General features: G+C 71.5%; 47 protein-coding genes (1 of these 47 running past the window's edge). 19 read left to right on the top strand and 28 right to left on the bottom strand.

The window, feature by feature from the left end; translation table 11 throughout:
* The 4 genes from ABZX61_RS38970 to ABZX61_RS38955 all read left to right on the top strand — a co-directional run.
* On the top strand, nucleotides 1-724 hold the 3' portion of the coding sequence (locus ABZX61_RS38970) for an ROK family protein (RefSeq protein WP_350736691.1). Its footprint begins 404 nt before the window's first position; the window shows 724 of its 1,128 coding nt (coding positions 405-1,128); its start codon lies beyond the left edge, outside the window; its stop codon occupies nucleotides 722-724.
* A gap of 72 nt (nucleotides 725-796) precedes the next feature.
* A complete protein-coding gene (locus ABZX61_RS38965) occupies nucleotides 797-2,050 on the top strand; it encodes a sugar ABC transporter substrate-binding protein (protein ID WP_355201428.1) in 1,254 nt (417 codons plus the stop codon).
* A gap of 1 nt (nucleotide 2,051) precedes the next feature.
* Nucleotides 2,052-2,999 (top strand): sugar ABC transporter permease, encoded by a 948-nt coding sequence (locus ABZX61_RS38960; protein WP_355201426.1) that lies wholly within the window; start codon nucleotides 2,052-2,054, stop codon nucleotides 2,997-2,999.
* Complete coding sequence (locus tag ABZX61_RS38955) at nucleotides 2,992-3,810, top strand: carbohydrate ABC transporter permease (RefSeq protein WP_350736700.1); 819 nt, start codon at nucleotides 2,992-2,994, stop codon at nucleotides 3,808-3,810. The genes ABZX61_RS38960 and ABZX61_RS38955 overlap by 8 nt, the downstream gene beginning before the upstream one ends.
* A 57-nt stretch (nucleotides 3,811-3,867) precedes the next feature.
* Here the strand turns inward: ABZX61_RS38955 and ABZX61_RS38950 are convergent, their stop codons facing one another.
* The 4 genes from ABZX61_RS38950 to ABZX61_RS38935 all read right to left on the bottom strand — a co-directional run bounded on the left by ABZX61_RS38950 (nucleotide 3,868) and on the right by ABZX61_RS38935 (nucleotide 7,368).
* Nucleotides 3,868-5,190, bottom strand: coding sequence for a glycoside hydrolase (locus ABZX61_RS38950; RefSeq protein WP_355201424.1), 1,323 nt, complete (start codon nucleotides 5,188-5,190; stop codon nucleotides 3,868-3,870).
* A gap of 154 nt (nucleotides 5,191-5,344) precedes the next feature.
* A complete protein-coding gene (locus ABZX61_RS38945) occupies nucleotides 5,345-6,283 on the bottom strand; it encodes a hypothetical protein (protein ID WP_355201422.1) in 939 nt (312 codons plus the stop codon).
* 73 nt (nucleotides 6,284-6,356) lie between these two features.
* Entirely contained in the window at nucleotides 6,357-6,794 is a 438-nt protein-coding gene (locus ABZX61_RS38940) for a VOC family protein (RefSeq protein WP_355201420.1), read from the bottom strand.
* Between the two features lies 1 nt (nucleotide 6,795).
* Nucleotides 6,796-7,368 carry a DinB family protein gene (locus tag ABZX61_RS38935; protein ID WP_355201418.1) on the bottom strand — a complete coding sequence of 191 codons (573 nt, stop codon included), beginning with the start codon at nucleotides 7,366-7,368 and terminating at the stop codon, nucleotides 6,796-6,798.
* A gap of 61 nt (nucleotides 7,369-7,429) precedes the next feature.
* Here ABZX61_RS38935 and ABZX61_RS38930 point away from each other — a divergent pair, with 61 nt between their 5' ends.
* Nucleotides 7,430-8,401 carry a YafY family protein gene (locus ABZX61_RS38930; RefSeq protein WP_355201416.1) on the top strand — a complete coding sequence of 324 codons (972 nt, stop codon included), beginning with the start codon at nucleotides 7,430-7,432 and terminating at the stop codon, nucleotides 8,399-8,401.
* On the opposite strand, the gene ABZX61_RS38925 is transcribed toward ABZX61_RS38930, so the two are convergent.
* The 9 genes from ABZX61_RS38925 to ABZX61_RS38885 form a co-directional block, all read right to left on the bottom strand.
* Complete coding sequence (locus ABZX61_RS38925) at nucleotides 8,398-9,006, bottom strand: GPP34 family phosphoprotein (protein WP_355201414.1); 609 nt, start codon at nucleotides 9,004-9,006, stop codon at nucleotides 8,398-8,400. The genes ABZX61_RS38930 and ABZX61_RS38925 overlap by 4 nt on opposite strands.
* A 16-nt stretch (nucleotides 9,007-9,022) precedes the next feature.
* On the bottom strand, nucleotides 9,023-10,402 hold the full coding sequence (locus ABZX61_RS38920) for an APC family permease (RefSeq protein ID WP_355201412.1): 1,380 nt from the start codon (nucleotides 10,400-10,402) through the stop codon (nucleotides 9,023-9,025).
* Between the two features lie 124 nt (nucleotides 10,403-10,526).
* Entirely contained in the window at nucleotides 10,527-11,252 is a 726-nt protein-coding gene (locus ABZX61_RS38915) for a TetR/AcrR family transcriptional regulator (RefSeq protein WP_355201410.1), read from the bottom strand.
* 42 nt (nucleotides 11,253-11,294) lie between these two features.
* Entirely contained in the window at nucleotides 11,295-12,794 is a 1,500-nt protein-coding gene (locus tag ABZX61_RS38910) for a multicopper oxidase family protein (RefSeq protein ID WP_355201408.1), read from the bottom strand.
* Nucleotides 12,795-12,872: 78 nt separating this feature from the next.
* Nucleotides 12,873-14,243 (bottom strand): sulfatase-like hydrolase/transferase, encoded by a 1,371-nt coding sequence (locus tag ABZX61_RS38905; protein ID WP_355201406.1) that lies wholly within the window; start codon nucleotides 14,241-14,243, stop codon nucleotides 12,873-12,875.
* A gap of 10 nt (nucleotides 14,244-14,253) precedes the next feature.
* Nucleotides 14,254-15,060 (bottom strand): carbohydrate ABC transporter permease, encoded by an 807-nt coding sequence (locus ABZX61_RS38900; protein ID WP_355201404.1) that lies wholly within the window; start codon nucleotides 15,058-15,060, stop codon nucleotides 14,254-14,256.
* Nucleotides 15,060-15,932, bottom strand: coding sequence for a sugar ABC transporter permease (locus ABZX61_RS38895; protein WP_350736734.1), 873 nt, complete (start codon nucleotides 15,930-15,932; stop codon nucleotides 15,060-15,062). Before ABZX61_RS38895 ends, ABZX61_RS38900 begins: the two co-directional genes overlap by 1 nt.
* Nucleotides 15,929-17,206, bottom strand: coding sequence for a sugar ABC transporter substrate-binding protein (locus ABZX61_RS38890; protein WP_350736737.1), 1,278 nt, complete (start codon nucleotides 17,204-17,206; stop codon nucleotides 15,929-15,931). The genes ABZX61_RS38895 and ABZX61_RS38890 overlap by 4 nt, the downstream gene beginning before the upstream one ends.
* 15 nt (nucleotides 17,207-17,221) lie before the next feature.
* Entirely contained in the window at nucleotides 17,222-18,223 is a 1,002-nt protein-coding gene (locus ABZX61_RS38885) for a LacI family DNA-binding transcriptional regulator (RefSeq protein ID WP_350736740.1), read from the bottom strand.
* Between the two features lie 229 nt (nucleotides 18,224-18,452).
* On the opposite strand from ABZX61_RS38885, the gene ABZX61_RS38880 reads away from it, so the two are divergent.
* The 3 genes from ABZX61_RS38880 to ABZX61_RS38870 all read left to right on the top strand — a co-directional run bounded on the left by ABZX61_RS38880 (nucleotide 18,453) and on the right by ABZX61_RS38870 (nucleotide 23,806).
* Nucleotides 18,453-21,914, top strand: a complete 3,462-nt coding sequence (locus ABZX61_RS38880) for a serine/threonine-protein kinase (RefSeq protein ID WP_355201401.1) — start codon at nucleotides 18,453-18,455, stop codon at nucleotides 21,912-21,914.
* A gap of 11 nt (nucleotides 21,915-21,925) precedes the next feature.
* Nucleotides 21,926-22,870 carry a hypothetical protein gene (locus ABZX61_RS38875; RefSeq protein WP_355201399.1) on the top strand — a complete coding sequence of 315 codons (945 nt, stop codon included), beginning with the start codon at nucleotides 21,926-21,928 and terminating at the stop codon, nucleotides 22,868-22,870.
* Nucleotides 22,871-22,948: 78 nt separating this feature from the next.
* Nucleotides 22,949-23,806 carry an aldo/keto reductase gene (locus ABZX61_RS38870; RefSeq protein ID WP_355201397.1) on the top strand — a complete coding sequence of 286 codons (858 nt, stop codon included), beginning with the start codon at nucleotides 22,949-22,951 and terminating at the stop codon, nucleotides 23,804-23,806.
* 50 nt (nucleotides 23,807-23,856) lie between these two features.
* On the opposite strand, the gene ABZX61_RS38865 is transcribed toward ABZX61_RS38870, so the two are convergent.
* The 3 genes from ABZX61_RS38865 to ABZX61_RS38855 form a co-directional block, all read right to left on the bottom strand.
* The gene (locus ABZX61_RS38865) at nucleotides 23,857-25,800 is read right to left on the bottom strand and encodes a glycosyl hydrolase family 18 protein (protein ID WP_355201395.1); all 1,944 of its coding nucleotides are present in this window, start codon (nucleotides 25,798-25,800) and stop codon (nucleotides 23,857-23,859) included.
* Between the two features lie 108 nt (nucleotides 25,801-25,908).
* Nucleotides 25,909-26,640: an aspartate/glutamate racemase family protein gene (locus ABZX61_RS38860; protein ID WP_355201393.1), complete on the bottom strand. Its 732-nt coding sequence runs from the start codon at nucleotides 26,638-26,640 to the stop codon at nucleotides 25,909-25,911.
* The gene (locus tag ABZX61_RS38855; protein ID WP_350736757.1) at nucleotides 26,637-28,118 is read right to left on the bottom strand and encodes an NCS1 family nucleobase:cation symporter-1; all 1,482 of its coding nucleotides are present in this window, start codon (nucleotides 28,116-28,118) and stop codon (nucleotides 26,637-26,639) included. Before ABZX61_RS38855 ends, ABZX61_RS38860 begins: the two co-directional genes overlap by 4 nt.
* A 124-nt stretch (nucleotides 28,119-28,242) precedes the next feature.
* Here ABZX61_RS38855 and ABZX61_RS38850 point away from each other — a divergent pair, with 124 nt between their 5' ends.
* Complete coding sequence (locus tag ABZX61_RS38850; RefSeq protein ID WP_350736760.1) at nucleotides 28,243-28,842, top strand: helix-turn-helix domain-containing protein; 600 nt, start codon at nucleotides 28,243-28,245, stop codon at nucleotides 28,840-28,842.
* 3 nt (nucleotides 28,843-28,845) lie between these two features.
* Here ABZX61_RS38850 and ABZX61_RS38845 read toward each other — a convergent pair whose 3' ends face one another.
* The 5 genes from ABZX61_RS38845 to ABZX61_RS38825 form a co-directional block, all read right to left on the bottom strand.
* The gene (locus tag ABZX61_RS38845) at nucleotides 28,846-29,802 is read right to left on the bottom strand and encodes a VOC family protein (RefSeq protein ID WP_355201391.1); all 957 of its coding nucleotides are present in this window, start codon (nucleotides 29,800-29,802) and stop codon (nucleotides 28,846-28,848) included.
* A 36-nt stretch (nucleotides 29,803-29,838) separates the two neighbouring features.
* Entirely contained in the window at nucleotides 29,839-31,011 is a 1,173-nt protein-coding gene (locus tag ABZX61_RS38840; RefSeq protein ID WP_355201389.1) for a 4-oxalomesaconate tautomerase, read from the bottom strand.
* Nucleotides 31,012-31,016: 5 nt separating this feature from the next.
* Nucleotides 31,017-31,715 carry a 4-carboxy-4-hydroxy-2-oxoadipate aldolase/oxaloacetate decarboxylase gene (locus ABZX61_RS38835; RefSeq protein WP_355201387.1) on the bottom strand — a complete coding sequence of 233 codons (699 nt, stop codon included), beginning with the start codon at nucleotides 31,713-31,715 and terminating at the stop codon, nucleotides 31,017-31,019.
* Nucleotides 31,712-32,449 carry a PIG-L deacetylase family protein gene (locus ABZX61_RS38830; RefSeq protein ID WP_355201386.1) on the bottom strand — a complete coding sequence of 246 codons (738 nt, stop codon included), beginning with the start codon at nucleotides 32,447-32,449 and terminating at the stop codon, nucleotides 31,712-31,714. Before ABZX61_RS38830 ends, ABZX61_RS38835 begins: the two co-directional genes overlap by 4 nt.
* Nucleotides 32,450-32,660: 211 nt before the next feature.
* Entirely contained in the window at nucleotides 32,661-33,953 is a 1,293-nt protein-coding gene (locus ABZX61_RS38825) for a PQQ-binding-like beta-propeller repeat protein (protein WP_355201384.1), read from the bottom strand.
* Between the two features lie 495 nt (nucleotides 33,954-34,448).
* On the opposite strand from ABZX61_RS38825, the gene ABZX61_RS38820 reads away from it, so the two are divergent.
* Complete coding sequence (locus ABZX61_RS38820) at nucleotides 34,449-34,784, top strand: hypothetical protein (protein WP_355201383.1); 336 nt, start codon at nucleotides 34,449-34,451, stop codon at nucleotides 34,782-34,784.
* A gap of 1,739 nt (nucleotides 34,785-36,523) precedes the next feature.
* Here ABZX61_RS38820 and ABZX61_RS38815 read toward each other — a convergent pair.
* Nucleotides 36,524-36,793: a hypothetical protein gene (locus ABZX61_RS38815; RefSeq protein ID WP_355201381.1), complete on the bottom strand. Its 270-nt coding sequence runs from the start codon at nucleotides 36,791-36,793 to the stop codon at nucleotides 36,524-36,526.
* A 320-nt stretch (nucleotides 36,794-37,113) separates the two neighbouring features.
* On the opposite strand from ABZX61_RS38815, the gene ABZX61_RS38810 reads away from it, so the two are divergent.
* Nucleotides 37,114-37,482, top strand: coding sequence for a hypothetical protein (locus ABZX61_RS38810; RefSeq protein ID WP_355201379.1), 369 nt, complete (start codon nucleotides 37,114-37,116; stop codon nucleotides 37,480-37,482).
* Nucleotides 37,483-37,682: 200 nt separating this feature from the next.
* Here the strand turns inward: ABZX61_RS38810 and ABZX61_RS38805 are convergent, their stop codons facing one another.
* Both ABZX61_RS38805 and ABZX61_RS38800 read right to left on the bottom strand, forming a co-directional pair.
* Nucleotides 37,683-38,039, bottom strand: a complete 357-nt coding sequence (locus tag ABZX61_RS38805) for a metalloregulator ArsR/SmtB family transcription factor (RefSeq protein WP_355201377.1) — start codon at nucleotides 38,037-38,039, stop codon at nucleotides 37,683-37,685.
* Complete coding sequence (locus ABZX61_RS38800) at nucleotides 38,036-38,950, bottom strand: 2-dehydropantoate 2-reductase N-terminal domain-containing protein (protein WP_355201375.1); 915 nt, start codon at nucleotides 38,948-38,950, stop codon at nucleotides 38,036-38,038. Before ABZX61_RS38800 ends, ABZX61_RS38805 begins: the two co-directional genes overlap by 4 nt.
* A gap of 132 nt (nucleotides 38,951-39,082) precedes the next feature.
* Here ABZX61_RS38800 and ABZX61_RS38795 point away from each other — a divergent pair, with 132 nt between their 5' ends.
* On the top strand, nucleotides 39,083-39,400 hold the full coding sequence (locus tag ABZX61_RS38795; RefSeq protein WP_355201373.1) for a hypothetical protein: 318 nt from the start codon (nucleotides 39,083-39,085) through the stop codon (nucleotides 39,398-39,400).
* Between the two features lie 518 nt (nucleotides 39,401-39,918).
* Here the strand turns inward: ABZX61_RS38795 and ABZX61_RS38790 are convergent.
* Entirely contained in the window at nucleotides 39,919-40,557 is a 639-nt protein-coding gene (locus ABZX61_RS38790) for a GntR family transcriptional regulator (RefSeq protein WP_355201371.1), read from the bottom strand.
* Nucleotides 40,558-40,766: 209 nt separating this feature from the next.
* On the opposite strand from ABZX61_RS38790, the gene ABZX61_RS38785 reads away from it, so the two are divergent.
* The 6 genes from ABZX61_RS38785 (at nucleotide 40,767) to ABZX61_RS38760 (ending at nucleotide 49,953) form a co-directional block, all read left to right on the top strand.
* Nucleotides 40,767-41,258 carry a hypothetical protein gene (locus ABZX61_RS38785; protein ID WP_355201369.1) on the top strand — a complete coding sequence of 164 codons (492 nt, stop codon included), beginning with the start codon at nucleotides 40,767-40,769 and terminating at the stop codon, nucleotides 41,256-41,258.
* Nucleotides 41,258-42,640: a hypothetical protein gene (locus ABZX61_RS38780; protein WP_355201367.1), complete on the top strand. Its 1,383-nt coding sequence runs from the start codon at nucleotides 41,258-41,260 to the stop codon at nucleotides 42,638-42,640. Before ABZX61_RS38785 ends, ABZX61_RS38780 begins: the two co-directional genes overlap by 1 nt.
* Nucleotides 42,637-43,947 carry a VWA domain-containing protein gene (locus ABZX61_RS38775; protein ID WP_355201366.1) on the top strand — a complete coding sequence of 437 codons (1,311 nt, stop codon included), beginning with the start codon at nucleotides 42,637-42,639 and terminating at the stop codon, nucleotides 43,945-43,947. Before ABZX61_RS38780 ends, ABZX61_RS38775 begins: the two co-directional genes overlap by 4 nt.
* Nucleotides 43,948-43,959: 12 nt before the next feature.
* Nucleotides 43,960-45,075 (top strand): AAA family ATPase, encoded by a 1,116-nt coding sequence (locus ABZX61_RS38770; protein ID WP_350736798.1) that lies wholly within the window; start codon nucleotides 43,960-43,962, stop codon nucleotides 45,073-45,075.
* On the top strand, nucleotides 45,072-47,840 hold the full coding sequence (locus ABZX61_RS38765; RefSeq protein ID WP_355201363.1) for a DUF5682 family protein: 2,769 nt from the start codon (nucleotides 45,072-45,074) through the stop codon (nucleotides 47,838-47,840). The genes ABZX61_RS38770 and ABZX61_RS38765 overlap by 4 nt, the downstream gene beginning before the upstream one ends.
* 193 nt (nucleotides 47,841-48,033) lie before the next feature.
* Nucleotides 48,034-49,953 carry a serine/threonine-protein kinase gene (locus ABZX61_RS38760; RefSeq protein WP_355201361.1) on the top strand — a complete coding sequence of 640 codons (1,920 nt, stop codon included), beginning with the start codon at nucleotides 48,034-48,036 and terminating at the stop codon, nucleotides 49,951-49,953.
* 167 nt (nucleotides 49,954-50,120) lie between these two features.
* Here the strand turns inward: ABZX61_RS38760 and ABZX61_RS38755 are convergent, their stop codons facing one another.
* Nucleotides 50,121-51,038: a polysaccharide deacetylase family protein gene (locus tag ABZX61_RS38755; protein WP_355201359.1), complete on the bottom strand. Its 918-nt coding sequence runs from the start codon at nucleotides 51,036-51,038 to the stop codon at nucleotides 50,121-50,123.
* A gap of 221 nt (nucleotides 51,039-51,259) precedes the next feature.
* On the opposite strand from ABZX61_RS38755, the gene ABZX61_RS38750 reads away from it, so the two are divergent.
* Nucleotides 51,260-54,517 (top strand): glucodextranase DOMON-like domain-containing protein, encoded by a 3,258-nt coding sequence (locus ABZX61_RS38750; protein ID WP_355201357.1) that lies wholly within the window; start codon nucleotides 51,260-51,262, stop codon nucleotides 54,515-54,517.
* A gap of 66 nt (nucleotides 54,518-54,583) precedes the next feature.
* Here ABZX61_RS38750 and ABZX61_RS38745 read toward each other — a convergent pair whose 3' ends face one another.
* Nucleotides 54,584-56,098, bottom strand: a complete 1,515-nt coding sequence (locus ABZX61_RS38745; RefSeq protein WP_350736812.1) for a cytochrome b N-terminal domain-containing protein — start codon at nucleotides 56,096-56,098, stop codon at nucleotides 54,584-54,586.
* A 65-nt stretch (nucleotides 56,099-56,163) separates the two neighbouring features.
* Nucleotides 56,164-56,784, bottom strand: coding sequence for a hypothetical protein (locus tag ABZX61_RS38740; protein WP_355201355.1), 621 nt, complete (start codon nucleotides 56,782-56,784; stop codon nucleotides 56,164-56,166).
* Nucleotides 56,785-56,918 lie beyond the last annotated feature (134 nt).

The following is a 56,918-nucleotide window of genomic DNA, read 5'->3' as shown; positions in this document are numbered from 1 at the left end:
CCTGGAGGGCGCCGGCCTGGCCGCGGGCGACGTCTGGGCCGCCGGCGTCGGCACGACGGGCCTGGTGGACGGCGCGGGCCGGGTGATGCTGTCGGAGGCGCTGCCCGAGTGGACCGGCGTCGACCTGGCCGCCCACGTACGCCGGCTGGTCCCCGGCCCCGTCCTGGTCGAGAACGACAGCAAGCTCGCCGCCGGGGCCGAGTGCTGGCGCGGCGTGGCCCGCTACGCCAAGGACATGGTGTTCCTGCTGGCCGGGCTCCGCACCGGCGCCGGCCTGGTCATCGACGGCAAGGTGCACCGGGGCTTCGCCAACGCCTCGGGCGAGATCGGCGCGCTGCCCGCGCTCGGCTGGATCCGCGCCCAGGAGCACCTCAAGGCCGCCAGCGGCGAGGCGGGCGACGTGTTCGCGGCGGCCCGGGCGGGTGAGCGGGCGGCCGTCACGGCCGTGCGCCGCTACGTCAGGGACCTGGCGCTCGGCGTGTCCGCCCTGGTCCTGGCGCTCGACCCGCAGATGGTCGTGGTCGGCGGCGGCTACTCCCGCTCGGCCGACGTGCTCATCGAGCCGCTCAAGCGCGAGCTGGACCGCTGGTGCATCCGCACGCCCGAGGTCCTCATGTCCGCGCTGGGCGACGAGGCCGTGGTGCTCGGCGCCGTCCGGATCGCGCTCGACGACGTCGAGGACCGCCTGCTCGACGGCCGCACCCCGCTCGTGAGCCATCTGTAACAAAGGAGGCCCTTGAAGAAAATTTCACTGGACTCCATCATTACTCCCACGTTCTAGGAGAGGACACGGGAGATGTGGAAGTCGGCACGGAGCGGTGCGGCGCTCCTTTGCGCGGCGTTGCTGGCCTCCGCGTGCGCGGGCGGTGAGCAGGCTGGCACGGGTGCGCGGTCGCAGGAGAAGGTGACGCTGTCCTACGGCGTCTGGGACGCCACCCAGCAGGCGGTCATGCAGGAGCTGGCCGCCGAGTTCACCAAGACGCACCCCAACATCGCCGTCGACGTCCAGGTCACGCCATGGGCCGACTACTGGACCAAGCTCAAGGCGGCGGTGACCGGCGGCGCGGCCCCCGACGTCTTCTGGATGAACGGCCCCAACTTCCAGCTGTACGCCTCCAACGGCGTCATCAAGCCCATCGAGGAGCAGGTCGACAGCTCCGTCTACCCCAAGCCGCTGGTCGACCTCTACACCTACGACGGCAAGCTGTACGGCCTGCCGAAGGACATGGACACCATCGGCGTCTGGTACAACAAGACGCTCTTCGACGCCGCGAAGGTGAAATATCCGGCAGCCGACTGGACCTGGGCCGACTTCAAGGCCGCCGCCGCCAAGCTCACCGACGCCAAGAAGGGCGTCCACGCGATCGGCGCGGAGCTCACGAGCTTCCAGGAGTACCAGTACAACACCATCTACCAGGCCGGCGGCCACGTGATCTCGCCCGACGGCCGCAAGTCCGGCTACGACGACCCCAAGACCATCGAGGGCCTGCGGTTCTGGACCGACCTGATCGCCGGCGGGCAGTCGCCCGACCTCAAGACCATGACCGACACCGCCCCGATCCAGCTCTTCGAGGCCGGCAAGCTGGCGATGTACTGGGGCGGCTCCTGGGACGTGGCCGAGTTCACCAAGAACGACTACACCAAGGACAAGGTGGACGTGGCCCCGCTCCCCAAGGGCGAGAAGCAGGCCACGATCATCCACGGCGTCGCCAACGTCATGTCGGCCAAGACCGAGCACCCGGCCGAGGCGTGGGAGTTCGTCAAGTTCCTCGGCTCCAAGCCGGCCGCCGACCTGCTGGGCAAGAAGGGGCCGATCCCGGCGTACAACGGCACGCAGAGCGCGTGGGCGGCCGCCCATCCCGAGCTGAAGCTGCAGGTCTTCCTCGACGCCGTCGCGTACGCGGTGCCGTATCCCGTCTCCAAGAACACCGCCGCCTGGCAGGAGGCCGAGCTGACCCACCTCACCAAGGCGTGGACCGGCGAGGTGCCGATCGAGAAGGCGGCCGCGGACCTCGCGGCCGGGATGAACGAGCTGCTGGCCAAGGAGTGACGTGACCGCCACCGCCGAGAAGCGCCTCACCAGGGCGGCTCACGCGGCGAGGAGACGTCCGCCGCGCACCGAAGCCCTGTGGGGGTACGTGTTCATCGCCCCCACCGGGCTCGGGCTCGCGATCTTCTACCTCTGGCCGGTGCTCCAGACCGCGTACTTCTCCTTCACGGAGTGGGGCGCGTTCGGGGGGCACACCTGGACGGGTCTGGACAACTACCTCCGGCTCGTCGCCGACCCGGAAGTGGGCCGGGCCGTGCTCAACACGCTCGCCTACACCGGGCTGGGCCTGGTGGGGATCCCGCTGGCCATCGTGTTCGCCGCGCTGCTCAACCTGCCGGGGCTGCGGGGCGTGGCCGTGTACCGGACGGCCTTCTTCCTGCCCGTGGTCACCATGCCGGTCGCGGTCGCCATGCTCTGGCGGTGGCTCTACAACGGCGACTACGGCCTGGTCAACCAGGTGCTCGCGGTCGTCGGCGTGGACGGGCCCAACTGGATCGCCGATCCGGACACGGCCATGTACGCGCTGGTCGTGGTGGGGATCTGGAGCAGCATCGGCTACAACCTGATCATCTTCCTGGCCGGGATGCAGGCCATCCCGAAGGAGCTGTACGAAGCGGCGAGCCTGGACGGGGCCGGTCGCGTCCGGCAGTTCTTCTCGGTCACGCTGCCGATGTTGTCGCCGACCGCGTTCTTCATCTCGATCGTGTCCGTGATCGGCTCGCTGCAGCTCTTCGACCTGGTCTTCGTGATGACCGGGTCCGGGCAGGCGGCGCGGGCCAACCCGGCGTACTCGCGGCTCCAGACGGTGGTCCAGCTCTTCTACGAGCGCGCCTTCGTCACCGACGACCGCGGCTACGCCGCCGCCATCGTGATCGCGCTGCTCCTGCTCATCGCGGCGCTGACGGTCCTGCAGTTCCGGCTCCAGCGCAGGTGGGTGCACTATGTCTGAGCGTCGTCGGTCGTTCGGCGTGCACGCGGTGCTGGCCGCGGCGTCGCTGGCGATGGTGGCCCCGTTCGTGTGGCAGGCCGTCACCTCGCTCAAGACGCTCAGCGGCGCCACCCGGGTGCCGCCGAGCCTGCTGCCGGAGTGGCGGTGGGACAACTACGCGAAGGTCTTCGAGCTGCTGCCGTTCGGCGACCAGTTCCTCAACACCGTGGTGATGGCGGCGGGGCGGGTGGCGGGGCAGGTGCTGTTCTGCTCGATGGCCGCCTACGCCTTCGCCCGGCTGCGCTTTCCCGGCAGGAACCTGCTCTTCGGCGTCTTCCTGTCGGTGCTCATGGTGCCGCCGCAGCTCTTCGTGATCCCGCAGTACCAGATCATGTCGTCGCTCGGCTGGCTCAACAGCCTGCAGGCGATCATCGTGCCGGGGCTGTTCAGCGCCTTCGGGGTGTTCCTGCTGCGGCAGTTCTTCCTCGGGCTGCCGCGCGAGCTGGAGGAGGCCGCCCGGCTGGACGGCGCCGGGCCGGTGCGCATCTACTGGTCGATCATGCTGCCGCTGGCCCGGCCTGGCCTGGTGGCGCTGGCCATCCTGGTGCTGCTGTGGGCTTGGAACGACCTGTTCTGGCCGCTGGTGGTCAACACCGACCCGGACAAGATGACGCTGTCGGCGGGGCTGGCCGCGCTCCAGGGCCAGTACCAGACGGACTATCCCGTGCTGATGGCCGGCTCGCTCATCGCCTCGCTCCCGGTGATCGCCGTCTTCGTGTTCCTGCAGCGGCAGTTCATCCAGGGCATCGCCACCACCGGCTCGAAGGGCTGACCGCCCCGCTCGTGACGGGAGCCCGGGCCGGCACCTGCCCGGGCTCCCGCGGCCTCCTCAGCGGATGACGATCGTGGTGAGCGCCCGCGGCTGCAGCGTCACCGTGCGGCCCGTCACCGGGGACGGGGTGAGCGAGTTGGCGCCGTCCGTGAGGTACGCGGTCGCCCGGCCGCGCACGCCCTGCCACGTGACCGGCGCGGTGCCCGTGTTGAGCACCTCGACGACGCGCGAGCCGTCCGGGTTGCGGAACGCGGAGACCTTCAGCGCCGGATCCCCCGCCGCCGTGTCCAGCCTGACCGCGCCCGGCCGGATGAACCTGCTGTACGCCGCCAGTGCCCACAGCCGCTTCGACACGCGATACGTCTTCGCCGTGTCGTCGAGCTGCAGCAGCGCCCGGGTCGCGCCGCGCGAGCCGCCCAGCCAGTAGACGTAGCCGCTGACGTTCCCCAGCGTGAGCGCGTCGTGGACGGCCTGCGCGATCGCGAAGCCGTCGTAGCCGCTGCCGTCGTCCCAGCTCTCGTTCCAGGTGCTGCCGTTCGGGTTCCACTCCGACATCCAGGTCTTCCTGGTCGTCGGCAGCGGCGCGTCCACGGGGCTGGCGTAGGTGTGCCCCGTGTGGGTCTTCACCCAGCGGCGGGCCTCGGGGTCGGCCTCGATCGCGGCCGTGTACGCCTTCGCCTGGTTCCAGCCGAAGGAGTCGCAGCAGGTCACGTGCACGCCCTTGGCCACCGGGCCCAGCACCTTGGCGAACTGGGCGGCCTGCTCCGGGGTGAAGCGCATGGAGGCGTACGTGGCCGTCCAGTCGGGCTCGTTCGTGAACCCCAGGTCGGTGATCTTGATGCCTTCCTTGGCGTAGAACTTCGTGTACGCCACCAGGTAGTTCGCGTACGCCCGCTGCCACTCCGGCTTCAGCGTGCCGCCGCCCTTGTCGTCGCCGTTGTCCTTCATGTAGCCGGGCGCGCTCCAGGCGTCGGCGAAGAACCGCTTCACGCCGTACGCCTGGGCCGCCTTGGCCACCCACACCTGGCTGTTGTCGTCGCCGTCCCACACGTACTTGGGCGGGGCGTCCGGGCCACCGGGGTCCTCGGGCTGGATCGACACCATGTGGTCGTACGGGCTCCCGGCGGGGGAGGAGCCGATGCCGAGGCGCAGGATGCTGAGCCCGGCGCCCTTCTCGCGGTCGAACCACAGGTCCAGGACCTCGCGCTGCTGCGACTCCGGCAGCGCCTTGAGCAGCTCGTTGCGCCGGAACGCCTGGGAGATGCCGAAGCCGTCGATCTCCTGGTGCCTGACGTGCTCGTTCACGGTGATGGCGGGGGGCTGGGAGGGATTCACCGCAGGGAGGCCGAGCAAGGCGACCGCGACGACTCCACGAAACATGACGCCTCCGAAAGTTTCGGATCTATATCGATATATTTCACCGATATCGCCGGAACCGTAAGCGGTTCGGAGGCCTCCCGTCAACCGGTGTTCAGCGCGCGGACACGGCAGGGCCGGGGCGCTGTGCGCGCCCCGGCCCCCCCACTCCAGTGCGTCAACGGCTCGCGACCGGCGGCGGATTGACGACGGTGCCCGGCGGCGCCGGGTCCGGGGCGATGATGAACTCCTCCGGCCACACCGTGAGCTGGATCTGCTGCCCGGCCCCCTTGATCACGTCGTGCAGGTTGCCGCGTTCGAGGTTGGTGAGCAGGAACACCTCGTCGTCCCGGTTGACCGGGTCCGCGCGCAGCCAGGCGTCGAAGCCGTCGAAGTCGGTGAAACCGGCCGCGAGGTACGGCACGAGGCGGCGGAACAGCTTCGGCCACATCACCAGGCCCTCGGCGTCGGCCAGGCCGGTGACGGTGGCGGCGCCGTTGGGGTCGGCGGTCGAGCCGGGCCAGATGCCGGCGGCCTTCCCCCTGGCCGCCTGCGACACCTCCGCCAGGTGCGTACGCAGCTGCGCCGGCAGCGTCGCGTAGAACGCCGGATAGACCAGCCCGCCGGCCAGCAGCGTGCCGTTGGCGGACGCGTCCACGAGCGCCGGGTCCAGGAACACCGAGGCCCCGTCGGCCCCCGGATGCTCACCGGCGTAGGCGAACCCGATCAGCCGGCCGTTCGCGTCGACCCCGTTCGTGAGGACGTGCCCGCGGAGGGAGTCCTGGTCCGCCGACTGCACCTTGTTGGGCAGGTCCTCCCAGTAACGCACGTTCGTGAACCCGAGCAGGCGCAGCAGCTCGTCCCTGGCCGCGTTGGCCCCGGCGAGCTGCTGGTGCGTCTCCTCGAAGTGGGTCTCCAGCGCGTCGATGGCCTCCAGGCGCACGGACACGCCGCGGCGGTTGATCTTCGGCGGGTGGCCGGAGCGCCGCGGCAGCCCCTCCACCAGCGCGGGTGAGTCGGGCAGGAACTTCACGGTGTCGCCGTCGGGCTCGGGGCCCTGCCGCGGGAGATCCGCGTACCGGATCACGAAGTTCCCGCGTAAAAGCGTGTAAGTCATGGATTGCCCCCCATCTTGTGGCGAGCGGAGCGTAACCCGCGCACCTCACGCCGTCCATGGGGGGCGCGGCCGATCAGTCGAGGCAGAACTCGTTGCCCTCGGGGTCGGCCATCACGATGTGACCGGCGTCGAGCGGGGGAGCGGGCTCGTGGCGCTGGAGCCGGGTGGCGCCGTGGGAGACGAGCCGCTCGGCCTCCGCCTCCAGGGCCGCCATCCGCGCGTCGCCCTCGAACCCCGGGGCGGCCCGCACATCGAGGTGCACGCGGTTCTTGACCTGCTTGCCCTCCGGCACCCGCTGGAAGAACAGCCGCGGCCCGGCCCCGTCGGGGTCGATCACCGCCGAGGCGTCGTTGCGGCGCTCGGGCGGCACGCCCATCGCCTCCAGGGCCTGCTCCCACGACTCGAAGCCCTTGGGCGGGTCCTGCACCCGGTAGCCGAGGGCCTCGGCCCAGAACGCGGCCAGCCCGGCCGGATCGGCGCAGTCGAAAGTGATCTGAACGTCGCGGGCCATGTCAGCTCGCCTCCCGGTGAGTGTGCAGGTAGAGGTCGCGCAGCAGGCAGACCTCCGCCAGATGGTGGATCAGTTCGCGGTTGATGTGCAGCACCAAGGCCGCCAGCGGAAACTCGGCGTACGGCCCCTCCGCCTCCCCGCACGGGCGGGCGAGGCCGGCCTCGCCGAGGGACTCGACCCCGGCCAGCCACGTGGCGTATTCGGCGTCGAGCTGGGCCAGCGCCGCGTCCGCGGTCGGAGCGTACTCGAACGACCCGTAGTCGGTCGGCGTGGCGCCGAAGTGCGAGGCGTTGCGCATCGCCAGCACGCCGACGATCACGTGCCCGAGCCGCCAGGCGATCGTCGTCAACGGCGGCGGCTCGGGCATCGGGAACGCGAAGTCGATGGTCATCGCGCCGGCCCCGGCCTGCACCGGCGCGGCGCCGGTGCCGCGCGGCCGCACGCTCCAGCAGCCGGGCGCCGGCTCCCAGAAGTACTCGTCATCGGTGAGCCCGTCGAGGCGATCGCGCAGCTGATGGGTCCAGTGCCAGTCGGTCTGATCTCGGAGCAGGGTGTTCCAGGGCAGGTCGGTCATGGCTCAAGCCTCTCGCATATAGCGGACAGGATCGGTCCGTGATCTGTGGAACGATGAGCGCGTGTCTGTTGAGTCGACGACCGAGCGGGTGCTGCGGCTGCTGGCGCTGCTGCAGCGCCGGCCGTCCTGGACCGCTGTCGAGCTCGCCGCCGAGCTGGGGGTCACCGACCGCTCGGTGCGCCGCGACGTGGAGCGGTTACGCGCGCTCGGCTATCCCGTGCACGCGACGGCGGGCGTCGGCGGCGGCTACCAGCTCGGCGCGGGCACCCGGCTGCCGCCGCTGCTCCTCGACGACGAGGAGGCGATCGCGACGGCGGTGTCCCTGCGGCTGGCGGCGGGAGGCACGGTCGCCGGGGCGGGCGAGGCGGCGCTGCGGGCGCTCGCCAAGCTCGACCAGGTGATGCCGCCCCGGCTGCGCGCCGAGGTCCGGGCGGTGTACGGCGCCACCGAGACCCTCGTCGACCCCGGGGTCGAGATCGACGCGGAGCTGCTGATGATGCTCGCGCGGGCCTGCCGCGACGCCGTGCGGGTGCGGTTCCGGTACGCCGCGCACGACGGCGGGGAGCGCGAGCGCACGGTCGAGCCGGTGCGGATGGTCTCCACCGGCCGCCGCTGGTACCTGATGGCCTGGGACGTCGACCGCGACGGCTGGCGCACCTTCCGGCTGGACCGCATGCACGAGGCGGAGGCGACGACCTGGCGCTTCCGGGCGAGGGAGCATCCTGACCCGGCCGCCTACGTGCAGCGGTCCGTGGCCGAGGCGCCCTACCGCTATCTCGCCCGGGTGCGCCTGCACGCGCCGCCAGAGCGGGTGCGGGAGCTGGTGCCGCCCCAGGTGGGGCGCGTCGAGGACGATCGCGACGGGTGGTGCGTGCTCGTCGCCGGAGGGCAGGACCTCGACTGGCTCGCCGTGCACGTGGCCCGGCTGGGCTTCGAGGCGGAGGTGCTGGAGCCCGCCGAGCTGCGGGAGGCCGTCGCCCGGCTCGCCCGCCGCCTCGCGGCGATGGCCGGGCCAGGCTCAGGTCATGGCTAGCGGTACACCGCCACGGCGGCCTCCCCGACCAGGGTGTCCACGACCGCGACCAGCTCGCCCACCACGGGCGGGGCGGCCGAGGCGATCTCGCGCAGGCGGCCGACCAGCCGGTTCGCCGGCTGGTCGAGGTAGAGCTCCGACTCCAGCCGCAGCACCGCCACCAGCCCGCAGAGCGCGGCGCACCGCGCGTCCGGCGGCTTCCAGCCCTCGACCGCCGAGCGCACCCCCGAAGAGGCCCGGACGACCGAGGCGATGTCGGCGAGCTGGTGACGCGTGTACGGCAGCATGCCCAGGCGGCGCCTGCTCACCCTGACGAGCACGCCCGAGGCGACCAGGGCCTCGCGGGTGCGGTCGTAGAGGCCGTTCGCCGCCTTCTTGATCAGGAGTCTGACGTCGCCGTCCGCCAGGGAGACGGGGGTGTCGCCGGCCGGGGGGCGGGAGACGGTCGCCTGGCCGTCGGCGACGGTGACGCGACCGCTGACGGCCAGTTCGAGCACCACCGCGCCGGCCAGCCCGAGAGCCATCGACGACTGGTGGATCAGGGGCTTGCCGGACTGGTCGTGCGCGATGAGATACAGGTCCTCGTGGAGCGGCAGCCGGTTCATGGTGTCCCCTCGCCCGTCAGAGACGTCCGGTCAGGCCCTGGAGGGTGGGCCGGCGGCCGAGCGCGTACAGGCCGGCCAGCACCAGGCCGCCGACGCCGAGCCAGATCAGGCCCACCAGCTGCGCCATCACATGGGCGTTGATCACGACGAAGACGAGGATCCCCATCCCGATCAGCGGCGCGACGAGGTGCGTCCACATGGCGTCCGAGCCGAGGCGCAGCGAGTAGTGCACGATCACCGACGCGTGCAGGACGATGAACGCGACCATGGCGCCCATGCTGATCAGGCTGCTGAGGAGGTCGACGCCGTCGGAGCGGGTGGACATCCAGACCCCGAGGCCGACGGACAGCAGGGAGACGAGCGCGATGGCGTTGGCCGGAACCGACTGCCTGACCGACACCTTCGCCAGGAACGACGGGAGCTGCCGGTCGCGGGCCATCGCGTACAGCAGGCGGGAGGCCGCGACCTGGGCCACCATGGTGTTGGCCACGCCCCAGGAGAGCGCGGTGGCGGTCGAGGTGAGGTGCCTGAGCCACTGGCCGCCGGCCACCGCGGCCGCGTCGTAGAACGCGGTGTCGCCTCCATGACGCAGGAGGCCCGCCGGGTCGGGCACCAGCAGCGCGGCCACCCACACCTGCACGATGAACAGCACGCCCGCCAGCACCAGGGCCAGCCGCATGGCCCTGCCCACCTGCTCGGACCCGCCGGTGGACTCCTCGACCAGCATGCTGATCCCGTCGAAGCCGATGAACGACAGCACGGCCACCGACACCGCGGCGAACACCACCGGCCAGGAGAACGTCTCCAGGTTGAACAGCGGGGAGAGGCTGAACCCGCGGCCCTTGCCCTGGAGCAGGGCCCAGACGCCGACCACGAGGAACAGCGCCAGCACGACCAGCTCGAACACGATCATGATCCGGGTGAGCTTGACCGTCATGCGGATGCCCCGGAGGTTGATCGCGGTGTTGAGCGCCACGAAGGCGATCAGCCAGACCCACACGGGGATCTCCGGCACGATGGCGTGCATCGCGATGGAGGCGACGAGGTAGAGCAGGCACGGCACGAGGATGTAGTCGAGCAGCACCATCCACCCGGTCAGAAACCCGGCCGGCGGCGCGATGCCGCGGCCGGCGTAGTTGTAGACCGAGCCGGACAGCGGGAACGCCTTGACCATCTGCGCGTACGAGGCGGCCGTGAACAGCAGCGCGATCATCCCGACGAGGTACGCCAGGGCCGGCATGCCGCCCGAGCGGGCGTAGACGGAGCCGAAGATCGCGAATGGGGAGATCGGCACCATGAACACCAGGCCGTAGGACACGAGGTCGGTCATCCCGACCCCGCGACGTAACTCCTGCCGGTATCCGAACTGCTCGACGTTCGCGTGCTGTGTGGGCACGACGGCCACTCCAAGGTCATACGGGAACGGGGGGTTCGATTGGGCGATCCTTCCGTAGCCCGAGGCCGCGTCGCAAGACCGATGGCAGGCTTATGTCACACGTGAGCAGGGCTCGAAATGGGGTTCAGCCGAGGCGGGACTGGAGGCCGTCGAGGACCCGCTGGAGGCCGTACTCGAAGCCGTCCTGGTCGGCCTGGGAGGAGAGCTGGCCGCGCTGCGCGGCGTAACGGGCGCGCAGCCGCGGGTAGTCCTGCACGGCCCGCTCGGCCGCCGGCCACAGGTGCTCCACCCACTCCTGCTCGGTCTGACCGCTGCGGGCGATCATGGACAGGATCGCGGCCTCGCTGGTGGTGACGCCGAGCACGTACGCGACGAGCGTGCTCATCGCCTGGTCGGCCTCGTCGAGCGGGAACCCGGCGGACTCGAAGACGCCGAGCATGTGCTCCGTCTGGCGCAGCATGTTGGGCCCCAGGTAGGCCAGCCCCACCTCGCCGAGCTTGGCGGCCATCCAGGGGTGGCGCAGGATCGTGGCGCGCAGGCCGTGGGCGATGCGCGCGATGACCTCCCGCCACCGGGTGGCGTCGGTCTCCTCGGGCAGTGGCAGCTCGCCGTAGACCGCGTCCACGGCGAGCTCGATCAGCTCGTCCTTGTTGGCCACGTGGCGGTAGAGCGAGGTCGCCCCGGCGTTGAGCCGGCTGCCGAGGCGGCGCATGCTCAGGGCGTCGATGCCCTCCTCGTCGAGCAGCCGGACGGCCTCGGCCACGATCTGGTCGCGGCTCAGCGCCGGCTGCTCCCGCTCGCGGCGGGGCCGCGCCCACACCGAGGGGATGGACTGCTCGTCTTTCGCCATGCCCCTCACCATAGCGCACGTTGTACGCATGTGCGAACAGTGTTAGCGGCGATGCTTCCGCTTGCGGTCGTGCTGCTGGGGACGGTGGCCGGCGTGGGCCGGGGCCGGGGTCCGGGCGGGGCCGTAGCCGATGGCGCCCATCATGCCCTGCTCCTGGTGATACAGGTTGTGGCAGTGGAACATCCACTCGCCGGGGTTGTCGGCGAGCACGTCCAGGTGGAGCCGCTGGCGCGGCTTGATGTTCACGGTGTCCTTGCGCGGCCCGCGGCCGTCGGGCAGGCGGAGCTGGAACGTGTGGCCGTGCAGGTGCATCGGGTGCCACATGGGCGACTGGTTGTCCAGGATCAGCCGGACCGTCTCCCCCCGGTCCACGCGCAGCCGCAGGTGGTCGCCGGCGACCTTGTCGTTCATCGTCCACTCGTTGCCGGACGGGCGCATGCCGAGCGTCACCGTGATGGCCCTGGACGGGCGGGGGAGATCGAGGGACGACGGTGCCTCCAGGTCCCGGTACGCCAGCATGCGCTCGGTCAGCTCCGGCACCTGGACGGTGCTGGCCGGAGCCTCTGCCCGCCGATCCGTCCGCACCACCGCGAACGCCCGCCCCCGCTTGCCCTCCGCTATCGCGACCAGCGGGAACGCGCCCGAGTCGAGCCGGGTCAGGAAGTCGTAGCGCTCGCCCATGCCGATGAGGAACGTGTCCACGTCCACGGGCCGGCACGGGAACCCGTCGGTGTGGGTGACGGTCATGCGATGCCCGCCGAGCGCCACCCGGAAGGCGGTGTCGGAGGCCGCGTTGATCACCCGGAACCTGACCGTGCGGCCCGGCGCGGTGCGGAAGGTCATGGGGGAGTCCGGCGCCTGGCCGTTGACCAGGTAGAGCGGGTGCACCATCTCCGCCGCCACGCCGCCTAGCGCCTCGCTGCGCAGGGTGTCGTCGTGGTCGGTGGAGGCGTTCAGCCGGGCCAGGGCGTCGTCGGGAGTGCCGTCGATGCCGTCCAGCCAGTCGTCGAGCACGACGGTGAACTCCTCGTCGTAGTCGAGCGGCTCCCGCGGGTCGAGGACGACCAGGGTGCCGTACAGGCCGCGGTCGGGCTGGGTGCCGACGTGCGAGTGGTAGAAGTACGTGCCGGGATCGGGCACGGTGAAGTCGTAGTCGAACGTCTTGCCCGGCTGGGTCGCCTCCTGGCTGAACCCCGGCGCGCCGTCCATGGGGAAGTCGAGCCTGATGCCGTGCCAGTGCACGGTGGTCGCCGCGGGCAGGTCGTTGACCAGCTTCGCGCGGACCCGATCACCGGCCATGACCCTGATCTGCGGGCCGGGGACCTCGTCGTTGTACGTCCAGGTGCGCACCGTGCGCCGCCCCAAGGTGACCGTCGCGGGCCGGGCCCGCAGCACCATCGCCCGGGGCCGCGGCTCCGCCGCCGCGGGCGGGCCCCCCAGTAGGGGGACGGCGCCGGCCAGCGCACTGGCGAATGTGCCGGTGACGAACGCCCGGCGGGACACCCGCCCGCCCGTACCCCACGAACTCGACCAACCACCCACGACACCTCTCCCTCCGCTCACCAGGCGAGATTACGGAGGGTAACGGGCGAAATCCCCTCGCCACGCCGATGGAGATCCCTAGCGTGTGCCGGGCGGGCGCTGGTGGCCGAAGCGGACCGGCTTGGAGCCGCTCAGCCGCACCTCCGGGTCGGTCATCGCCTGCGGCGGCGCCGGTCGCTCGACGGCCGCTTCGATGACCGGCTCGGCCCCCTCGGCCTCTGCGATCCGGCGGACGAGCCGCTCCCGCAGCTCCGCCGCCACCCCGGCGTGCGACGGGAATCCCGCCAGGTTGACCAGCTCGTGCGGGTCGTTCTCCAGGTCGTAGAGCGCCTGCTCCCGGTAGCGGTCGGAGGCGGGGTCGTCCCACGGGTGGGCGTCCTCGGCGACGGCGTAGTACTTCCAGCGCGAGGTACGGATCCCGCGTCCCACCTCCGACTCGCTCACCTGGAAGAACACCTCCTCGGGCCACGCCGCCCCGGGGTCCCGGACCAGCGGGAGGAACGAGCGGCCCTGCATCCCGTCGGGGACGGGCAGCCCGGCCGCCTCCAGGAGCGTGGGAGGCAGGTCGATGGTGCTGACCGGCCGGGAGACGGCGCCGCCGCCGTCGAAGCCGGGGCCGCGCAGCGCCAGGGGCACGCGCAGCGAGGCGTCGTGGCACGAGCGCTTGTACTCGCCGTTGCGGGTCTTGAAGTGGTTGCCGTGGTCGGAGGTGTACGCCACGATCGTGTCGTCCAGCAGGTCCATGCTGCGCAGCGCGTCCAGCAGCCGCCCGAGCCCCTCGTCCAGCCGCTTGACCTGCCCCAGGTAGCCGCCCATGTGCTGGTGGGCGGTGCCGCCGAGGGCGGCCAGGTCCGGCGGCATCCAGCGGCCCTGGTAACGCTCCTCGTAGCCGTCGGGGGCCGGGTAGTTGTCCACCTCGTTCTGGTGGTGCGGCTCCAGGAACGACAGGAACAGGAAGAACGGCTCCTCGTGGTGGTCGGCGACGTACCTGATGGCCGCGTCCACGAGGGCGTCGGAGCGGTAGCCGGGCAGCAGCACGGGCTCGTTCGCCTCGTCGTACACGATCGTGCGGTAGGCGTCCGAGGTGTGCTCCAGCGCGTTCGCGGCCAGCCACGACCGGTAACCACCGCGCCGGTCGGCCGGGACGGGCTCGTCGCCGCCGAGATGCCACTTGCCGATGTAGCCGGTGGCGTAGCCGGCCGCGCCGAAGTGGTGGGCCAGCGTGCGCTCCTCGGGCGGCAGCACGCGGCCGTTGCGGTGGACGCCGGTCGTGGTCGGGTAGCGGCCCGTCTGCAGCGCGGCGCGGGCGGGCGCGCACACCGGCTGCGGCGTGAGCGCGACCGTGGCCTGCGTGCCGTGCCTGGCCATCCTGTCGAGGTTGGGGGTGAAGGGGCCGACGGTGTCCCACCGCTGCTGGTCGGTGAAGACGACGATCACGTTCGGACGCAAGAAATGACTCCTATTTGAGGCCGGTCAGCGCGATGCCGCGCACGAAGTATCGCTGGGTGAAGATGAAAAGGACGGCGGTGGGGACGAAGAGGATCACCGAGCCCGCGGCCGTGAGGTGCCACAACGTGAAGTACTCCTGGTTGAACAGGGTGAGCCCGACGGGAATGGTGCGCATCTCGGGCGTCGTGGTGGCGACCAGCGGCCAGAGGAACTCGTTCCACTGGAAGACGAACGTGAACAGCCCGAGCACGGCCAGCGCGGGCCGCGTCTGCGGCAGGATGATCCGCCGGTAGATGCCCAGCTCGGAGGCGCCGTCGATGCGGGCCGCGCTGATCAGGTCGTCGGGGATGGGCTGGATGAACTGCCGCATGAGGAAGATCCCGAACGCGTCCATGAGGAACGGCGTGATCAACCCCTGGTACGTGTTGAGCCACCCCAGGTTGGCCATGAGCACGTACAGCGGGATCATCCGCACGAAGAACGGCACCATGAGCGTGGCCAGCAGCGCCACGAACAGGGTGTTGCGCAGCGGGAAGCGGAACTTGGCGAACACGTACCCGACCAGCGGGTCGAAGATCAGGTGCGCCAGCGTGATGGCGCCGGCCACGATGAGGCTGTTGACGATGAAGTTCCCGAACGGCGCGCGGGCGAACAGCTCGGCGTAGTTGCCCCACTGCGGCGACTCGGGCCAGACCACGGCCTCGGCCGACAGCGTCTCGGCCTCGGTCTGGAGCGACAGCGACAGCATGTAGAGCAGCGGCACCACCATGACCAGCGAGGCCGTCCCGAGCAGGAGGTAGAGCAGCGTCCTGCGCATCAGTACACGACCTCCCCGCGCCGCCCCGCCCGGAGCTGGACCAGCGTGAACGCCACGATCACGATCAGCAGCAGCACCGACTGCGCCGAGGAGTAGCCGAAGTCCCTGGTGCGGAAGGCCACGTTGAAGATGTGGAAGACGGACAGGTCGGTGGCGTCGCCGGGTCCGCCGCCCGTGATGATGTACGCCTGCCCGAACGCCTGCAGCCCCGAGATCACCGCCATCACCGACACGAACAGCGTCGTGGGAGCCAGCAGCGGCAGCGTGATGCGCCAGAAGCGCCGCCACGAGTCGGCGCCGTCGATCTTGGCGGCCTCGTGGTACGTCTCGGGGATGCCCTGCAGCCCGGCCAGGAACAACACCATCGTGTAGCCCACGCTCTGCCACAGCGTCACCGCGGCGATCGTGAGCAGCGGCGCGGTGTTGAGCCACTGCTGCGCGGGCAGCCCGGCCGCGAGCAGCACCCGGTTCAGCACGCCCAGCTCGGGGTCGAGGATGTTGCGCCACAGCAGGCCGACGATCGCCACGGAGGTCAGGTACGGCACCAGCAGCAGCACCCGGAACGCCACCCGCCCCTTGAGCGGCTGGTCCAGCGCCATCGCCAGGGCCAGCCCGAGCACGATCGAGCCCACGACCACGGCCACCGCGAAGGCCACCGTGACCAGGAACGAGTGCCGCACCGCCGGGTCGGCCAGCGCCTGCGTGTAGTTGCCCAGCCCGGCCCACTGGTCGGCCTGCGGCCCGGAGCGCAGGCTGGTGGCCACGACGTTGCCGATCGGCAGGTAGAAGAAGGCCGCGAAGAACAGGATGGCGGGAAGGAGGAACAGGTAGGCCGTCCGCGCGTAACGACCGGCGAGCGTGCGTGACCTCACCGCAGGAAGCCCTCGGCCGACTTGGTGAACGCGGCGAGCGCCTCGGCGGCCGGCTGGTTCTGGATGAGCACCTGCTGGTACATGACCTTGAGCTGCTCCTCCCACTTGCCGAGCTGCCCGGTGAGGCGCACCTGCTGGGAGGAGTCCTTGGCGTACGGGAGAGCGTCGGCGAAGACCTTGGTGACCTCGTTCGACGCCACCTCGGGCAGCTTCGTCCAGGAGACGCGCGGCATGAGCATGCCGGTCTCCTTGGTGGCGGCCTGCTCGACCTCGATGGCGGTGATGCGCTTGATGAAGTCCCACGACAGGTCGGGCCTGGCGGCCTTGGCGGGCACGAACATGCTGACGCCCGCCGCCTGCGTGGCCTGCGTCTTGTGCTTGAGCGGCGGCGCGACACCCACCTCGATGTCGGGGCTGGTCTTCCTGATCGGCTCCAGGTCCCACGGCCCCGTGAAGATCATCGCGGCGCGCTTGGCCGAGAACAGCTTCTGCGGGCCCGAGTAGTCGGTGCCCGACACCGGCACCGGGGCCACCTTGTGCTTGTGGACGAGGTCGGCCTGGAACTGCAGGGCGGCGACCGCGTCCTCGACCGGCGTCATGACCTTGCCGGTCGACGGGTCGTAGGGGGTGACGCCGGCCTGGGTCAGCCAGGGCCACAGGTAGGTGTAGTCCTGGTTGAGCGCGACGCCGTACACGCCGTCCTTGGTGAGCTTCTTGGCGGCGGCCAGGAACTCCTCCCACGTGGCCGGCACCTCCACCCCGGCGTCCCTGAGCATGGCCTTGTTGTAGAAGAGCGTGTTGCAGGTCAGGTGGAGCTGCACGCCGTACACCTTGCCCTGGTACGAGTTGCGCTCCACGGTGACCGGCTGCCAGTCGGAGGGGAAGCCCATCGCCTGGCCGTCGCGGTCGACGTACTCCTGCAGCGAGCGGGCGTTGCCGGAGACGGCGAACTCCTGCACCCACCCGCCGGGCTCCTCGACCAGGTCGGGCACGGTCCCGGAGGCGAAGTCCGCCAGCAGCCGCGTGCGCAGGTCGGGCCACTGGTACTTCTGCAGGTTGACCTTGACCTTGTTGGCCTGCTCGAACTCGGCGATCACCTTCCGGTAGGCCTGGTAGTCGTGGCCCGCGTTCCAGTAGACGGTGAACGTCCCGGGCGCGGCGGCCTGGGTGGTCGGGGCGCCCGCACAGGAGGACAGGACGGGCCCGGCGACGGTGGCGGTGGCGGTGGCGGCGGCCAGGCGGAGCAGGTCACGGCGAGACAGAGGGGAGGACATCTCGGGTTTTCCCTTCTACGAAGAGCCCCGCCGCAGGAAGGTCCAGGAGCGGACGATCTCGCGGGCGGGTGGCTGCTCCTCGGCCTGGAGGCGGTCGAAGAGCAGGCGTGCGACGTCGGTGTAGTCGTGGCGGAGCGGGCCGACGGTGCTGAGCTGCGGATTGCTGATGAGACCCTCGTCGATGTTGCCGGCGCCGACGATCGCGACGTCGCCGGGCACGGTGAGCCCGGCGTCCCTGGCGGCCCAGATCGCGCTGATCGCGGCCCGGTCGGAGGCCGCGAAGATCGCGTCGGGGCGGTCGGGCGAGCGCAGCAGCTCGGCGGCGGTCTGGTAGGCCGCCACGCGGTCGTCCGCGCCCGTGGTGATGATCCGCTCGCTCACGCCGTGCCGGTCGAGGGCGGTCGTGTAGCCGAGCAGCCGGCCCGCGGGCTGCTCCCGGTGGAGCTCGTGGCGGTGCGCCAGGAATGCGATGCGCCGCCTGCCCTGGGCCAGCAGGTGCTCGACCGCCTCCGCGCACGCCTCCGTCTCCGGAGTGCGTACGACGTCGCAGCCCTCGAGCCCGTCCTCGTTGCTCAGGACCACCATCGGCAGCCCGGTGCCGGCGAGCCCGGTGACCAGGTCGCGGGTGAGGTGGTCGCCGGCGAGGTTGATCAGCGCGCCGTCGGCGACGCCGCCGCGCAGCACGTCGACGGCGGCCTTCGCGCGGGCCTCGGAGTAGACGGCGAGCGTCACCACGGAGTAGCCGCGGGCGTCGGCCATCTCGTGCAGGTCGGTGGCCAGGCGCTCGTCGCTCGGCACGCCGCCGAGCGAGCTGAGCACCAGGCAGATCCGCTGGGTGCGGCGCTTGCGCAGGCTCCTGGCGGCCTGGTTGGGGGTGTAGCCGAGCTGCCTGGCTGCCTCGAGCACCCGCTGCCTCGTCTCGGCAGCCACGGGGCGATCCCGGCCGCTGAGCACGTAGGAGACGGTCGCCACTGACACGTTCGCCAGCTCGGCCACTTGTCGCGCTGTAGGTCTCATGTTAGTCGTATAACCTAGCGTTCCCTATAGAGATAAAGGGAAATCTCTGGCCGCTGATGTGGATGAGGACGTCGGCAGGCCGATGGTTCTCACCGGCTGCGCCGACGGCATGTTAATCGTTTAGCACCGTATGCCTCCGACGTTCGCCGGATCAACCCCATCGGCTCGGGTTTTCCCTAGGGACTACCCGGTGGCGCGCGATCGTGGGCAATCGCTAGCTTGGGTTCCTGTGACGCCTCTTTTGCCGGGCGACCCGGCACAACTGGGCGAATACTGGCTGGCGGGCCGGCTGGGCGCGGGCGGGCAGGGGGTCGTGTACGACGCCTACGACGACGCCGGCCGGCGGGTGGCGATCAAGGTCATCCGCCCGGAGTTCCTGGAGCACGCCGGGGCCCGGGCCGACTTCGTCAAGGAGGTGACGGCCGCGCGGAAGGTGGCCTCGTTCTGCACGGCCCGCATCATCGACGCCGACCTCGACGGGCCCGCGCCGTACATCGTGAGCGAGCACATCGAGGGGCCCAGCCTGCGCACGGCCGTCGAGCGGCACGGGCCGTTCGACGCCGACCGGCTGCACCGGCTCGCCGTCGGGGTGGCCACGGCGCTGGCCGCCATCCACGACGCGGACGTGGTGCACCGGGACCTGAAGCCGGGCAACGTGCTGCTCGGGCCCGACGGGCCGCGCGTGATCGACTTCGGGCTCGCCAGGACGGGCGAGATGTCGCAGACGACCGAGAGCGAGTTCGCGGCGGGCACGCCGCCGTACATGGCGCCCGAGCGGCTGGCCGGTCAGCGCGGCGGATCCGCCGTGGACGTGTGGGCGTGGGGCGCGATGATGCTGTACGCGGCCACCGGGCGGCCGCCGTTCTCCGGCGACCTCGCTCTCCTGCGTTACCAGGTCACCGGCACGCGGCCCGACTTCACCGTGCTGGCGGAGCCGCTGCGGCGCCTGGTCACCGAGGCGATGTCGCTGGACGCTCAGGCCCGCCCGCCGGCGCGTTCCCTCCTGCTCGACCTCATCGCCATGAACAGCGCCGTCAACGGGCCGGGCCTCTCGCAGGGCGGGCTCTCCGGGCTGCTCAGCAGCGGGAGCCGGGCCGCCGCCGAGGTCAGGCCCGCCGCCGATCTGGCCGCCGATCCGGCCGAGCCGCCGCCGGCCGAGGTCGCCGAGACCGTCTACGGGCGGCTCAGCCCGGAGGACCAGGCGCTCGTCCCCTCGGCGCTGCTGCGCATGGTCCGCTCCGACGAGAGCGCCGAGACCGCGCTCAGGGACGCGGCCACCCGGGATCTCGTCGACGGCGCGCGGGATCCGGCCGGCGTGCAGCGGGTGCTCCGGGCGTACACGGACGCGGGCCTGCTCGTCCACAAGGGCGAGTCGATCACGCTGGCGGGGGCGGCGCTGCTGCGGGCGTGGCCGCGCCTGCGGGACTGGGTGGAGGCCGACCGCGCGGCGCTGAGCGTCCACGACGCGCTGAACAGGGCGGCCACCGTGTGGCACGCGAACGGCCGCCGCCCCGACGACCTCTACCGGGGCACGGTCCTGGACGAGACCGTCGAATGGGCCGCGAACGGGCGCGGGCCGCTCCGGCCGAACCAGCGCGAGCAGGCGTTCCTGGACGCCTCCCGCGAGCGCACCCGGGAGCTGGCCAGGCGGCGCCGGCGCGTCCGGGGCACGATCGCGGCGCTCGTCGCGGTGCTGCTGGCCGCGGTGGGGGTTGTGGTCGCGCAGGACGTGCTGGGCACGCGCCAGCGGGACACGTCGGCCGCCCGCCGGGTGGCCGCGCTCGCGAACCGGACCCGGGCCGGCGACCCGCTGACGGCGCTGCTGCTGAGCGTGGCCGCGTGGCGGATCGCGCCGGTGGCCGAGGCGCGCTCCGCCATGTACGCCTCGCTGGCCCGGCGCGAGCGCTCGGCCTTCCGCCCCGGCCCGGTCTCCGGCTCGGCCCGCTTCGACCTCAGCGACGACGGCACGCGGCTGGCCGTGCTGGACGACGGCAGGTTCACGCTGTGGGACGCGATCACCGGGCGGCCCGCTCGCGCCTTCGGCGGGGTGAGCGGGCCCGTGAGCGCGATCGCGCTGAGCGCCGACGGCCGCAGGCTGGCCGTGGCCGGCGAGCGGTCGATCTCCGTCTGGGACGCCGAGCGCGGAGTGCAGGTCGCCGAGTTCGGGGAGGGGGCGCAGCGGCTGGCGTTCAGCCCCAGGCGGCTGCTGCTGGCGGCCACCACGGCCGAGGGCCGCGTGCGGGTGTGGGACCTCACCAGCCAGCGCCCGCTGGCCGTCGGCGACGCCACCGAGGTCGCCTTCTCCGCCGACGACGCCCTGATGGCCACGACCCTGCCCGGCGGCCGGATCGAGCTGCGCGACTGGCAGGGCGTGCTGGCCCGGCTCTCCGGCGCGGCGCTCGCGTTCGACCCGGCGCGGCGCGAGCTGGCGGTACGGGCGGGCGGCGAGGTCCGCTTCTGGGACCTCGCCGCGCGGCGCTGGCGGGAGCCGGTGCTGAAGGGATTCGGGGCCCGCGCGCTGCGCTTCAGCCAGGATGGCCGCCACCTGGCCGCCTACGACGGCTCCGACCTGGCCCTCTGGTCGCGGGACGGCACCCGGCTGCTGTCCCATCCGGTCGGCGAGCTCGTGTCCGGGCTCCGGCTGGGCCCGGGCACGCTCGCCTTCGGCCTGCTCGACGGCACGGTCGTGACCCTGGACGTCTCCGACCTCACCCGCCCGCGCACGCTGGCCCCCGGGGTCGAGGCCGGGCTGATCGACCCCGCGCGGCGGACGGTGATCGTGCGGCGGCCCAGGGTGGAGGTCTGGCGCCTGGATGAGCCGGCGCGGCCGGCGGCCCTGCTGGTGTCCCCGACCGCGATGGCACTGAACCCCGGTGGCACGCTCCTGGCCGTCGGGACGGCCGATCCCGCGCGGGTGACGCTCTGGAACCTGACGACGGGCACGAAGGACCGGACGTTCCCCGTCAAAGGCGCGAGCGAGGTGGGCGGGCTCGCGTTCGCCCCGGACGGCACGACGCTGGCGGTGGCGCCCTTCCAGGAGACCGTCACCCCGCCCGCGAACAACTGGCGCGACGTCCAGCTCTGGGACGTCCGCCGCGGGGTCAGGACGCGGACGCTGAGCGTCCCCGGCGGCTCCGGGATGATCTTCCGCCCCGACGGGCGGGAGCTGGCGGTGAACGGCGCGGACGGCGCGCTCGCGTCGCTGGGCGGCGCCGAGGCCGTCACCAGGCCGTTCGGGGAGAGCGCGGACGGCGTGCGGGCCATCGCGTACAGCCCGGACAGCAAGGTCATCGCCACCGGCGCGCTGGCCGCCGGGGTGACGCTCTGGAACGCCGCCGACCGCCGGCAGCTGGCCCACCTGCCGCTCAAGGGGTTCGGGGCGGTGGACGTGCTGGCGTTCTCGCCCGACGGGCGGACGCTGGCCGTCGGCGGCTCGAACCGCGTCCAGCTCTGGGACGTCGCCGAACGCGCCCCGCTCGGCTCGCCCGCCGTGTACCCGGCGGGCGAGGTGGTGGCGCTGGCCTTCGACGCCGGGCAACTGCGCTGGCTGCGGACCGACGGCACGCTCGGCGACCAGCCCGCCACCGCCGCCGGCGTGGCCGCCGCCCTGTGCGCCAGGGCCGGGCGCTCGCTCTCCCGGAGCGAGTGGGACCGGTTCATCCCCGGCACGCCCTACCGCGAGATCTGCTGACAGGAGGAGACATGCAGGCTTCGCCCGACATCGTCGCCATCCAGGTGACGCCACAGCCGGTCGTCCTGGACACCGGCGAGGTCGCGCTCCGGATCGAGGTGTCCACCGCGAACGCCACCCGGTTACGCGGCCGGCTGCTGAGCCCGGACGGGACGCGCGTACCGCTCGACTTCGCCGCCCAGCCGCCGCCGTGCGACTGGCTGGCCACGCACACCCTCCGGCCCGCCGACCCGGAGGGAACGTGGCAGGTCGAGGTGCGGGCCGGCCGGGCGACGGCCGTGCACGAGTTCGACGTCGACCGGCGCGGGGCGAAGGCGGAGGCGCGGTTCGAGTCCTTCGACGCGCAGCCCCGGCAGGTCCCCAGGGGCGACCTGATCCGGCTCATCGGCCGGCTGGAGCTGGTCAAGAACGGCGCCTCCGGCCCGGCGGCCGGCCTGACCGTCGTGATCGCGTACCAGGAGCAGGAGACGTGCGGCCGGCGCGAGCTCGCCGACGCGGTCACCGACGACCTCGGCCGGTTCCTCGCCCAGGCGCCCGTCATGGAGAGCGGCGAGTGGCGGGCCGAGGTCCGCAGTGGCCCCGAGGTGATCGGGGCGGTGAGCGCGGCGGTGTTCGTGGAGGCGACGGCCGAGCAGCGGTACGCGACACAGCTCGACTACGCGGTACGGCGGGCGGGCGGCAGCACCGTGCACTCGGGACGGCTGCGCGGCAAGCCGGGCGCGTCCTGGGAAGGGCTGGGGAACCAGCGCATCTGGGTCTTCTACCGCAAGCCGGGCGCGCCGTCCGGGGCTTTCAACTCGGTCAACAAGAGCACCCTGACCCGGGACAGCCCGGTCCTCAGCCAGGGCCGCTTCGAGGTCCGCACCGGGTCGAAGAGCGGGGGAGCGTGGCGGGTGCAGTACTTCGGCACCAACCTGGCGGCAGGCGTCGTGAGCGACGCCAAGCCCGCGCCCTGATGGGGGAGACGTGTGGTGTCCACGGGAAGATGGGAGGTGCGTAGACGGCCCAGATGACAGCGAAACGGGGAACCCCGCATGTCCATAGAGCTTCAGTCCACCGGCACGTTCGCCATCGGTGACAAGACCGTCCACCGGCTCGGTTTCGGGGCCATGAGTCTCACCGGGCCCGGGGTCTGGGGGCCGCCGCGCGATCACGACGAGGCCGTGCGGGTGTTGCGGCGGGCCGTGGAGCTGGGCGTCGATCTCATCGACACCGCCGACTCCTACGGGCCCTACATCAGTGAGGAGATCATCCGGGAGGCGCTGCACCCGTACCCGGAGCGGCTGCTGATCGCGACCAAGGCCGGGTTCGTGCGGCCGGGGCCGGGACAGTGGGTGGTCGTGGGGCGGCCCGCGTACCTGCGGCAGGAGGTCGAGATGAGCCTGCGGCGGCTCGGGGTGGACCGGATCGACCTGCTCCAGCTGCACCGCATCGACCCGGAGGTGCCGCTGGAGGACCAGCTCGGCGAGCTGAAGGCGCTGCGGGACGAGGGCAAGATCGGCAGCATCGGCCTGTCCGAGGTGAGCGTCGAGGAGCTGGAGCGGGCGCGGCGCATCGTCGAGATCGTCACCGTGCAGAACCGCTACAGCCTCACCAACGCGTTCTCGGAGGACGTGCTGGAGCACTGTGCGGAGCAGGGGATCGGGTTCATCCCCTTCAGCCCCATCGCCAAGGGGGCGCTGGCGGTGGCCGGGAGTCCCGTGGACCACGTGGCCAAGGCCGTCGGGGCCACGCCCGCGCAGGTCAGCCTGGCCTGGTTGCTGGCGCGTTCACCGGTGATGATGCCGATTCCGGGCACGTCGTCGGTGGCCCATCTGGAGGAGAACCTCGCTGCGTCCACCGTGGAGCTGACGGGTGAGCAGGTGAGCGAGCTGACGGCGGCCGCCCGCTGACGGGCCCCACGGCGGGCCCCTGCTTCCAGGGGCCCGCCGTGGGACGGTGGTCAGTTCAGGCCGGACTTCATGGCCGTGAGGAGTTCGGCGTTCGTGGTGTCGCCGCTGAGCTCCCAGAAGAAGGCGCCGCCGAGGCCCTGGCTCTTCGAGTAGCTCATCTTGCCGCCGATCGTGCTCGGCGTGTCATAGCTCCACCACTGGCCGCCGCAGTACGCGTACGCCGTGCCCGCGACCGTGCCGGTGGACGGGCAGCGGGTCTTGAGCACCTTGTAGTCCTCGATGCCCTGCTCGTACGTGCCCGGCGCGGGTCCCGAGGCGGTGCCGCCGGGCGCGGACTGCGTGACGCCGGCCCAGCCGCGGCCGTAGAAGCCGATGCCGAGCAGCAGCTTGCTCGCCGGCACGCCCTTGCCCTTGAGCTTCTGGATCGCGGCGTCGGAGTAGAAGCCCGGGGTCGGGATCCCGGAGTAGGAGGTGAGCGGGGAGTGCGGGGCGGTCGGGCCCTGCGGCGCGAAGGCGCCGAAGTAGTCGTACGTCATGACGTTGTACCAGTCGACGTACTGCGCGGCGCCCGCGTAGTCGGCCGCGTCGATCTTGCCGCCGTTCGTGCCGTCGGCGGTGATGGCCGCGGTGACCAGGTTGCCGGAGCCGAAGCGGGAGCGCAGCGCCGACATGACGTTCCTGAACGCCGCCGAGCCGCTGGAGTCGCAGGTGAGGCCGCAGGCGTTCGGGTACTCCCAGTCGATGTCGATGCCGTCGAACACGTCCGCCCAGCGCGGGTCCTCGACCAGGTTGTAGCAGGAGTTGGCGAAGGCCGTGGGGTTCTGCGCGGCCTGGGTGAAGCCGCCGGACCAGGTCCAGCCGCCGAAGGAGAACAGCACCTTCAGGTTCGGGTACTTCTTCTTGAGCTTGCGCAGCTGGTTGAAGCTGCCGCGCAGCGCGCCCGCGTCCCAGGTGTCGGCCACGCCGTCCACGCTCTCGCCCGCCTGGTAGAAGCGGTCGTAGTCGGCGTAGCTGTCGCCGATCGTGCACTGGCCGTTCTGCACGTTGCCGAACGCGTAGTTGATGTGGGTCAGCTTGGCCGCCGAGCCGCTCGTGTCGATGTTCTTGACGTGGTATCCGCGCTGGTAGACGCCCCACTGCACGAAGTAGCCGAGCACCTTGTTCCCGCCGCCTCCGCCGCCCGTCGTGGTGGCGGTGGCGGTGTTGCTGTTGGCGGAGCGGTTGCCGGCGGCGTCGCGGGCGCGGACGGTGTAGCTGTAGGCGGTGTTGGCGGCCAGTCCGGTGTCGGTGTGGGTGGTGCCGGTGACGGTGGTGATGAGGGTGCCGCCTCGGTAGATCTCGTAGCCGGTGACGGCGACGTTGTCGGTGGAGGCGTCCCAGGCCAGGGAGACGGTGCTGCCGCTCACGCCGGTCGAGCGCAGGTTGCCCGGCACGGTCGGCGGGCTGGTGTCCGTGCCGCCGCCGCCCGTCGTGGTGGCGGTGGCGGTGTTGCTGTTGGCGGAGCGGTTGCCGGCGGCGTCGCGGGCGCGGACGGTGTAGCTGTAGGCGGTGTTGGCGGCCAGTCCGGTGTCGGTGTGGGTGGTGCCGGTGACGGTGGTGATGAGGGTGCCGCCTCGGTAGATCTCGTAGCCGGTGACGGCGACGTTGTCGGTGGAGGCGTTCCAGGCGAGGGAGACGCTGCTGGCGGTCACACCGGTCGAGCGCAGGTTGCCGGGCACCGACGGGGCGGTGGTGTCGGTGCCGCCGCCGGTCGAGGGCTTCCACAGGGCGGGCACGTTCGGGGGCTCCCAGCCCGGCTGGGAGGTGTGGCTCTGGATGCACTCGTACTCGACGCCGTTGTACGTGACGTGCGTGCCCGCCGTGTACGCCGTCCACGGGGCCCACTCGGCGAGGGCGGCGTACGCCGAGGCGGAGACCGGCGGCGGGGCGACCGCCACGGCGGTGAGGGGCAGCAGTAACGCCACCAGGATCTTGCTCAGGACGCTGTGTCTCATGACTCTCCGACATCCGGTTGGGGGTGTACGAGGGGTGGGATGTCAGGAAACTATTAGGAAAGTTTCCTTTAAGTTATGAGACGACGTTAGCCTCTGCCTGTGGAGGCGTCAATGAGTGAAATCCCGGAGTAAACCTGAGTACCGCTTCGACGGCGGCGGGGCGTACTCGCCGCGTGTGCTCGTCCGCAGCCCGAGCGACACCAGCGACTCGACGAGCTTGGTCGCCGCCGTCACCCCGTCGATCACCGGCACGCCCGTCTCGCGCGACACCTCGGCGCAGAACGACGCCATGCCCGCGCAGCCGAGCACCACCGAGTCGCTCCCGTCGCGCTCTACCGCCGCGGCGCACAGCTCGGACACGGTCCTGCGGGCGGCCGGTTTCTCCAGGTCGAGCACCGGGATGTCGCAGGCGTACACGCCTCGGCAGGCGGCGGCGAAGCCGTACCGGTGGGCCAGTTCCCAGGCCCGGCCCACGGTCCTGGACAGGGTCGTGACCACGCTGAACGAGCGCCCGACCAGGGTGGCGGCGTGCATGGCGGCCTCCGCGATCCCGACCACGGGGCCGATGGCCAGCTCGCGGGCCGCGTCCAGGCCCGGGTCGCCGAAGCAGGCGATCACGTACCCGTCCACGCCGTCGTGCTCGCCCGCCGCGACCTCGGCCAGCACCCCCGGCACGGCGAGCGCCTCGTCGTAGTGGCTCTCGATCGACTCCGGCCCCATATTCGGGCTGACGGCCGTGATGACGGTGCCCGGCGACGCCACCGCCCTGGCGCATCGACCGATGGACTCGGTCATGGCCAGGGCGGTGTTCGGGTTGATCACTTTGATGCGGTACGTCATGCCGCGGCGATCCTTGGCACGCGCCGCTCCAGGGCCACCAGCGCCACGAAGCCCAGCCCGCAGCCGATGAACCAGCTGTAGTCGGCGATCCACGTCAGGTCGGCCGTCGTGACTCCGAGGTCGAGCAGCATCTTGGGCACGAGCACGGAGGCGATGGCGGGCACGCCGCTCGCGACGGTGGCCCAGATCGCGTTGGGGTTGTAACCCTTGCTGAACCAGTAGCGGCCGGACTGATCGAGGCTGAACAGGTCGTCCACCGCCACCCGCTGCCGCGCGCACACGTAGAAGCCCGCGATGAGGATCCCGAACAGCGGGCCGATCAGCGCGCCGAGCAGGCCGAGGGTGTAGTGGATGGCGTCGGGGTTGCCGTACCAGTTCCACGGCGTGAGCAGCACCGAGCCGACCGCCGCGATCATCCCGCCGGTGCGCCAGCTGATCCGCTGCGGGTTGACGTTGGAGAAGTCGAACGCGGGCGAGATGAAGTTCGCGACGATGTTGATGCCCACGGTCGCGATCACGAAGGTCAGGCCGCCGAGGAGGATCGCGAACGGCGTGTCGATGCGCTGCACGGTGTGGATCGGGTCGGTGATGAGCTCGCCGAAGACGGGGACCGTGGCCGAGGCGGTGATGACCGTCAGAATCGAGAAGAACAGGAAGTTGACCGGCAGGCCGAGGAGGTTGCCCTGCTTCACCGCCCGGAATGACCGGCCGTACCTCGAAAAATCGCCGAAATTCAGCATCGGCCCGGAGAAGTACGACACGACCAGGGCGATCGCGCTCAGCATGACCGGGATCGACTCGCCGAACCCGAGGCTGTCGCCCTGCGACAGGTCCAGGCTGATGTTCTCCCAGCCTGCCTTGCTCACCAGGTAGATGGCCAGCACGACCATGACCACGTACACCGCGGGCCCGGCCCAGTCCACGAACCGCCGGATCGCGTCCATGCCCCGCCAGAACACGGCCGCCTGCGCGACCCACAGGATCGCGTAGCAGATGTACCCGAGCGCGGACAGGCCGAGGAAGCTCGGCTCGTTCAGCGCGGCGGTGGCCGGCCAGAACTTGAGGAAGACGATGATGAGCGACTGCGAGGCCAGGTACGTCTGCACGCCGTACCACGCGATGGCGATGGCGCCGCGCACGATGGCGGGGATGTTCGCGCCGAGCACGCCGAAGACGGCGCGGTTGATCACCGGGTACGGCACCCCGGTGACCTGGCTGGGCTTGGCCACCAGGTTGCAGAAGACGTTGACGATGACGATGCCGGCCAGCAGTGCGAAGAGCACCTGCCAGCTCGCCAGCCCGAGCGCGAACAGGCTGCCCGCGGTGACGTAGCCGCCGACGCTGTGCACGTCGGACATCCAGAAGGCGACGATGTTGTACGACGACCAGGTCTGCTCGCGCAGCGGCGCGAGGTCCTCGTTCGTCAGTCGCGGGTCGTAGGGAGGGGACTGCGTTACCGAGACGGTGGGCTCTGTCATGTGCGGCATCCTTGGGGGGTGACCTGCATCCGAGTGTTAAGTGACCACTTAACACCTCTTGTTAATGTATGCCTTGACGGCCGGGTGATGATTGCGCCCGTGTTAATCCCGTGTGACGGAGACGATGGACAGCCGAACTGACCTGGAAGCGGTCGGCAACGAGCGCCTCGGTCAGCGGCTCCGCGAGCTGCGCACCCGCTCGGGGAAGTCGCTGCGGGCGGTGGCGCGCGAGCTGGGCATCTCGGCCAGCGCGGTGTCGCAGATCGAACGGGGGACGATGCGCCCCTCGGTGAGCCGGCTCATCGCGTACGTCTCCGCCATCGGGGTGCCCCTGGCGGCCGTCTTCGACGCGCAGGAGGAGCCCCGCACGAGCTCCGCGTCGCCCGGCTTCGCGATCAGGCGGGCCTGGGAGGTCGCACCGATACAGCTCAGCGGGGGAGTGACGTTCCGCCGACTGTCACCGGGGCCGACGCCGGACGTGGAGTTCTTCGAGTCCACCTACCCGCCGAACGCCGTCTCCACGGCGCACGGGCAGTTCCTCAAGCACGAGGGGTACGAGGTGGGCACGGTCACGGAGGGGGAGCTGACCATCGAGTTCGAGTCGGAGGTCGTCACCCTGTCCAAGGGCGACTCGATCACCTTCCCGTGCAGCCGGCCGCACATCATCGGCAACCGCTCCGGCACCGTCACCGCCGTCGCCACCTGGCTGATCGTGCACCGCTGAGCATCATCCGGTGGCGATGGGCGGGGTGCCGTGGGTGTGGAAGGAGGCGATGGTCTTCAGCCCCCACGCCTGGCCCTTGGCCCGCTCGGCCTCCGTCCACGTGATCGTCCGCCAGTCGGGCGCCAGGATGAGTCTGGTCAGCGGGTTGCACAGCTCGACGCGGTTGCCGCCGGGCTCGTAGACGTACAGGAAGAAGGTCTGCTGGATGGCGTGCTTGTGCGGGCCGGTCTCGATGAACACGCCGCTGTCCAGGCAGAGGTCGGCGGCCCGCAGGATGTCCTCGCGGGTGTTCGTGGCGAACGCGAGGTGGTGCAGCCGGCCCGAGGCGCCCGACCAGTCGTCGGTGTAGACGAGGTCGTAGGACTTGTTCGCGAAGTGCAGCCACTGGGCGGAGATCCGGCCGCTGTCCAGCATGATCTGCTCGGTCACCCGGGCGCCGAGCACGTCGCGCACGAAGGCGCCGGCGGTCGCGGCCTCGGCGGCCAGGAAGTTGACGTGGTCGAGGCGGCGCACGCCCACCCCGCGGCCGGGGAACGCCTGCGGCTGGTTCTTCAGCGCGGGACGCAGCTCCTCGGGCGCCTCGTACCACTGGGACTCCCAGTAGAGGCGCAGCTCGTGGCCGTCGGGGTCGCGGAAGGCGTACGTCGGGCCGCGGCCCTGGGCGCCGTCGCGCCAGCCGATGCCCAGCCCGGCGTCCTTGATCGCGCGCACCCGGCGCTCCAGCGCCTCCTGGCTGCTCGCCCGCAGTCCGGTCGAGCCGATGCCCGAGGTGCGGTGGGCCGTCAGCGTGAGGCTGTGGTGCTCGTAGTCGTCGTACGTGCGCAGGTGGACCGAGTCGCCGCCCTGCCCGGCGGCCGTCATGCCGAGGATCTCGGTGAAGAACCACAGGCTCCGCTCCGGCTCGGGAGTGAGCAGCTCGACGTGGCCGAGGTGGGCGATGTCGTGCAGCAGAGCGTTCATCTCAACCTCGGGGGCATCTCAACCTTGGGCGGCATCTCAGCCTCGGGGGCGGGGGCGGGGGCGGGGGAAGACGGTGCCGTCGAAGAGCTTGCGCGCGGTGCGTACGTTCGCGGCCCGCACCGCGGTCGGCGGGCTGGCGGACAGGTCGAGCTCCACCTCGACCTCCAGATGGCCGGTGGGGTGCTCGACGTCCACGCGGGCGCCCTCGGGGAGCCGGGCGAAGCGCCGGGCCACGCCGTGCGGGAGCAGCGCGGCGGTGACGACGCTGACCGCGCCGAGCACCCCGATCGCGGTGTGCGGCCGGACCGGGGTGAACGTGCGGGTGCACAGCGCGCCGCCGTCGCGGGGCGGCGCGACCAGCGTGGTCTTGGGCACGGCCTCGCCGGTGACGTCGCCGAGCCCCATGAGCTTGCCCGCCTGAACGCGCAGCGACTGCACGCGCTCGCGGAGCCCGGCGTCGGCCGCGAGCGTCTCATGCGGCTCGTAGCCGGTGATGCCGAGGTCCTCCGCGGCCGCCACGACGACCGGCATGCCGTTGTCGACGCAGGTCACCTCGATCCCGTCGATCACGTCCACCTCGCGGCCGGTGGGCAGCAGCCGCCCCGTGCCCGAGCCGGCGGTGTCCTCGAACCCGAGCACCACGGCCGCGGCCGTGCCCGGGACGCCGGAGATGGCCGTGCCGCCGCGGTAGTCGACGCGTCCGCCCGGGGTGGGGAAGCGGGCGGTGGCGAGGCCGCCGGTGTTCACCAGGCGGATGCGGACCTCGGTGTCGTCGCCTCGCGGACGGACGAGGCCGCGCTCCACGGCGAACGGGCCGACGCCGGCGAGCAGGTTGCCGCAGTTCTGCCGCCCGGAGACGGCCGGCTCGTCCACCGCGACCTGGAGGAAGAGGTAGTCGAGGTCCGCGCCGGGATCGGCGCTTGGCGACACCACGGCCACCTTGCTCGTGAGCGGGTGGGCGCCGCCGATGCCGTCGATCTGGCGCGGGTCGGGGCTGCCCAGGACGCGCAGGAGCAGGTCGTCGCGCTCGCGGGGATCGTCGGGGAGATCGCCGGCCAGGAAGTAGGCGCCTTTGGAGGTGCCGCCGCGCATCAGCATGCACCGCACGCCGCCGTCGTCGCCGATGCCCGTCACGTCGGCCCGTGGTCGGCGGTCGTGGTCGCCGATGTCCGTCGCATCGGTCCGTACTTGGCGGTCGTCGTCGTCCATGCCCGTCACATCGGTCCGTAGTCGGCGGCCGTCACGTAGGTGATGCCGAGCCCGGGCAGGCGCTTGCGCAGGCCGTAGCGGTCGAGCCCCAGCTCGCCCTTGGCGAACGCCTCGCGGGCTGCGGCCTCCTTCGCGGCCCTGGCGGCGGAGGCGGAGATGCCCCGCTCCAGGTCGCCCCGCGGCACCACCAGCACCCCGTCGTCGTCGCCGAGGATCGTGTCGCCGGGCCGGACGAGCTGCCCACCCACGGTGACGGGTACGTTGACCGCGCCGGGCGTCGCCTTGACCGTGCCCTGGGCGCTGACGGCCGCGCTCCACACCGGGAAGCCCATGGCCCGCAGCCCGGCGACGTCGCGCACGCCCGCGTCGATCACCAGCCCGCGCACGCCCCGGGAGCTGAGCGAGGTGGCCAGCAGCTCACCGAACATCCCGTCGGTGGACGGCGAGGTCGTGGTCACGACCAGGATGTCGCCCTCCTGGCAGTGCTCGACCGCGACGTGGATCATCAGGTTGTCGCCCGGCCAGCACAGCACCGTGACCGCGTTGCCGCTCACGCTGCACCCGGGCCACGCGGGGCGCAGCCCGGGCCCCAGGTAGCCGGTGCGGCCGAGCGCCTCGTGGACGGTCGCGACGCCGTACGCGGCCAGCGTGTCGATCCGGTCGAGGCTCGCCCGCGGCGTGCCGGTGACGACCACGTGCCTCATGCCAGCACGTCCGTCACCTGCGGGTAGAGCCGCATGTAGGCCTCGCCCATGGTGTCGTGCGGCAGGCCGAGGTTGGGGCCCGCGTTGCGGCGCAGCTGCACCCCGCGGCGCTTGGCGAGGTCGGTGTAGTAGTCCCACATGTGCTGCTGGGCCGGCAGGCACTCCATGGCCTTGCGCTTCCTGTCGAACACCGGGGTGATGTCGAGCAGCACGTCGGGCTTGAAGTCGCACTGCTCGGGCTGGTGCGGCTCGAAGAAGAACACGGGCGGCGCGCCGAGCGGCTCGCCCGGCGCGTCGTAGCCCGCGGCCTGCGCCAGCACGCGCGCCTGCAGCGCCATGCGGGCCGCGGCGGGGTGGTCGCCGTTGTACGGGTCGGCCGGCGGATGCGTCAGCACCACGTCGGGCTCGACCTCCCGGTAGATCCGCACCAGCCGGTCGACCAGCTCCGGGGTCTCCACCAGGGGATAGTCGCCCGCGTCGAGGAACTCGATCTCGGCGCCCAGGGCCGCGGCGGCGTTCTGCGCCTCCTCGCGGCGGATCGCCTTGATCTCGTCGAGAGTGCGGCCGGCGCGCCACGCCTTCGCGGACTCGCCGCGCTCGCCGAAGCTGAGACAGACCACCTTGGCCCGCTCGCCGCGGCCGGCCGCGAGCGCGATGGCGCCGCCCGCGCGCCAGACGAAGTCGCCCGCGTGGGCGCTGATCACCAGAAGTGTGGGGGTCTTTGCCGAGGTCACTCGCTGACGCTACGAGTCGATCGATCAGATTGTCAACAGTTTCATCGGCAATCTGCCTCTAGCGCAACATGGGGTCTAGTCGAGCGTGGACTTCGACAATATTGTCAACGATATGGCCTCTCTTGTGCAGGTGGCAATGCTCGGCCCTCCGCTCCCGAACGTGTTCCCAGCCGCCAGGTAGGTCTTGGCTGGGATTGAGCCAAGTCTCAGCTCAGCCGATCACCGGGTAGCTGCTCGACCCGAGGCCGCCGCCGGGCCACGGGCCGATCGCCATGGAGCTGTTCACCACTGACGGTGCGACTCCCGGTTGGGTCTCCCGGTCCGTTCCGGTCCTGCCATCGAGGACGACGGGCCCGTTGGCGGTTCTTCCGTAGACGACCCCATGCCAGGCTCCGGTCACGAGGGGAACCAGGCGCCCGCCGCCCTTCGTGATCGACCACAGCCACGAGCCGGTCTGCGCGTCGAGCGCGGCGACCCAGTCACCGCCTGAGCAGACTGTGATGGCCTGCTCGTCGTACAGGCAATTCAACGGATGCGGGGCTGGTTTGCCGGACTTCTCCTCGGTGACGGTCACCGCCTTTCCCGTCGTGATCTCCACGACATCGACGTACTTCTTCCCGCCCGGGTCGGTGCGTCCTCGGACGACTGCCTTGGAGGGGCCGGCCGGGAATACCTCGACCGAGTAGGCATCGCGGGGCGACGCCCATCGCTGCCGGCCGGTCCGCGCGTCGATCCCGCGGACCTGGACCTTCGGCGTCTGCCCGGTTCCGGGCTGTTGGCCCGCGACCACCCCCGCCGTCACGGCTCGGGCCTCGAACCCGCGCCTGCTCCACCGCACCTTGCGGCTACTCAGGTCCAGCGCGTACGTGTCGCCGCGCCGAGCCGACAGCGACGGGTCCACGATCCGAACGACCCCCACCCCGTCGGCCACACCCGCGAACGAGACCTCGACGCCGCTCGAACGGCCCGTCCCGGTCCACCCCTCGACGGGGATCTCGGTACGCCAGTCGGTCTTCCCGTTCTCCGGGTCGATCGAGACGACCTCGACCAGCGGACGGCCCGGGGTAGTGCCCTGTCCCGGTGCCTCGCCGAGGAACGGCGCGAGCACGGTCGGCCGGCCTTGGACGGACGTGAGCGTCGGCAGCGCGATCACCGTGCCGATTTTCGGCTGCGGATAGGTCGGCTTGATCACCTCCCGCACCTTGTTGGTGCGGGTGTCGATCAGGCGGATCTCCTCCCCGGAGGACACGGTCGGCTTGCTGCCATGGATCGGGACGACCGCCGTGGTGCCGTGCAGCAGCACCTCATCCGCGTTCGTAGAGATTTCCAGCGGCGTGGCGGCGGCGGCGTTGAAGCGGGTGGGCGGGTCGATGGACTTGAGGTCGACCGGCGGCCTCGACGTGAAGCGGTTGCCGGGGTCCACCGGTTCGATCGGCGTGATCGGCGTGGACGCACACCCGCCGACCGCCGCCAGCACCAGCACGATTCCCGTGACAAATCGCATCGCATCCCCATCGTCGGCATTCACGTTCGCCAATGCAGCAAACTACTGGTTCGCGCGGGCCGGCCCGTTCGGCGTCCGCCCCGAATCGACGCCGGAGCCCGCCGCACCGGGGGACGACACCGAGCACCCGCCAGGTGAAGATGCTGCTGCACTCGAGCGAACTGCTGGTGTCCGCTGACCGGAAGCTCATCGCTCGGCACGAGCGACTGATCGCCAAGGACTCCTGTCAAAGGGCGCCCTGCGACGGATGGGATCATGCAGTCCGCAGCTGAGCCACCGAGGCCAGGGGCGGGCCCCTATCCGAAAAGCGCGATCTTCGGGACGCGGCCCGGATAGTCGCAGGCCATGTTCCTTGGTTCAATCGAAGGCGCACCCAGCAGCCCGATGAGCGGGATGGCCGTTCCTGGTTACGACTGATGACGTTCCCCGATGGGCCATGCGATCTGGGCGCGGAACGCGGTAAGTCCACGATCCCGAAGTACGAGTAAGGGAAATATGAAGCCTGTCAAAAAGGCAATGATCAGCACGATGATGCTTGGCACGGTCCTCTGTCTCACGTCCGTGCTGGGGGTCCCAGCTGCTCAGGCTGAAGTCTGGCGTTGCGAGCCATATGTCGATACCACCCGCAACGTGGGACAAACCACCTGCTACGAAGGCTACGGCAACTATCGCGTAGTGGTCGAATGCAACTCGGCCCACTGGCCGTACACAAGAAACATCGACGGCCCGGTGGTGTACAAAAGCACAGAACAGCAGTTCGGGCCGACCTCCTCGGTCTATGGGCAGCCAAATGGTTGCCATGTCGTTGACGCGTGGACCGTCGCCCTTTGACCTCAGCCCTCCGTGCGCCCGGCAGGCCGGAGGACGAGGGCGTGACGTAATGGCCGATCGAAAGCTCGTCTCGTCCGCGTAGCTGCCAAAAAGCCCGTGACAGGCTGGCGGCTTCGGCTGGAAAAAGCTGGTCCGCAGAGTCGCGAATCGGGCGTTCCGTCAGCGTGATCTGAGCGGCGACAAGGGAGCGCAGCTGCTCCGGACATAGGGCCAGGCGGTCGGCAAGGGGTCCTCCAGGCAGGACGAAGGGCGGGGACCGTACGGTTCCCGCCCTTCGTTTCCGGAGGTCAGGCCACGGCCGCTTCCGGTGTCCGCAGCGTCCCGGCCGGCTCGCGGTCGAGCGGCTGGGGCGGGGCGTTGAAGACGGTCTCGTCCAGGCGGCCCTCCGAGCGGGCCACCAGGACCGGGACGACGAGTCGGCTTCCAGGACCGGCGGAGCGGTGAGGCTCTGGCCGTTCCGGTGGCGAAGCCGGCGAGTCGGAGGTGCTCGCGGATGGTGCCGGCATGGGCGGGCTGGTCGGCCCGTCGGCCGGGGAATAGCCGGCGCGCGTCCGGGTTGGTCGCGGTGTTGAGGTGGGGCCGGTCGTCGGCCGGCTCTCGAAGCAGGCTGGCGAAGGGCTCGGGCACGGGAGTGGGCGGGTCTCCGAGCTTAAGGAGTAGCTCGTCCTGGTCCTGGACGAGGTCATCGACGGTGAGCCGGCCACGACGCTGCGTGCGCGGGCCTCGGCGGCCGGGACGGCCGGAGACGGAATCATCGGAGGCGGGATCACGGGAGGCATGGCTATAGGCGGGAACGGGACGACGGTGGCAACCCGGCCTCTTCCTCCGGCGATGCGGGCGGAACGTCCACAGCTGCGGTCGGTCGGCCGGCAGGCGACCCCGCCGACGCGCTCTCGGCGACTTCCGACTCGGTGACCTCCAAGAACAGCTGATACAGCTGCTCCACCGTGCCCAGATCCCCGTCCGGGTCGACACCGGTCCTGGCCGGCTCCTCCCGTAAGACCTCGAAGTCGAAGACTTCCTCGGCGAGCTGCGCACTTCGCTGAAGGAGCGCTGCCGGTCCGAGCGCGGATGATTCCCAAGGCGAACGGCAAGCTGCGTCGCCTGGGGTCGGCTGGCTGCGCCGCAAACACCGCCGGGTCACCTGGAAGGACCTACGCCACCGCTACTGCGATGGCCGATGGTGGCCTGTCGACGGCGAGGTGAAACTGTTCGATCCCAGTGGCACGCCGGGTTCGGGAGGCGGGCCAGATCAGGCTGCGTGGGCAGCGACCACCCGATCACGATAAGCATGTGGTGGTGCCGATGGAAGGCCGGATCAAGCGCCACGAAATGCTCGGAGGGGGTGATGAGCGAGTTCCGCCGAGCCGCATAGCTCGCGGTCGGCGAAACTCCAGATCAAACCACACGCGCGAGTTTCGAAGCCCTACAGGCTTGTGGCGACAGATCCACCGGGGGGCGAGCGCCTTGAACCCGGTCTCCCCAGGACTGCCGTCTTCTTCCCTGGCTGACCGGTCAGGGGTCATCCCGTCGCTTGGTCAAAGCCCTGTATCCGTGCGGCTCGGACAGCTTTGTTCCACGAGCCCGGCAATTCGCTGAGTTCACATCAGTGCCGAGCGCCAGGCCTGGCAGTGCCTCCGGTATCAGGTCATCGCGGAGGCACTGCCGAAGCTGACATTGATAAGCATCCGTCCGGATAATCGCTGGATATCCGTAGCGGGATCTGCTCGCTCGCTGGACTAGTTGGGACTTACCTGGATATAGAGATCCACCCAGCTGGTGCCAGGCCTGCAGTCATAGTCATACCATTCACCTCTCTGCAGCCCGAGATTTCCGCGCTGAGAGCAGGACCACCAAGGATTCGGCCCGTAGAAGGTGTCGTAGTAACGGAAGGGCGACATCGCGCTGGGAGAAGTAGCGTTTGCCGTCGCCGCGTAAGCGGGTGCGGTCGCGAGGAGGCCGGCCGCCAGGGCGGCGCTCACGCCCGCGAAGGCCAGGAACTTCTTCATGTAGATCTCCAAATTCGGTACGTGCTTTCGTGGATTCACAAAAGCGCTGCCATCAAGGATTGTCGCCGAGGCCTGAACCCGGCCGCGAGAACCTCGAGTGAACACGGGGGAAATATTGATTATGCATGCTTTAGGTATATCCCCATGGTGGGATGCGTGGGTATTTTAGTGCGCCCTCTCTCGAAAGCTATCCGACAACCGCAATAAGGTTTTCGTTTTCTGGATCGCAATAATGTTGAGTTGCCCTCAAGAGGTGGCGCTGGAGCGATCCGCGGGCCCGGCTGCTGGACGGCCAGGCGTGGGAACAGGCGCGGCCGCGCGTGCTGCTCTCACTGGAGCAGGAGCAGGAGCTGGAGCCCGCCGGACACCTGGCCGAGCTCGCGAGCGCGCTGGAGGGCGCTCACGCCCGGGTGCTGGACGGGCTGGGATCCAACACCGCGGTGCGGTTCGTCGGCGGCCGGCTGCGGCCGGAGAAGCCCGGCGCGCTGGCCGAACCGCCGCTGATGAAGGAGCTGCGTACCCTGGTCGACGGCATGCTGCTGCGGCTGGACTTCCCCGAGCTACTGCTGGAGGTCTTCGACCGCACCGGCCTGCCCGCCGACTTCACTCACCTCTCGGGCGCCGACGCCACGATGGAGGACTTCCCGACGAGCCTGGCACGGAGGCCTCCTTGCCCAGGAGGGACGTAGCGGCCGAGGCCGGCCAGGTGCTGGTGACGGGACCTGGCCCGCAACTCGGGCGCGGTGCGCCCGGCGGCGGCCAGGTAGGGTCAGCGCCGAGTGGCGCAGTTGGTGCAGCGTCCAGCCGTCGCGGGGTGTGCCGCCGCGGGTCGCCCGCACGGCGACCATGCCCGTACCCAGCCGGTCAACATGATGACCAGCGCATGTCGCTACTGGCTGCTCGGCTGTTCCTCCAGGTCGGAAGCACAAGAGATGATCAACGTCATGAGGTCGCGCATCGGGGTCAGGAGGTCCGGGTAGGCCTTGGCGTTGAGGTCGTACAGGCGCAGGGCGCCGTTGCGCCGTACCGTCAGCAGATCCGCATCGCGCAAGATCTTGAGATGGTGGGAGGTGGCGGGCTGGGACAGCTTCAGGTGCGCGGCGATGTCACCGACGCTGCGTGGGGCCGCGGACTCCAGGAGGAAGACGACGATCTCCTGCCTGCGCTCATCCCCCAGGGCGGTGAACAGCGGCCGGGTCCGCGCGAACAGCGCGAGGACGTCCTGGGCCTCGATCGAGCCGCTCATGCGGGCAATGAGTCGCGCAGAGCGGACAGATGGCCGACCGGCAGCGTCCTGGCGGCGCCTTCGGCGATCCAGCCGTCCAGCATCAGCCGCGTCTGCGCGCTCACCTTCGTGAAATGCGTCTCCAGGTAGCTGCGCAGGTTGAAGGGGAGCAGCCAGGGCAGCACGCGCAACGCCAAGCCCACGGCCCAGGACGGGACGGAGACGGGAGCGCGCAGCCCGTGCTGAGCGGAGACCACGGCGACGGCCTCCCGGACGGACGCGGTAGCGCCCCGCAGCCGTGTGCTCGACGCGGGCAGCCTCCAGCCGGAGGCCTCCAACTCGGCGATGTAGGGGATCATGCGGGCGGCGGCGAGCTCCCCCGCACCGGCCCGCGTCACCCGCTTGGCCCGCACGCCACCGGCCTGAAGCGCGGCGACGACCTGCGGGGCGCGCGCTCCGGTGACGCCCACCGCCGAACCGGGTGGCACCCAGTACGCCACCCCCGGCGCGGGGACCTCTCGCTCCAGCGGCGCCTGGTAGGCGAGCAGCGTCGGGGCCACCTGGACGATCTGCTCCTGTGGCCAGACCCGGGCGAGGGTGCTCAGATCGCCCGGGTCCTGGCCGATGGTGACCACCGTCGCCGCTCCGGCCGCCGCGCGCAGCGCACGCGTCCACTCGCCCCGCAACGCGGGCGAATCCACGCAGAGCCACACCATGTCCCACTGTTCGCGGCGCGGCTCACTGATCACCTCGTACGGCACAATCCGCTCGCTCACCGGCGCTCGCCCCCGCCTGAGCCGGTACAGCGAAGCCCCTTCCCAGCTCTCCCGGCCCGGCCTCACCAGATAGCTGACCCGGGCCCCGGCCGCGGCCAGCCACGACCCGAAGACCTGCCCCAGTGCCCCGGCCCCGACAATCAGCACCTTTGACATCGCTGCTCCATATATCTAAATATTTGGATATGTAGAACATTATCATTGCAGCAGTCCCCAGCTTCCGCAGCGACCAGCGTGCCGCCGTCACGCTGACCAGTTCCCTGGCAATGTTCATGGTCGGGAGGCTCGGTGTTACCTGTCAGACTCGCGGTGCCCTTGCCGGCCGCGGCGTCAGCCCTCGTCTCGCTCCCCGCCAACGCGTCCACCGCTGACCATCCAGCCGGCAACGGCGCCCGTAACCGCCACCCGTCGGCGCAGGCCGTACGGCAGAGCACGCCACAGCCGGTCGCGGCGCCGCCGGACGGCAAGCGACCGCTGGTGCCGGCGAAGGGCTTCGTCCCCGCGGCGGCGGGATACGGTGTCAAGAACAGCTACATCGTCGCTCTCAAGCAGGCACCCACCCCTGCAGACAGCACCACGACAGGAACTCGCCGTCCGTCCCCATGATCTTGTTCGCGGTGTCTTCGCTGCGGTAGCGGGCCGTCGCTCCCGGCCTGCGTGAGCGCGGCCGCATCGGCTCGTCCACCAGCTACCGCATCATCGCCATCAGCTGCGGCAGGCTCGGGCTCGACCAGTCCACGCCGTGCCCCGTGCAGTACGACAAGTACAGGGCGATCCGGCCCGCGTACGTCCTCGCGCCGCGGGTGCCGCTCCGCGTCTACGACCCCGCCCACCCGCCGTCGCCGTCCGGCGGGCCGCCGCTGGTCGCGTGCAACGCCGAGGCCGTACGCGGGGCCGACGTCGTCATCGCCGTGACCACCGGCGCCGACAGCCTGACCGCCTGCGAGGAGTCGCGCCCCAACCTCAGCCCGGCGCGCTCTACGCCGACCCGTCCACGAGCGCGCCCGGCGACAAGCTCCGCATCGCCGAGCTGGTGGCGTCGGCGGGCGCGCCGGCCGTGGACGGCGCGCCGCCGGGGTGATGGTGGCCCCTCGGTTGGTGGTCTCCGGGGTGGTGGTGGCTCGTCAGTCGGTGGCGTCCAGGGCCTTGGCGACGCTGCGCAGGTGCTGCTGCATGGCCGTCTGCGCCGCCTCGGGGTCGCGGGCGACGATGGCGGCCACGATCAGCTCGTGCTGCGGCAACGACAGCGCCGCCCGCCCCGGCTGCCGGGCCAGGCGGAACTTGTGCCGAATCACCTGCGCCCCCAGCCGTTCGATGATCGACGCCGAGGTCTGGTGGGCGGCGATCTCGCGGACCTTGGCGTGCAGCGTCGCGTTGAGCTCGGAGTATCGGTCGAGGTCGTTGCGCTCCACGGCGGCGCGCATCTCGGCGACGATCTCCCGCAGCCGCCCGGCCTGCTCGGGGGTGACGCGCTCGGCGGCCTTGGCGGCGGACAGGCCCTCCAGCACCATCCGCACCTCCGTGATCTCGATGGCCTCCGCCTTGGAGATCGCCCGGACGCGGGCGCCCTTGTTGCGTAGGATCTCGACCAGCCCCTCCGAGGCCAGCTCTCTGAACGTCTCGCGCACGGCCGCGCGGGTGGCCCCGAACTGCTCGCACACGTCGGCCTCGACCAGCCGCTGGTTGGGCACGAAGTCCCCGCCGAGCACGGCCGCTCTGAGCCGGTCGGTCAGCGTCTCCTCCAGCGGGGACTCAGGGGTCACGGAATCCTCCCGTAGTTGAGCTTCGTTGACAATATTATCGACAATTATCCCAGGAGGCCTGAACCCGCGCGGGCCTTGGGCTTTGATCGTTTAGACCCGATCTGTCGGTGAGCTCCGGTAAGTTCCCGGATCATTGATCAGCCGGTCGCGAAGGCGCGGGCATTCCCGCCTGCGCCCGTGAGCCGGCCGGGGCGGGAGGGTTCGAGGCCGTGGACGCGGACAGAGCCGCGTGGGAGCAGCACAGCGTGGTACGGGTGGTGCCGCCTGTCGAGCCGAGGAAACTGGCGAAGGTTCCCTTCGTCGAGCTGGCCGACGGGCGGTTGCAGGGGGTCGTGTCGAGCGGATCCGACATCGAACGGGTCTACGTCTCGTCCATCACCGCCGGCACCCACGCTTTGAGCTGCAGCACCAACAACAACCGGCCGTGCGGCGCGCTGCACGGCTACGCCTGCAAGCACATCCACCAGCTGGCCGACGAGGCGGTCCTGCAGTACGGGCTGGACCGGGTGGCCCGTTACCTGGGGGTGGAGGTGCCGGAGGGCCAGTACCTGATGTCCTCCATCAACGGGCCGGTCGAGCGCACCCCGGCCGCCGTGGTGTTCAGCAGGTTCCTGCGCCACCTGGCCTACCTGGAGGTGCCCGACAGCACGGAGCCGCTGGCCGAGCTGCACTGGTTCCCCGCGACGAAGGCGGTGCGGTGATGCTCGACGTACAGCTCGGAGAGCTGCAGGGCGACGCCCCGGCCGGGGCCGGCGAGGCGCTCGACCTGGTGGCGGGGTTCGACGACGCGCTCACCCACGGGTTCGCCCGGCTCGGCGAGGAGGCGTCCGGAGCGCTGGCCGCCCTGGCGGGCGCGCTGGCCGGCAGTCCGCTCGGCGACCGGCTGGCCGAGGCGGCGGAGAAGGTGAGCGCCGGGTCGGTCGGCGACGAGCACCTGGCGGCGCTGGCCGGCGGGCGGGCCGCGCTGCTCGGCGCGGTGCACGACGCGCTGCTCGCCCGGTTCGACACGGCGCTGGGCCGCACCCGCGCGGCCTGGGAGCCCGCCGGAGACGCGGGCGACCCGGCGGGCGTGCTGGCCGCGTGCCGGGGCTGGCTGCGCGAGCTGGCGATCACCGGCTGGCGCGGCGTCGACCACGACGTGGTCTCCTCCGCCGATCCGGCCATCGAGGCGCTGCTGGCCATGCCCGGGCTGCGCGGGCTGGCGGTGCTGCTCGACGGCCTGGCGGCGGAGCTGCGGGCGTCGTGCCCGGTGGGCACGATGGACCGGCTGCCCGTGCGCAGGTGGGCCGACCTGTGGACGCGCGCCCTGCTGCTGTCCCAGAAGGGCACGTGGCACGGCGCGGCCGAGCCGGTCTCGGGGCGGCTGCTGATCCTCGGCGCCGACGTGCACGAGCACGCCACCGTGGTGCGGGTGCAGGTCCACGGCATCCTCGAGCCCGCGGGCGGCGCCCCCTCCCGGCTGGTACGCACGAGCGTGGCGGCCGCGAAGGTGGACACGATCTCCGGCCCGTCCGTGTGGCGGCTGATGGGCGACCACCCCGTGCTCATGGGCGCGCTGGCCGGGCACCTCAGCCTGGAGCTCACCGACATGCCGCTGCTGCCGGGCGGCGACCTGGTGTGGCACGACGGCAAGGCGAGCGCCGGCGCGGCGGCCGACCCGTTCGCGACCGCGCGGGTCCAGCTCGCCGAGGCCGTGGCCCCGGCGACCCCGCCGCTCGACCGCCATCCCGTACGCATCGCGGAGCCCGTCTTCCTGGAGGGCTACACGATCCGCGACGAGACGCTCGACCTGGGCGGCAGCTCGCTCCCGGTGGCCCTCGACCGGCTGCCGGCCTGCGGGCCGCTCACGCCCGAGCTGGTGTCGGCCTCCTCCGCCTGCATCGGCCTGATGCGCTGGGACGGCGGGCAGTGGCTCCTGCAGCCGCTCGCCGTGCAGGCCACGGTCAAGAAGAAGGCCGTCACCGCGCACAACGGCGACTGGGCCATGGGCCCCACCGACCCCAAGGTGGTCAAGGCCGAGGCCAAGGCCGGCGACGTGGTCGCCGTGCTGCGCGAGCGAGCGGGGCGGTTGCTGAGGAAATGACCGATTCCCCCACCACATCGGACGAGGCCCGGCGCCAGGTGCTCTACTGGCGCCTGCTGTCCCGGCTGTTCAGCCCCGACGAGCAGCCCACCCTGGAGCGGGCGAGCGTGGCCATCGTCGACGACCTCGGCCTCCCGCCCGCGCTCCTTGACCCCGGCGTCTCGGTCGACAACCTCGTACAGCGCTTCCCCGACCTGGCCGCCGAGTTCGAGGGCCTGATGGCGGAGCGGGACCACGAAGAGGGCGACGAGGTCCGCCGCGCGGCCCTGGTCTCCAAGCTGCTGCTCAACGTGTTCGCCACCGGCTCGGGCAACGTCTCGGCGGCTCAGCTGGAGGCGTGGAAGAAGGACACGGCCTGGTTCGAGCGCGGCATGGGCTGCGAGGCGGGCGGGCTCCGCCACAGCCCGGGCAACGAAGAGCTGGCCGCGTTGCTCGCCGGGTTGGAGGGCGACCTGGTCAAGCGCATGCACCTGCGCGAGGTGCTGGCCGACCCGGTGCTGTCCAAACAGCTCACGCCCAGCATGTCGCTCATCGAGCAGCTGCTGCGCGACAAGTCCAACCTGTCGGGCGTCTCGCTGGCCAACGCCAAGGCGCTGATCCGCCGGTACGTGGACGAGGTCGCCGAGGTGCTGCGCACCCAGGTGGAGCAGACCAGCGCAGGCGTCATCGACCGTTCGGTGCCGCCGAAGCGGGTCTTCCGCAACCTCGACGTCGAGCGCACCATCTGGAAGAACCTCACGAACTGGAACCCGGAGGACGAGCGGCTCTACGTCGACCGGCTCTTCTACAAGCAGACCGCCCGCCGCACCACGCCGGCCCGCCTGATCGTGGTCGTCGACCAGTCGGGCTCGATGGTGGACTCGATGGTCAACTGCACCATCCTGGCCTCGATCTTCGCCGGGCTGCCCAAGGTCGACGTGCACCTCATCGCGTACGACACCCGGGCCCTCGACCTGACTCCGTGGGTGCACGACCCGTTCGAGGTGCTGCTGCGCACCAAGCTCGGCGGCGGCAACGACGGCCCGGTCGCGATGGCCATGGCCCGTCCGAAGATCGCCGATCCGCGCAACACCGTGATGGTGTGGATCTCCGACTTCTACGAGTTCGACCGTTCGCAGCCGCTCTACGACGGCATCGAGGCGGTCTACCGCTCGGGGGTGAAGTTCATCCCCGTCGGTTCGGTCAACAGCTCGGGCCAGCAGAGCGTGGACCCGTGGTTCCGCAAGAAATTCAAGGACCTGGGCACTCCGGTGATCTCAGGCCATATCCGGAAGCTCGTCCTCGAGCTCAAGAACTTCCTCGCTTAGGAGACCTCACCCATGAGTGACGACATGCTGCGCGCCCCCGCAGAGGTGAAGTACGCGGAGGAGCTCGACTGGCTGGAGTCGATCGACGACGGCCCCAAGCCGTTCTCGTGGCGGCTGAGCCCCCGCATGATCAGGCTGTTCATCCTCGGCTCCGAGCGCTCCGACGGGCTCGACCGGGAGATCTCCCAGAAGTGGTTCGGCGACCGCAGCTTCGTCGAGCGCAGCATCGTGACCCTGGCCTCCGACCGGGGCCTGCTGCTGATCGGCGACCCGGGCACCGGCAAGAGCTGGCTGGCGGAGCTGCTGTCCGCGGCCATCTGCCGCAACTCCACCCTCGTGGTCCAGGGTACGGCGGGCACGACGGAAGACCACATCAAATACTCCTGGAACGTCTCCATGGTCATCGCCAAGGGCCAGTCCCGCGACTCGATGATCCCCTCGCCGATCATGACGGCGATGGAGACGGGCGTGATCGGCCGCTTCGAGGAGCTGACCCGCTCGACCAGCGACGTGCAGGACGCGCTGATCTCGATCCTGTCGGAGAAGTACGTCTCCATCCCCGAGCTCGACGACGACAACATCGTCTTCGCCCAGCCCGGCTTCTCCATCATCGCCACCGCCAACAGCCGCGACCGGGGCGTCAACGACCTGTCCTCGGCCCTCAAGCGCCGCTTCAACTTCGTCCGCATCCCCGTCGTGACGAACAAGAAGAGCGAGGCGGAGATCGTCCGCTTCCGCACCGAGGAGCTGCTGCGCCGGCACAAGATCGAGCTCGACCTGCCGCCGACGCTGCTGGACATCCTCCTGCAGAGCTTCGCCGACCTGCGCTCGGCCGCCGCGTCGGCCACCAGCGACGACGAGAAGCTGGAGTCGGCGCTGTCCACGGCCGAGCAGATCGGCGTGCTGGAGGACGCCATCCTGCACAGCAACTTCTTCGGCGACCGTGTGCTGCGCGCGCAGACCCTCGCCGGCTCGCTGGTCAGCTCGCTGGCCCGGCGCAGCCCCGAGGACCTCGCGATCCTCAACAAGTACTGGCACGGCGTCGTCGAGCCCCGCAGCAAGAAGGACGGCGGGGAGTGGCCGGAGTTCCTCGAGGGCGGCCGCGAGGCCATCGCCACCCTCTCATGACCGGCCAGACGAGCCCGTTCGGCGCGCTCCGCGAGCAGCTCCTCGACGCCGCCGGTGCGTTCGCCGGCAGTCCCGTGGCCGTGTCGGACATCCTGTCCGGCCTGGTGGACGACGTGGACCGGGCGCTGCGCGAGGAGCTGGAGATCTTCCCGGTCTGCCACCACTCGCCGGCCTCGGCGCTGGCGATGGTGCGCAGGCTGCGGGAGAAGCAGCCGAAGGTCATCTACCTGGAGCTCTGCGAGGACCTGCGGCCGCTGCTGACCGAGCTGCGCAACTGCCGGCTGCCGGTGGCGGTGCAGGCGTTCGCGACCGACATCGACGGCTTCCCGCCGTCGTGGGCGCCGCTCAGCGTGGTGGCGCCCATCACGGAGGCGTCCGCCGAGTACCAGGCCATCTCGTACGCGCTGGAGACCCCGGGCGTCGAGCTGGTGCTGGTCGACCGCTCGACGGACCACGTCTTCCAGTGGGCGCCGAACGAGGAGCCCGGCAAGAAGGAGCACGCCGAAGAGGCCGGCCTGCACGGCGACGCGGTGGGCGTCGAGCTCGGCGACCTGCGCCCGCGCTTCGCCGAGCTGGAGGAGCACCTGCTGCACCACGGCAAGGTGCGCCACTGGTCCGAGTGGTGGGACCAGTACGTCGAGCAGCCGCTGTCGGGTGCCGACTACGACACCTACCGCCAGGTCATGGTGCTGATCGGCAGCCTGTTCCGCCGCCTCGACCGCGATGGCGGCCGGCGGACCGTGGACGAGGACCGCGAGCGCTACATGTGGACCAGGATGCGCGAGCACCTGGCCACCTCGGGCGCCGACCCGGCCGACTGCCTGTACGTGTGCGGCGCCTTCCACGCAGCCAGCCACGTCGAGCAGTTCGGGCTGAAGTCCACGGCGACGTTCGAGATCACCCCGCGAACCGGCACGAAATGGGTGTACGGCCTCATCCCGTCCAGCCACTCGGCCATCGAGGCGCAGTTCGGGCTGGCCTCCGGCTCGGTGTCGATCGCGGCGGCGACCTGGGACAAGGCGCTGACCCGCGGCAAGCTGACCCCGTTCCAGCTGGCCGGGCAGAGGGGCGCGCGCAAACGGGTGGCCAAGCTGCCCGCGCCCGTCCCCCAGGGCGAGGTGGCCGACCAGCTGACCGGGTTCCTGTCGAAGCCGCCCGCGCTCGATGAGCTGGACGAGGCCGAGTTGCTCGGCTGGAGCGTGGAGATCGTCCGGCTGGCCCGCCGCAACGGCTACCTGGCCAGCACCGCCGACGCCATCGCCGTGTTCGAGACCTCGATCCTGCTCGCCGGCATGCGCAACCGGGCCAGGCCCACCCCGTACGACTTCCAGGACGCGGCCGTCACCTGCATCGAGAAGGACGTCGTGCCGGGCCGCCGCGACGTGCGGCGGCTGTGCGAGATCATGCTCGGGGGCGACCGCGTCGGCGAGGTCGGCTACGACGCCCTGCCGCCGCTGGCCCGCGACGTGTACGACCGGCTCGCGCCGCTCAAGCTCGACCTGGAGAAGCGCACGATCCAGCGGGCGCTGCTCGACCTCAACGCCAACCCCGAGCTGGTGCCCTGCTCCGACCTGCTGTGGATGCTGCGGTACTTGCTGCCGTCGGAGGCCGTCCGCCCCATCATGGGTGAGCGCGGGCTGGGGGAGCGCTCGATCCAGGAGAGCTGGGACCTGGCGTTCGGCAAGCACCAGCGCTCGATCATCGAGCTGGGCTACGAGGGCGTCACCATCGAGCAGGTGATGGAGCAGCGGCTGCGCCGTTCGGTGTGGGACCCCAAGGCTACGGCGGCCGTCGCGCTGGCGGCCGTCGAGGACGCGGTGCTCTTCCTCGGCAGCCGCCGCTTCGCCGACGAGCTGGGGCAGCGGGCCGTGGAGCTGCTGGCGTCCGAGCGCAGCGTGGACGACGCGCCCGAGGTGCTGCGCAGGATCCGGCGGCTGATGTCCTACTACCGCGCCCACGAGCCGGAGCTGCCGGCCTGGTGCGAGGAGTTCGCGACCTCCGGCTACGCGCATTACTGCACCCTCCTGCCGACGGCCTTCGTGTCCGACGACACGGGGGCGCGGCAGGTGGCGGCCATGCTGGGGTTCCTGTTCTCCATGGAGAGCCTCGCGCTCTCGCTGGGCTGCGACCGGGCCCAGCTGGAGCTGGCCGTGCAGCAGTCGCACCCGGAGGCGCCGGACAAGGTGGCGCTGCTGTGGGCGGCGCGGACGCAGCTCGGGCTGCTGCCGCTGGCCGAGCTGCGGGCGCGGTGCGACGAACTGCTGGCCAACCCGCTGGTCGTCCCGTCGTTCCCGCTCTACATCCTGGGGTTCGTGCAGGCGATGGAGCCCGTCCCGACCCTGTCGGGCTTCGTGGTGGAGGTGATCTCGAAGGCGTTCGGGCAGCTGCCCGACCGGGTGCTGCTGCCGTGGCTGCCGAAACTGATCACGACGCTGCGGGACCAGGCGGGCGAGCTGATGCCGGTGCTCGTCCGCGAGGCCGGGCGCACGTTCCCCGGCACGCTGGCCGCCGTGGACGGCTGGGTGCCGCCGTGGACGGCGCGTCCCGCCGCCGTGGCGGGCGCAGTGCCGGTCGGGTCAGGGCCGGTCGCGTCGGGGCCGGTGGCCGAGCTGCTCCTGGGACATCCGGCCGCGTGTGACGCGGTGGCGGGACTGCTCGGCTGCGAGGGCTCATGGCAGGCCCCGGCGCCGGGCCGCGGGGAGGTCGCCGCGCTCCTGGCCGGCCACCCGGAGCCCGCTCTGGCGCTGGCGGGCCTGCTCGCCTGACGCCGCGGGCGGCCCCGTCCGGTACGGGGCCGCCCGCGCTCTCCGGGAGATGAATCACCGGGAAACAGCGCATGACGTTTCTCTGACCAGGGCAAATATGTCCATTTATGTCGCCCTCCGGGGTCATCCACGAGGGCCTTCCGAATCGTAGTATCCGGTGCTGAAGCTCCTGCGCGATTCGAAGAGGGAAGCAGTGTCGCGTCCGCAATCGGGGGATCACCTCGGTCAGATCGCCGCCTACCGCCTCGTCCGGTTCCTCGGCGAGGGCGGGCAGGGCGTGGTCTACGTGGGCCTGAGCCCGTCGGGCGACGAGGTCGCGATCAAGGTGCTGCATGCCCGGCTCTCGGACGATTCCGAGGCGCGGCGGCGGTTCTTCAGGCAGGTGGACCTCGCCCGCCGGGTCGCCCCCTTCTGCACCGCCCGGGTGCTGGACATGGGCATGCAGGCCGACCGGCCGTACATCGTGAGCGAGTACGTACGCGGCGAGTCCCTCGAACGCGCCGTCAGGAAGGACGGCCCCCGCACCGGCGGCGGGCTGGAACGGCTCGCGGTCGCGACGGCGACGGCGCTGGCCGCCATCCACCGCGCCGGGGTCGTCCACCGCGACCTGAAGCCGGGCAACGTCATCCTCGGGCCCGAGGGCCCCGTGGTCATCGACTTCGGCATCTCGCGGGCCCTCGACCACGCCGTCACGCAGACCGGGGTGTTCGGCACACCCGGGTACATGGCGCCCGAGCAGGTGAGCGGCGGGGAGGTGGGCCCTGCGGCCGACGTGTTCAGCTGGGCGGCCACGATGGTGTTCGCGGCGACGGGCCGGCGGGCGTTCGCCGGGGAGTCGGTGGCGGCGGTGCTGCACGCGCTCCTGTACGACCCGCCCGACCTGTCCGGAGTGCCCGCGTCGCTCCGGTCGCTGGTGACCACATGCCTGGACAAGAACCCCGCGCGGCGGCTCACGGCGGACGACCTGGTCCGCGCCCTGACCGGCGACGACACCCTGACCATGCCCGACGCCTCGCCGCCTGACCTCGAGGACGCGCCGCCCCGCCGGGTGCCGCGCCGCGCGGTGCTGGCCGTCGGAGTGGCCGCCGCGGCGGCGGCCGTGGCCGTGGCGATGTGGCCGCGCGAGCGGGATCCGGTACGCCCGGCCGCGCCCGCCCTCCGGTTCGGCGCGGAGCTCGGCAAGCCCCTGACCGGCCACACCAACGATGTGCGGGCGGTGTCCCTGGGCACCCTCGACGGCGTCCCCGTCACCCTGACCGGCTCGGACGACGAGACCGCCCGCCTGTGGAACCTCCGCACCTCCCAGCAGATCGGCCCCCCGCTCGCCGGCCACACCGAATGGGTCAGATCGGTCGTCCTCGACCAGCTCGACGGCGCGCCGATCGCCGTCACCGCGAGCGACGACGACACCGCCCGCGTCTGGGACCTCCCCGCCGGCGCGTCCCGCGTCCTGGCCGGGCACAAGGGTGACGTCAAGTGCGTGGCGACCGGCCGGATCGGCGGCCGGCACGTCGCCGTCACCGCCTCCACCGACGGCACCGCCCGCGTCTGGGACCTGCGTACGGCCAAGGAGTACGGCGACCCGCTGACCGGCCACGAGAGCGGGGTGTGGGCGGTCACCGTCGGCCAGGCCGCCGGCACGACCGTGGCCGTCACCACCGGCGACGACGGGACCGTGCGCGTCTGGGACCTGGCCTCCAGGAAGCAGCTCGGCCGGTCGCTGACCGGCCACTCCGGCTGGGTGCGGTCGGTGGGGCTGGGCTTCCTGAACGGCACGCCCGTGGTGGTCACCGGCGGCGAGGACATGACCGCCCGGGTCTGGGACCTGATCGCCTGGAAGCAGCTCGGCACCCCGCTCACCGGCCACACCGGCGTCGTCTGGTCGGTGGCGATGGGCAACCTCGACGGCACGCCCGTGGCGGTCACGGGCAGCGAGGACAGAACGGTACGCGTGTGGGACCTGAACACCAGGAGACCGCTCGGCAGCCCGTTCACCGGGCACTCCGACTGCGTCTGGTCGGTGGCGGTGGGCCTGCTCGACGGCCGGCCGGTCGCCGTCAGCGGCAGCCGCGACCAGACCGCCCGCACCTGGAACCTCGCCCCGGTCCGCTGACCAGCCGGTCCCCGCAGCCCGCGCGGGCCGGCAGCCCGGCCGGCCCACGCGGTGTCCCTGCTGCCGGTGACGCATCCTTTCTGGTCGGCGCCTAAGCGCGATCACCGCTCACACCCGGAGATACGCGGAGGGTGCGAGAAGAGTTCACGCTTGGCCGGAAGGATCGATCAGTGCAGGTCAGGCGGGGCGGCGTTGAAGACGAGGCGCGGCGGGTGGCCGCCGAACAGCTGGCTGACGGTGACGAACCGGTAGCCGCGCCCGGCCAGCTTCCGCAGCACGCGCGGGATGGCCCGCACGGTCGTCGGGTGGATGTCGTGGAACAGGATGACGCTGCCGGGCCGCACCGACCTGAGCGCCCGGCGGGCCACCGTGGCACTGCTGCGGTAGCGCCAGTCCAGGGTGTCCACGCTCCACAGCACCATGGGTCGGCCGGTCTGGCGGCGCACGGTGGCGTTGATCGCCCCGTACGGCGGGCGGACGAGCCCGGGCACGATGCCGGTGATCGCCCTGATCGCCTGGTCGGTGCGGCCCAGCTGGGAGCGCACCCGGGCGGGCGACAGTCTCGTCAGGTCGGGGTGCGACCAGGTGTGGTTGCCGATCTCGTGCCCGGCCGCGACGGTGCGGCGCAGGACTCTGGGGTACGTCACGACGTTGCTGCCCACGACGAAGAACGTGGCTTGGGCGTGGTAGGCGGCCAGGTAGGCCAGCAGCGTGTCGGTGTAGGGGCCGGGGCCGTCGTCGAACGTGAGCGCCACGCACTTGACGCGGCGGCAGTCCACGCGGGGCCGCGGCCGGACCTCGGCCCTGTCGTCGGGGGCGGCCATCGCCGCCACGCCCTGAGCTCCGGCCGCCGCCGAGCCCCACGCCCCGGATGCCGCCGTGCTCGACACCGCGCTCGACAGCGTGCCCGACGCGGCGCTCGTGGCCGCGGCCGGTGGTGGAGCCGCGTGGGCGGCCTGGGAAGGCGCCGCCAGCGTGCTCGCGCCGCAGGTCATCGCCACCAGCACCGCAGTGGCGACCGTTCTGGCCGTCCCCCGCCTGGCCCCGCCCAGGAAGGACGGGCGTGACCTCGCACCGATGTCCATCGATCCCCCTCGCGCACCGCCCCCGGCGCGTCTCCCCATAGTGACGACCCCGGCGGGGATCGTTCCACTGAGTACGACAACCGCCGCCCACTCCTGGTTCGCCGGAGACCGCTTTCCAGATGACAGATGACGAAACCCGGCAGCGACCGACCCTATGGGCTTGACAGGGGGGTGGGGCTGGTCTTGTCTCTACCCATCGGGGGTCTGGAGGGGAGTCCGGCATGCCTGCGATCCGACGGTCCGTCCTTGCCCTGCTCGTCTCCGCCGCGCTGGTCGCCGTACCGCTCGATCCCGTCCTGGCCGCCGCTCCCGCGCCGGGCGCGCCCGGCGCGCCGTCGCACTTCGGCCTGGCCCGCAAGGACTGCGTGGGCACGGCCACCGGCAGGACGTCCAAGGTCTGGTACACCGTCGCGGGCGGCGTCCTGTCCGACGTGTACGAGCCCACGATCGACAACACGAACGTCGAGACCATGCAGTTCGTCGTGACCGACGGCAGCACGTTCACCGAACTGCAGGCCCGCGACACCACGTACCAGGTGAGCACCGACCGCTCCGGCATGACCTGCACCGTCACCTCGGCGAGCAGGAGCGGCCGCTACCGCCTGACCACCACCTACGTCACCGACCCCGACCGCGACGCCGTGGTGGTGCGCACCCGGCTCCAGCCCGCCGGCCTGCGGCTGTACGTGCGGCTGGACGCGAGCGTGAACGGCAACGGCGGCGGCGGGCAGCCCAACGGCGGCCCCGACACCGGCGTGGTCGACGGCTCCACCGGCGCCCCCGTGATCTCCGACGAGAACACCGAGACCTCCGCCCCCGCCCGCGACTACGCCGTGCCCATCCACCTGGCGCTGCGGGCCGAGCGGCGGCTGCCGCAGGCGAGCGTCGGCTACGCGGGCACGCCCGGCGACGGCGCCGCCCAGCTCGACGCCGCCCACGAGCTCACCCCCTACACCGAGGCCCCCGCCGGCAACGTGGTCGCCACCGCCAGGCTGCCGATCGACGGGAAAGGCGAGGTGACGTTCGCGCTCGGGTTCGGGCGGACCAGGGCCGCGGCGCTGCGGACCGCGGGCGAGGCCGCCGCCCGGCCGTTCGAGAGCACCCGAGCCCGCTACGAGTCCGGCTGGGCCGCCTACGACGCGCGCCTGCGCAGGCCGCCGGGCGAGCACGCCGACCTCTACCGGCTGTCCGCGAACGTGCTCAAGGCCGGCGAGGACAAAACGTTCCGCGGCGCGGTCGTGGCGTCACTGGCCAGCCCCTGGGGGCAGGCGGTGGGCGCCGGCGAGCTGGTCGGCGGCAAGGCGGTCTACTTCGGTTCCTACCGCGAGGTGTTCGCCCGCGACCTGTACGAGGCGTTCACCGGCTTCCTCGCCGCCGGCGACGTGGCCACGGCCCGCGACACCGCCCGCTTCCTCCTGGAACGTCAGCAACTGCCCGATGGCCGGATGCCGCGCAACTCGCTGCTGAACGGCAAACTGGCGCCCGACTCCGGTGGCGACCAGCTCGACGAGACCGCGTACCCGATCCTGATGGCCTACCAGTCGGGGCTCACCGGGGTGTGGGAGCGCGTGCGGGCGGCGGCCGACTTCCTGGTGGCGCACGGGCCCGCGTTCGGCGTGGAGCGGTGGGAGGAGCAGTCGGGCCACTCGCCGTCCACGATCGCGGCCGAGATCGCCGGGCTCGTCGCGGCGGGCGAGCTGGCCGCCCGGGCCGGCGACCAGGCCAGGGCCCGGATCTACCGGGGCACGGCCGATCACTTCGCCCGCTCGGTCAAGTCGTGGACGGTCACGACCACCGGCCCGTACGCACCGCGCTACTTCCTGCGCCTGTCACGCGGCGGCGACCCGAACGCGGCCGCGTCCTACAACCTGGGCAACGGCGGCCCCACCGAGGACCAGCGGAGAGTGGTGGACGCGGGCTTCCTCGAGCTCACCCGGCTCGGCATCCTGCCCGCCGACGACCCCGACGTGCTGGCCAGCCTGCCGGTGGTGGACCGCGTGCTCAGGCGTACGACGGCGAACGGGCCCGGCTGGTACCGCTACGGCTCCGACACCGCGGGCACCGAGGACGGCTACGGCGACTGCCACGAGCCCGACCCCACCTCGTGCGCGCCGTCGGGCCGCCCCTGGCCCACCGGCAACACGGGCTCCGGTCACCTGTGGCCGGTGCTGGCGGGCGAGCGGGCCGAGCAGGCGCTCCAGACCCACGACTCCGGCACGGCGGCCACGCTGCTGGCGGCCATGCGCGGCATGTCGTCGGGCACCGGACTGATCCCCGAGCAGGCGTGGGAGAACCCGGACCTGGCCGCCTCGCCGTACGGCACCGACCCGGCCACCGCCTCGATCGGGTTCCGCGACGGCGGCCCGGCGGGCTCGGCGTCCCCGCTGACCTGGGCCCAGGCCCAGGTCGTCCGGCTCGTCCTGTCGCTCGGCTCCACCCGCCCCGTCGAGCAGCCGGACGTCGTACGGCTCCGCTACGCCGCCCGTGGCCTGCCCCAGGCGGCCCCGCTGACCGTCACCGCCCCGGCGGACGGCACGGCGGTCGCGGGCACGTCGGCGACCGTGGAGGGCACCACGTCACCGGGGGCGCGGGTGGAGGTCGCGGCCACGCCCGTCGACACCGGCGCGCCCACCCGGGTCGTCTCCGTACGCGCCGGGCCGGACGGCGGCTTCACCGCCCAGGCGCCGGTGTCGTTCGGCGAGGTCGTGCTCACCGTGACGGCCACCGCTCGCGATGGCCGCACCGCTTACGCCCGGCGCACGGTCGTCGGGGACATCGTGGGCGCCACGACCGTGCTCGACGTGGCCGACCCGGAAGGCGACGACAACGGGCCCGGCACGTACGCGTACCCGACCGCCGGGGACTTCCACGCCGGGGCGTTCGACCTGCGCAGGTTCCAGGTGATCACGGACGCGACGACCGTCTACCTGCGGGCCGAGCTGCGCGACCTCACCCCGACCTTCGGCAACCAGCTGGGCGCCCAGCTGCTGGACGTCTACGCGCAGGACCCGGCCGTGGCCACGCGGTCGGGTGACGCGGCGTTCCCGCAGCGCAACTACCGCCTGGGGGACGCCTGGTCGCAGCGGGTGGAGGTGCAGGGGTTCGCCGCCCCGGTCTGGGTGACGGCCGCGGGCGCGGGCCAGGCGGGCGCGGCCGTGCGCTCGTCCGGGACGACGCGGACCGTCACGGTCGCCCTGCCCAAGGCTGTCTTCGGGACGCCCGGCCCCGGGTGGCGCTTCGCCGTGGTGCTCACCGGGCAGGACGGCTTCAGCGCCGACCAGGCCAGGGGGTTCGCGGCGACGCCGCAGCCGTACCAGTTCGGGGTCTGCGCCGAGGGTGGCGCCGGGCCGCTGTGCTCGGTGGACCCCGGCACGGTGCCCAAGGCCCTCGACGTGCTCGTCCCGCCGGGGCAGTCCCAGGCGGACGTGCTCAACCCGCTCCTCGGCCCGGTCACGATCCCCGCCGTCGCCGTCCCGTGACGAACCCGCGGCGCCACCGCCCTCACGAATGGCGCCTGCGGCTGTCCCGAGGGCGAGCGAGCCTCGTCAGCGGGACCAGGAGCGCTGGACGGCGTCGTGGACGCGGCGGCGGGCCGGGGGAGGCACGTCGCCGTCGGCCGCCACCGGGAGCGCGGGCCGCGCGGGCGGCACGAGCACCGCGGACTCCTCGTCCGTGACCGGCCGTTCGATCTCGGTGAACGCGCCGTCCGCGCCGCGCACGATCACGCCGGTCTCCACCCCGTGCGCCACCGTGTGCCGGTCGCGCGCCAGCAGCCCGAGGCAGATCCGGCGGGCGATCACGAACCCCAGCACCGGCCCCGCGACCACCAGGACCCGGAAGATCCACGTCGTCGCGTACAGCGAGATGTGGAAGGTCGAGGAGAGCACGTCATTGCCGCCGGCCAGCCAGAGCACGCCGTAGTAGACGATCCCCGCGACCCCGAGGCCCACCCGGGCCGGCGCCTCGCGCGGCCGGTCCAGCAGGTGGTGGATCGCGTGGTCCCGGGTGATCCACCGCTCCACGAACGGGTAGACCGCCAGCGCCGTGAACAGCAGGCCAGGCGCCCCCAGGGCCGGGATCAGCACGCTCATGGTCACCGTGTGCCCGAAGACCGTGAACTCCCACGGCGGCATGACCCGCAGCGCGCCTTCGAGGAAGCCCATGTACCAGTCGGGCTGCGAGCCGGCGCTGACCGTGCTGGGCGCGTACGGGCCGTACAGCCAGATGGGGTTGATCTGGAACACCGTGGCCAGCGCCGCCACCACCGCGAGCACCCACAGGAAGAACACCGTCGTCTTGGCCAGGAACGCCGGGAAGAACGGCGCGCCCCGCACCACCCCGTCGTTCAGCCCCTTGGCCCTGAACTGGGTGTGCGTCTGCCGCCACGTGAGCACCACCGCGTGCAGCGGCAGGAGCACGAGCAGCAGCCCGGGGATCAGCAGCACGTGCAGGCTGAACAGCCGGGAGATGATGTCCGCGCCGGGGAACTCGCCGCCGAACAGGAACATCGCCAGGTACGTGCCCACCAGCGGCACCGAGATCGTGACCCCGTGCAGGATGCGCAGCCCCGCGCCGGACAGCAGGTCGTCGGGGAGCGAATATCCGAACAGCCCGTTGAGCATCACCAGCCCGAACAGGGCCACGCCGATCAGCCAGTTCAGGTCGCGCGGCTTGCGGAAGGCGCCGGTGAAGAAGTTGCGCAGCAGGTGGATGACGATGGCGCCCAGGAAGACGAGCGTGGCCCAGTGGTGCATCTGCCGCATCAGCAGGCCGCCGCGCACCTCGAAGCTGATGTCCAGCGTGGAGGCGTACGCCTGGCTCATCTGGACGCCGCGCAGCGGCACGTAGGCGCCGTCGTAGACGACTTCCTCCATGGTCGGCTTGAAGAAGAACGTGAGGAAGACGCCCGTGAGCAGGACGATCACGAACGCGTACAGCGCGATCTCGCCCAGCAGGAACGTCCAGTGATCGGGAAAGACCTTCCGCATCGCCTTCTTCAGGAACCCGGCCCCGCCGATCCGATCGTCGAGCGCCTGGGCCAGTGAGCTGGCCTTCATCATCACCCCGCCTATGACTGGATGGGTACGTCACAGACAAGACGGAATAGGACTGGAAAATGTGACAGTCAGGCGAAACGTTCTACGGTGACCGGAATCAGGCCCTGCTCGCGGATCGCCTGCCGGTGGTGGTCCAGCAGCGCCCCGAGCACCCCCGCCGGGCCGCTCCCGAGGCGTACGGTCACGTCAACGCACCACGCGATGCCCGCGCCGATCCTGCGCAGCTCCCACGCGAAGCCGTCGCCCGACGCCCGGCCCGCCACGCGCGGGTCGTCGGCGGGCTCCAGGCGCAGGGCCGCACGGGCGTTCGCCAGCCCGTCCGCGTCGAAGTCGCCCGCGAACAGGATGCGGTAGCGGTGCGCGTCCGGCGACGAGCCCAGGTCGAGCGGGGCGGTCGTGGGCAGCGGCTGGCGCTGCCGGAAGAGCCCGCGCAGCCGCTCCTCCCCGGGCAGCTCGCCCCCGCCGAGCCGCGCGTACGCCTGCGCCGCCGCGCGCCGGCCCATCGGGGTCACCAGCGCGCGGAGCCGGGCGTCGGAGCGCAGCTCGCGGCTCAGGTCGGGGGAGGCGGACCACCTGCCGGCCTCCGGGCTCCACACGGCGCTGTCGATGCCGGCGGCGGTGTAATCCTGGTGGAAGGCGAACTCCTCCACGAGGATCCCGTCGGGGCCGGAGATCAGGTAGTAGTCCATCCGCCCCATGATTGTCCTGGGCGGATGGCACGGCAATCCCACACGCGGCGGCTCTCCCTCCGTGACGAAGCCCCGGGCCGGGTGGCCGGGGCGCCGCATGTCCGCAGCCGTTCGGGGCAGAACTGGACCGGGCT

Origin of the sequence: Nonomuraea sp. NPDC003709, from assembly GCF_040610775.1 — a bacterium.
Taxonomy (GTDB): Bacteria; Actinomycetota; Actinomycetes; order Streptosporangiales; family Streptosporangiaceae; genus Nonomuraea; species Nonomuraea angiospora_A.
The sequence above is the reverse complement of the archived record's forward strand: the minus strand, read 5'-3'. Positions and strand labels throughout refer to the sequence as shown.

Excerpts from the sequence above, each read along its gene's own strand:
- ABZX61_RS38945 (WP_355201422.1), bottom strand. The coding sequence starts at position 6,283 with ATGACTTACACGCTTTTACGCGGGAACTTCGTGATCCGGTACGCGGAT.
- ABZX61_RS38965 (WP_355201428.1), top strand. The coding sequence starts at position 797 with ATGTGGAAGTCGGCACGGAGCGGTGCGGCGCTCCTTTGCGCGGCGTTG.
- ABZX61_RS38890 (WP_350736737.1), bottom strand. The coding sequence starts at position 17,206 with ATGTCCTCCCCTCTGTCTCGCCGTGACCTGCTCCGCCTGGCCGCCGCC.
- ABZX61_RS38775 (WP_355201366.1), top strand. The coding sequence starts at position 42,637 with ATGACCGATTCCCCCACCACATCGGACGAGGCCCGGCGCCAGGTGCTC.
- ABZX61_RS38800 (WP_355201375.1), bottom strand. The coding sequence starts at position 38,950 with ATGTCAAAGGTGCTGATTGTCGGGGCCGGGGCACTGGGGCAGGTCTTC.
- ABZX61_RS38770 (WP_350736798.1), top strand. The coding sequence starts at position 43,960 with ATGAGTGACGACATGCTGCGCGCCCCCGCAGAGGTGAAGTACGCGGAG.
- ABZX61_RS38900 (WP_355201404.1), bottom strand. The coding sequence starts at position 15,060 with ATGCGCAGGACGCTGCTCTACCTCCTGCTCGGGACGGCCTCGCTGGTC.
- ABZX61_RS38745 (WP_350736812.1), bottom strand. The coding sequence starts at position 56,098 with ATGATGAAGGCCAGCTCACTGGCCCAGGCGCTCGACGATCGGATCGGC.
- ABZX61_RS38805 (WP_355201377.1), bottom strand. The coding sequence starts at position 38,039 with ATGAGCGGCTCGATCGAGGCCCAGGACGTCCTCGCGCTGTTCGCGCGG.
- ABZX61_RS38755 (WP_355201359.1), bottom strand. The coding sequence starts at position 51,038 with ATGGACATCGGTGCGAGGTCACGCCCGTCCTTCCTGGGCGGGGCCAGG.
- ABZX61_RS38925 (WP_355201414.1), bottom strand. The coding sequence starts at position 9,006 with ATGAACCGGCTGCCGCTCCACGAGGACCTGTATCTCATCGCGCACGAC.
- ABZX61_RS38765 (WP_355201363.1), top strand. The coding sequence starts at position 45,072 with ATGACCGGCCAGACGAGCCCGTTCGGCGCGCTCCGCGAGCAGCTCCTC.
- ABZX61_RS38825 (WP_355201384.1), bottom strand. The coding sequence starts at position 33,953 with ATGCGATTTGTCACGGGAATCGTGCTGGTGCTGGCGGCGGTCGGCGGG.
- ABZX61_RS38750 (WP_355201357.1), top strand. The coding sequence starts at position 51,260 with ATGCCTGCGATCCGACGGTCCGTCCTTGCCCTGCTCGTCTCCGCCGCG.
- ABZX61_RS38845 (WP_355201391.1), bottom strand. The coding sequence starts at position 29,802 with ATGAACGCTCTGCTGCACGACATCGCCCACCTCGGCCACGTCGAGCTG.
- ABZX61_RS38870 (WP_355201397.1), top strand. The coding sequence starts at position 22,949 with ATGTCCATAGAGCTTCAGTCCACCGGCACGTTCGCCATCGGTGACAAG.
- ABZX61_RS38840 (WP_355201389.1), bottom strand. The coding sequence starts at position 31,011 with ATGGACGACGACGACCGCCAAGTACGGACCGATGCGACGGACATCGGC.
- ABZX61_RS38855 (WP_350736757.1), bottom strand. The coding sequence starts at position 28,118 with ATGACAGAGCCCACCGTCTCGGTAACGCAGTCCCCTCCCTACGACCCG.
- ABZX61_RS38835 (WP_355201387.1), bottom strand. The coding sequence starts at position 31,715 with ATGAGGCACGTGGTCGTCACCGGCACGCCGCGGGCGAGCCTCGACCGG.
- ABZX61_RS38885 (WP_350736740.1), bottom strand. The coding sequence starts at position 18,223 with ATGAGACCTACAGCGCGACAAGTGGCCGAGCTGGCGAACGTGTCAGTG.
- ABZX61_RS38815 (WP_355201381.1), bottom strand. The coding sequence starts at position 36,793 with ATGAAGAAGTTCCTGGCCTTCGCGGGCGTGAGCGCCGCCCTGGCGGCC.
- ABZX61_RS38740 (WP_355201355.1), bottom strand. The coding sequence starts at position 56,784 with ATGGACTACTACCTGATCTCCGGCCCCGACGGGATCCTCGTGGAGGAG.
- ABZX61_RS38820 (WP_355201383.1), top strand. The coding sequence starts at position 34,449 with ATGAAGCCTGTCAAAAAGGCAATGATCAGCACGATGATGCTTGGCACG.
- ABZX61_RS38950 (WP_355201424.1), bottom strand. The coding sequence starts at position 5,190 with ATGTTTCGTGGAGTCGTCGCGGTCGCCTTGCTCGGCCTCCCTGCGGTG.
- ABZX61_RS38860 (WP_355201393.1), bottom strand. The coding sequence starts at position 26,640 with ATGACGTACCGCATCAAAGTGATCAACCCGAACACCGCCCTGGCCATG.
- ABZX61_RS38875 (WP_355201399.1), top strand. The coding sequence starts at position 21,926 with ATGCAGGCTTCGCCCGACATCGTCGCCATCCAGGTGACGCCACAGCCG.
- ABZX61_RS38865 (WP_355201395.1), bottom strand. The coding sequence starts at position 25,800 with ATGAGACACAGCGTCCTGAGCAAGATCCTGGTGGCGTTACTGCTGCCC.
- ABZX61_RS38780 (WP_355201367.1), top strand. The coding sequence starts at position 41,258 with ATGCTCGACGTACAGCTCGGAGAGCTGCAGGGCGACGCCCCGGCCGGG.
- ABZX61_RS38850 (WP_350736760.1), top strand. The coding sequence starts at position 28,243 with ATGGACAGCCGAACTGACCTGGAAGCGGTCGGCAACGAGCGCCTCGGT.
- ABZX61_RS38940 (WP_355201420.1), bottom strand. The coding sequence starts at position 6,794 with ATGGCCCGCGACGTTCAGATCACTTTCGACTGCGCCGATCCGGCCGGG.
- ABZX61_RS38915 (WP_355201410.1), bottom strand. The coding sequence starts at position 11,252 with ATGGCGAAAGACGAGCAGTCCATCCCCTCGGTGTGGGCGCGGCCCCGC.
- ABZX61_RS38955 (WP_350736700.1), top strand. The coding sequence starts at position 2,992 with ATGTCTGAGCGTCGTCGGTCGTTCGGCGTGCACGCGGTGCTGGCCGCG.
- ABZX61_RS38935 (WP_355201418.1), bottom strand. The coding sequence starts at position 7,368 with ATGACCGACCTGCCCTGGAACACCCTGCTCCGAGATCAGACCGACTGG.